54 protein-coding genes and 1 riboswitch (1 of these 55 running past the window's edge) are annotated in these 57,671 nt (G+C 41.3%); of the genes, 32 read left to right on the top strand and 22 right to left on the bottom strand.

The window, feature by feature from the left end:
* A protein-coding gene (locus ACSFVZ_RS15010; protein WP_435559157.1) for an endonuclease crosses the window boundary here: on the bottom strand, nucleotides 1-345 show its beginning. The gene continues 1,296 nt to the left of window position 1, outside the view; only the first 345 of its 1,641 coding nucleotides appear in the window; it begins with the start codon at nucleotides 343-345; its stop codon lies beyond the left edge, outside the window.
* A 347-nt stretch (nucleotides 346-692) separates the two neighbouring features.
* Between ACSFVZ_RS15010 and ACSFVZ_RS15005 the strand changes: the two genes are divergently transcribed.
* The 5 genes from ACSFVZ_RS15005 (at nucleotide 693) to ACSFVZ_RS14985 (ending at nucleotide 6,416) form a co-directional block, all read left to right on the top strand.
* Nucleotides 693-2,507, top strand: a complete 1,815-nt coding sequence (locus ACSFVZ_RS15005; protein ID WP_435559156.1) for an assimilatory sulfite reductase (NADPH) flavoprotein subunit — start codon at nucleotides 693-695, stop codon at nucleotides 2,505-2,507.
* 48 nt (nucleotides 2,508-2,555) lie between these two features.
* Nucleotides 2,556-4,253: an assimilatory sulfite reductase (NADPH) hemoprotein subunit gene (gene cysI / locus ACSFVZ_RS15000; RefSeq protein ID WP_135923217.1), complete on the top strand. Its 1,698-nt coding sequence runs from the start codon at nucleotides 2,556-2,558 to the stop codon at nucleotides 4,251-4,253.
* A gap of 38 nt (nucleotides 4,254-4,291) precedes the next feature.
* Nucleotides 4,292-5,032, top strand: coding sequence for a phosphoadenylyl-sulfate reductase (locus tag ACSFVZ_RS14995; protein ID WP_135923218.1), 741 nt, complete (start codon nucleotides 4,292-4,294; stop codon nucleotides 5,030-5,032).
* 100 nt (nucleotides 5,033-5,132) lie between these two features.
* Entirely contained in the window at nucleotides 5,133-5,861 is a 729-nt protein-coding gene (locus ACSFVZ_RS14990) for a substrate-binding periplasmic protein (protein WP_435559155.1), read from the top strand.
* Between the two features lie 15 nt (nucleotides 5,862-5,876).
* A complete protein-coding gene (locus tag ACSFVZ_RS14985) occupies nucleotides 5,877-6,416 on the top strand; it encodes a DUF4124 domain-containing protein (protein WP_199527624.1) in 540 nt (179 codons plus the stop codon).
* Here ACSFVZ_RS14985 and ACSFVZ_RS14980 read toward each other — a convergent pair.
* The 5 genes from ACSFVZ_RS14980 to ACSFVZ_RS14960 all read right to left on the bottom strand — a co-directional run bounded on the left by ACSFVZ_RS14980 (nucleotide 6,413) and on the right by ACSFVZ_RS14960 (nucleotide 11,644).
* Nucleotides 6,413-6,658, bottom strand: a complete 246-nt coding sequence (locus tag ACSFVZ_RS14980; protein ID WP_054552382.1) for a hypothetical protein — start codon at nucleotides 6,656-6,658, stop codon at nucleotides 6,413-6,415. The two genes, ACSFVZ_RS14985 and ACSFVZ_RS14980, sit on opposite strands and share 4 nt — an antisense overlap.
* Before the next feature lie 81 nt (nucleotides 6,659-6,739).
* Entirely contained in the window at nucleotides 6,740-7,627 is an 888-nt protein-coding gene (locus tag ACSFVZ_RS14975) for a hypothetical protein (protein ID WP_435559154.1), read from the bottom strand.
* Nucleotides 7,628-7,814: 187 nt separating this feature from the next.
* Nucleotides 7,815-10,565, bottom strand: coding sequence for an aconitate hydratase AcnA (gene acnA / locus ACSFVZ_RS14970; protein ID WP_138556659.1), 2,751 nt, complete (start codon nucleotides 10,563-10,565; stop codon nucleotides 7,815-7,817).
* Between the two features lie 214 nt (nucleotides 10,566-10,779).
* On the bottom strand, nucleotides 10,780-11,199 hold the full coding sequence (locus ACSFVZ_RS14965) for a hypothetical protein (protein ID WP_135923223.1): 420 nt from the start codon (nucleotides 11,197-11,199) through the stop codon (nucleotides 10,780-10,782).
* 70 nt (nucleotides 11,200-11,269) lie between these two features.
* A complete protein-coding gene (locus ACSFVZ_RS14960) occupies nucleotides 11,270-11,644 on the bottom strand; it encodes an RNA-binding S4 domain-containing protein (protein WP_138556717.1) in 375 nt (124 codons plus the stop codon).
* Between the two features lie 238 nt (nucleotides 11,645-11,882).
* Here ACSFVZ_RS14960 and ACSFVZ_RS14955 point away from each other — a divergent pair, with 238 nt between their 5' ends.
* Complete coding sequence (locus ACSFVZ_RS14955; protein ID WP_199527626.1) at nucleotides 11,883-12,170, top strand: hypothetical protein; 288 nt, start codon at nucleotides 11,883-11,885, stop codon at nucleotides 12,168-12,170.
* A 57-nt stretch (nucleotides 12,171-12,227) separates the two neighbouring features.
* The gene (locus ACSFVZ_RS14950; RefSeq protein WP_199527627.1) at nucleotides 12,228-12,890 is read left to right on the top strand and encodes a hypothetical protein; all 663 of its coding nucleotides are present in this window, start codon (nucleotides 12,228-12,230) and stop codon (nucleotides 12,888-12,890) included.
* On the opposite strand, the gene ACSFVZ_RS14945 is transcribed toward ACSFVZ_RS14950, so the two are convergent.
* From ACSFVZ_RS14945 to glnA, 5 genes are all read right to left on the bottom strand, one after another.
* The gene (locus tag ACSFVZ_RS14945) at nucleotides 12,887-13,345 is read right to left on the bottom strand and encodes a Crp/Fnr family transcriptional regulator (RefSeq protein ID WP_135923226.1); all 459 of its coding nucleotides are present in this window, start codon (nucleotides 13,343-13,345) and stop codon (nucleotides 12,887-12,889) included. The two genes, ACSFVZ_RS14950 and ACSFVZ_RS14945, sit on opposite strands and share 4 nt — an antisense overlap.
* A 25-nt stretch (nucleotides 13,346-13,370) precedes the next feature.
* The gene (ntrC, locus tag ACSFVZ_RS14940; RefSeq protein ID WP_135923227.1) at nucleotides 13,371-14,756 is read right to left on the bottom strand and encodes a nitrogen regulation protein NR(I); all 1,386 of its coding nucleotides are present in this window, start codon (nucleotides 14,754-14,756) and stop codon (nucleotides 13,371-13,373) included.
* Nucleotides 14,757-14,774: 18 nt separating this feature from the next.
* Nucleotides 14,775-15,845: a nitrogen regulation protein NR(II) gene (glnL, locus tag ACSFVZ_RS14935; protein WP_135923228.1), complete on the bottom strand. Its 1,071-nt coding sequence runs from the start codon at nucleotides 15,843-15,845 to the stop codon at nucleotides 14,775-14,777.
* A gap of 86 nt (nucleotides 15,846-15,931) precedes the next feature.
* Nucleotides 15,932-16,447 carry a DUF4124 domain-containing protein gene (locus ACSFVZ_RS14930; protein WP_135923229.1) on the bottom strand — a complete coding sequence of 172 codons (516 nt, stop codon included), beginning with the start codon at nucleotides 16,445-16,447 and terminating at the stop codon, nucleotides 15,932-15,934.
* A gap of 134 nt (nucleotides 16,448-16,581) precedes the next feature.
* Complete coding sequence (glnA, locus tag ACSFVZ_RS14925) at nucleotides 16,582-17,988, bottom strand: glutamate--ammonia ligase (protein WP_135923230.1); 1,407 nt, start codon at nucleotides 17,986-17,988, stop codon at nucleotides 16,582-16,584.
* 507 nt (nucleotides 17,989-18,495) lie between these two features.
* On the opposite strand from glnA, the gene typA reads away from it, so the two are divergent.
* Nucleotides 18,496-20,319 carry a translational GTPase TypA gene (gene typA / locus ACSFVZ_RS14920; RefSeq protein WP_135923231.1) on the top strand — a complete coding sequence of 608 codons (1,824 nt, stop codon included), beginning with the start codon at nucleotides 18,496-18,498 and terminating at the stop codon, nucleotides 20,317-20,319.
* A gap of 194 nt (nucleotides 20,320-20,513) precedes the next feature.
* On the top strand, nucleotides 20,514-20,933 hold the full coding sequence (locus ACSFVZ_RS14915) for a BLUF domain-containing protein (protein ID WP_135923232.1): 420 nt from the start codon (nucleotides 20,514-20,516) through the stop codon (nucleotides 20,931-20,933).
* A gap of 52 nt (nucleotides 20,934-20,985) precedes the next feature.
* Here the strand turns inward: ACSFVZ_RS14915 and ACSFVZ_RS14910 are convergent, their stop codons facing one another.
* Nucleotides 20,986-22,077, bottom strand: coding sequence for an MBL fold metallo-hydrolase (locus ACSFVZ_RS14910; protein ID WP_435559153.1), 1,092 nt, complete (start codon nucleotides 22,075-22,077; stop codon nucleotides 20,986-20,988).
* Between the two features lie 132 nt (nucleotides 22,078-22,209).
* Nucleotides 22,210-22,866, bottom strand: a complete 657-nt coding sequence (locus tag ACSFVZ_RS14905; RefSeq protein WP_135923234.1) for a DUF2959 domain-containing protein — start codon at nucleotides 22,864-22,866, stop codon at nucleotides 22,210-22,212.
* A gap of 86 nt (nucleotides 22,867-22,952) precedes the next feature.
* Between ACSFVZ_RS14905 and ACSFVZ_RS14900 the strand changes: the two genes are divergently transcribed.
* From ACSFVZ_RS14900 to dtd, 3 genes are read left to right on the top strand one after another with little or no spacing between them, the layout of a single operon-like run.
* Nucleotides 22,953-23,825: a virulence factor BrkB family protein gene (locus ACSFVZ_RS14900; protein WP_135923235.1), complete on the top strand. Its 873-nt coding sequence runs from the start codon at nucleotides 22,953-22,955 to the stop codon at nucleotides 23,823-23,825.
* 26 nt (nucleotides 23,826-23,851) lie between these two features.
* Nucleotides 23,852-24,805 carry an alpha/beta fold hydrolase gene (locus ACSFVZ_RS14895; RefSeq protein ID WP_295511488.1) on the top strand — a complete coding sequence of 318 codons (954 nt, stop codon included), beginning with the start codon at nucleotides 23,852-23,854 and terminating at the stop codon, nucleotides 24,803-24,805.
* On the top strand, nucleotides 24,793-25,230 hold the full coding sequence (gene dtd, locus ACSFVZ_RS14890; protein ID WP_135923237.1) for a D-aminoacyl-tRNA deacylase: 438 nt from the start codon (nucleotides 24,793-24,795) through the stop codon (nucleotides 25,228-25,230). Before ACSFVZ_RS14895 ends, dtd begins: the two co-directional genes overlap by 13 nt.
* A 169-nt stretch (nucleotides 25,231-25,399) precedes the next feature.
* On the opposite strand, the gene ACSFVZ_RS14885 is transcribed toward dtd, so the two are convergent.
* Nucleotides 25,400-26,089, bottom strand: coding sequence for a spermidine synthase (locus ACSFVZ_RS14885; protein ID WP_138556667.1), 690 nt, complete (start codon nucleotides 26,087-26,089; stop codon nucleotides 25,400-25,402).
* Nucleotides 26,090-26,317: 228 nt separating this feature from the next.
* Between ACSFVZ_RS14885 and ACSFVZ_RS14880 the strand changes: the two genes are divergently transcribed.
* Nucleotides 26,318-27,211 carry a bifunctional GNAT family N-acetyltransferase/hotdog fold thioesterase gene (locus tag ACSFVZ_RS14880; RefSeq protein ID WP_135923239.1) on the top strand — a complete coding sequence of 298 codons (894 nt, stop codon included), beginning with the start codon at nucleotides 26,318-26,320 and terminating at the stop codon, nucleotides 27,209-27,211.
* 42 nt (nucleotides 27,212-27,253) lie between these two features.
* On the opposite strand, the gene ACSFVZ_RS14875 is transcribed toward ACSFVZ_RS14880, so the two are convergent.
* The 5 genes from ACSFVZ_RS14875 to dapA all read right to left on the bottom strand — a co-directional run bounded on the left by ACSFVZ_RS14875 (nucleotide 27,254) and on the right by dapA (nucleotide 32,447).
* Nucleotides 27,254-28,291, bottom strand: a complete 1,038-nt coding sequence (locus tag ACSFVZ_RS14875) for a phospholipase A (protein WP_054563462.1) — start codon at nucleotides 28,289-28,291, stop codon at nucleotides 27,254-27,256.
* 187 nt (nucleotides 28,292-28,478) lie between these two features.
* Nucleotides 28,479-29,597 (bottom strand): succinylglutamate desuccinylase/aspartoacylase family protein, encoded by a 1,119-nt coding sequence (locus ACSFVZ_RS14870; RefSeq protein WP_435559152.1) that lies wholly within the window; start codon nucleotides 29,595-29,597, stop codon nucleotides 28,479-28,481.
* A gap of 5 nt (nucleotides 29,598-29,602) precedes the next feature.
* Nucleotides 29,603-30,808 carry a PLP-dependent decarboxylase gene (locus ACSFVZ_RS14865; protein ID WP_135923241.1) on the bottom strand — a complete coding sequence of 402 codons (1,206 nt, stop codon included), beginning with the start codon at nucleotides 30,806-30,808 and terminating at the stop codon, nucleotides 29,603-29,605.
* Nucleotides 30,808-31,548: a 2,3,4,5-tetrahydropyridine-2,6-dicarboxylate N-succinyltransferase gene (locus tag ACSFVZ_RS14860; protein ID WP_135923242.1), complete on the bottom strand. Its 741-nt coding sequence runs from the start codon at nucleotides 31,546-31,548 to the stop codon at nucleotides 30,808-30,810. The genes ACSFVZ_RS14865 and ACSFVZ_RS14860 overlap by 1 nt, the downstream gene beginning before the upstream one ends.
* A gap of 14 nt (nucleotides 31,549-31,562) precedes the next feature.
* Nucleotides 31,563-32,447 carry a 4-hydroxy-tetrahydrodipicolinate synthase gene (dapA, locus tag ACSFVZ_RS14855; protein WP_435559151.1) on the bottom strand — a complete coding sequence of 295 codons (885 nt, stop codon included), beginning with the start codon at nucleotides 32,445-32,447 and terminating at the stop codon, nucleotides 31,563-31,565.
* A 137-nt stretch (nucleotides 32,448-32,584) separates the two neighbouring features.
* Nucleotides 32,585-32,781, bottom strand: a riboswitch (Lysine riboswitch).
* A 182-nt stretch (nucleotides 32,782-32,963) separates the two neighbouring features.
* Between dapA and ACSFVZ_RS14850 the strand changes: the two genes are divergently transcribed.
* From ACSFVZ_RS14850 to ACSFVZ_RS14820, 7 genes are all read left to right on the top strand, one after another.
* The gene (locus ACSFVZ_RS14850; RefSeq protein ID WP_435559150.1) at nucleotides 32,964-33,659 is read left to right on the top strand and encodes a DNA-3-methyladenine glycosylase I; all 696 of its coding nucleotides are present in this window, start codon (nucleotides 32,964-32,966) and stop codon (nucleotides 33,657-33,659) included.
* Nucleotides 33,660-33,667: 8 nt separating this feature from the next.
* Nucleotides 33,668-35,080 (top strand): protein adenylyltransferase SelO, encoded by a 1,413-nt coding sequence (locus ACSFVZ_RS14845; RefSeq protein WP_135923245.1) that lies wholly within the window; start codon nucleotides 33,668-33,670, stop codon nucleotides 35,078-35,080.
* 354 nt (nucleotides 35,081-35,434) lie between these two features.
* Entirely contained in the window at nucleotides 35,435-36,493 is a 1,059-nt protein-coding gene (locus ACSFVZ_RS14840) for an OmpA family protein (protein WP_135923246.1), read from the top strand.
* 471 nt (nucleotides 36,494-36,964) lie between these two features.
* Nucleotides 36,965-38,032, top strand: a complete 1,068-nt coding sequence (locus ACSFVZ_RS14835) for an OmpA family protein (RefSeq protein WP_135923247.1) — start codon at nucleotides 36,965-36,967, stop codon at nucleotides 38,030-38,032.
* Between the two features lie 282 nt (nucleotides 38,033-38,314).
* On the top strand, nucleotides 38,315-40,912 hold the full coding sequence (gene acnB / locus ACSFVZ_RS14830; RefSeq protein ID WP_135923248.1) for a bifunctional aconitate hydratase 2/2-methylisocitrate dehydratase: 2,598 nt from the start codon (nucleotides 38,315-38,317) through the stop codon (nucleotides 40,910-40,912).
* Nucleotides 40,913-41,108: 196 nt separating this feature from the next.
* The gene (locus ACSFVZ_RS14825; RefSeq protein ID WP_199527633.1) at nucleotides 41,109-41,741 is read left to right on the top strand and encodes a 2OG-Fe dioxygenase family protein; all 633 of its coding nucleotides are present in this window, start codon (nucleotides 41,109-41,111) and stop codon (nucleotides 41,739-41,741) included.
* Between the two features lie 9 nt (nucleotides 41,742-41,750).
* On the top strand, nucleotides 41,751-42,989 hold the full coding sequence (locus tag ACSFVZ_RS14820) for a cysteine desulfurase-like protein (protein ID WP_435559149.1): 1,239 nt from the start codon (nucleotides 41,751-41,753) through the stop codon (nucleotides 42,987-42,989).
* Between the two features lie 82 nt (nucleotides 42,990-43,071).
* On the opposite strand, the gene ACSFVZ_RS14815 is transcribed toward ACSFVZ_RS14820, so the two are convergent.
* On the bottom strand, nucleotides 43,072-43,776 hold the full coding sequence (locus ACSFVZ_RS14815; RefSeq protein ID WP_235384238.1) for a 2OG-Fe(II) oxygenase: 705 nt from the start codon (nucleotides 43,774-43,776) through the stop codon (nucleotides 43,072-43,074).
* A 36-nt stretch (nucleotides 43,777-43,812) separates the two neighbouring features.
* On the opposite strand from ACSFVZ_RS14815, the gene ACSFVZ_RS14810 reads away from it, so the two are divergent.
* From ACSFVZ_RS14810 to speD, 9 genes are all read left to right on the top strand, one after another.
* Entirely contained in the window at nucleotides 43,813-44,211 is a 399-nt protein-coding gene (locus tag ACSFVZ_RS14810) for an acyl-CoA thioesterase (RefSeq protein ID WP_054552415.1), read from the top strand.
* 82 nt (nucleotides 44,212-44,293) lie between these two features.
* Nucleotides 44,294-44,872, top strand: coding sequence for an anthranilate synthase component II (locus tag ACSFVZ_RS14805; RefSeq protein ID WP_138556676.1), 579 nt, complete (start codon nucleotides 44,294-44,296; stop codon nucleotides 44,870-44,872).
* Nucleotides 44,873-44,920: 48 nt separating this feature from the next.
* The gene (locus tag ACSFVZ_RS14800) at nucleotides 44,921-46,081 is read left to right on the top strand and encodes an HDOD domain-containing protein (protein ID WP_138556718.1); all 1,161 of its coding nucleotides are present in this window, start codon (nucleotides 44,921-44,923) and stop codon (nucleotides 46,079-46,081) included.
* 369 nt (nucleotides 46,082-46,450) lie between these two features.
* Nucleotides 46,451-47,656, top strand: coding sequence for an aspartate aminotransferase family protein (locus tag ACSFVZ_RS14795; protein ID WP_135923253.1), 1,206 nt, complete (start codon nucleotides 46,451-46,453; stop codon nucleotides 47,654-47,656).
* 82 nt (nucleotides 47,657-47,738) lie between these two features.
* Complete coding sequence (gene astA / locus ACSFVZ_RS14790) at nucleotides 47,739-48,755, top strand: arginine N-succinyltransferase (RefSeq protein ID WP_138556677.1); 1,017 nt, start codon at nucleotides 47,739-47,741, stop codon at nucleotides 48,753-48,755.
* A gap of 18 nt (nucleotides 48,756-48,773) precedes the next feature.
* Complete coding sequence (gene astD, locus ACSFVZ_RS14785) at nucleotides 48,774-50,243, top strand: succinylglutamate-semialdehyde dehydrogenase (protein WP_199527636.1); 1,470 nt, start codon at nucleotides 48,774-48,776, stop codon at nucleotides 50,241-50,243.
* A 128-nt stretch (nucleotides 50,244-50,371) separates the two neighbouring features.
* Nucleotides 50,372-50,719 (top strand): DUF3802 family protein, encoded by a 348-nt coding sequence (locus tag ACSFVZ_RS14780; protein WP_135923256.1) that lies wholly within the window; start codon nucleotides 50,372-50,374, stop codon nucleotides 50,717-50,719.
* 161 nt (nucleotides 50,720-50,880) lie between these two features.
* The gene (locus ACSFVZ_RS14775) at nucleotides 50,881-51,294 is read left to right on the top strand and encodes an OsmC family protein (RefSeq protein ID WP_138556679.1); all 414 of its coding nucleotides are present in this window, start codon (nucleotides 50,881-50,883) and stop codon (nucleotides 51,292-51,294) included.
* An 88-nt stretch (nucleotides 51,295-51,382) separates the two neighbouring features.
* Nucleotides 51,383-52,195, top strand: a complete 813-nt coding sequence (speD, locus tag ACSFVZ_RS14770) for an adenosylmethionine decarboxylase (RefSeq protein WP_063701590.1) — start codon at nucleotides 51,383-51,385, stop codon at nucleotides 52,193-52,195.
* A 98-nt stretch (nucleotides 52,196-52,293) separates the two neighbouring features.
* On the opposite strand, the gene ACSFVZ_RS14765 is transcribed toward speD, so the two are convergent.
* A complete protein-coding gene (locus tag ACSFVZ_RS14765; RefSeq protein WP_435559164.1) occupies nucleotides 52,294-53,592 on the bottom strand; it encodes a M24 family metallopeptidase in 1,299 nt (432 codons plus the stop codon).
* A 183-nt stretch (nucleotides 53,593-53,775) separates the two neighbouring features.
* On the opposite strand from ACSFVZ_RS14765, the gene ACSFVZ_RS14760 reads away from it, so the two are divergent.
* The 3 genes from ACSFVZ_RS14760 to ACSFVZ_RS14750 all read left to right on the top strand — a co-directional run bounded on the left by ACSFVZ_RS14760 (nucleotide 53,776) and on the right by ACSFVZ_RS14750 (nucleotide 56,879).
* Entirely contained in the window at nucleotides 53,776-55,245 is a 1,470-nt protein-coding gene (locus ACSFVZ_RS14760; protein WP_435559163.1) for an NAD(P)H-hydrate dehydratase, read from the top strand.
* Between the two features lie 409 nt (nucleotides 55,246-55,654).
* Nucleotides 55,655-56,359, top strand: a complete 705-nt coding sequence (locus tag ACSFVZ_RS14755) for an HNH endonuclease (protein ID WP_435559148.1) — start codon at nucleotides 55,655-55,657, stop codon at nucleotides 56,357-56,359.
* A 73-nt stretch (nucleotides 56,360-56,432) separates the two neighbouring features.
* Nucleotides 56,433-56,879 carry a hypothetical protein gene (locus ACSFVZ_RS14750; RefSeq protein ID WP_435559147.1) on the top strand — a complete coding sequence of 149 codons (447 nt, stop codon included), beginning with the start codon at nucleotides 56,433-56,435 and terminating at the stop codon, nucleotides 56,877-56,879.
* Between the two features lie 122 nt (nucleotides 56,880-57,001).
* On the opposite strand, the gene ACSFVZ_RS14745 is transcribed toward ACSFVZ_RS14750, so the two are convergent.
* Nucleotides 57,002-57,190, bottom strand: a complete 189-nt coding sequence (locus ACSFVZ_RS14745; RefSeq protein WP_435559146.1) for a helix-turn-helix transcriptional regulator — start codon at nucleotides 57,188-57,190, stop codon at nucleotides 57,002-57,004.
* Nucleotides 57,191-57,671 lie beyond the last annotated feature (481 nt).

The raw sequence follows: 57,671 nt of genomic DNA, 5'->3' as shown, positions 1-57,671 counted from the left end.
ACCTTGATAGCCATCAACCACTAAGCGAGCTTTTACGCCGCCTTCAGTATGGTAAACCCAAGCAGAAAACTCATAGCTTTCACCGGCCACTACATCAACTAATTGCTGTAAATCGGTATTACTTTGCGTGCCAGTATTAACCACAACTTGCGCTGAGTAATTACCTGAGTAAACCACATTACTATTAGCGCTAAGACTAATACCGCTATCTATGGTGCTCCAGCTTGCAGGGGTGTTTGCTGACCAGTTTTCGAAGTCGGCATTATTAACATTTGCCAATGCTGAACTCGCTAAACACAGTAAACTACTGGCTAGCATGTATTTTTTACATGTCCCGTGTGACATCGTTGTTTCCTTTTTATATTTTAATAGTTTTAGCTGTTCTCAAAATGAACACAGCGAGTATAGGCTAATCGGCTTATGTTGCAATAATGTTAATTAATAAAAGTTTCTTATTGGGTAATTTTTGCTTTTAACATGTTTTTTTTGGATAAATACTAAATTAATAACTAAATGGAATATCAAAGCAGATTCTATTCTTTTTTAATCGCCTCAGACCCCGTTATTCTTCACGCTCAGATAAACCTTTAAAGCATTTTTGTTTAGTCTTTAAAGTCGAAAAAATTGTTCGCGAAATGACGGTAGTAAGCTCGTTTCGCAGTTAACTTTTCAGGGTTACGAGGAATAAATTCATGTTGTTAAGTCAACTAAATGCAGCGGCGAGCCCGCTATCGCAAGAGCAAGTACAAAAGCTGCAAGGCTTAGTGGCTGAACTTAATCCAATTCAGCAAGCGTGGGTAAGTGGTTACTTAGCTGCTAACGCAAATGCAGGTGCATTAACTGGTGGTGTTGCTGCCGCTCCAGCTGCGGGTGATGCTGCACCATTGACTATTTTATACGGCTCGCAAACGGGTAACGCCAAAGGCGTGGCGAGCAAGTTAAAAGAGCAAGCAGAGTCGCGCGGTCTAACGGCTAAGCTAGTAAACATGGCTGACTACAAACCAACAGCCCTGAAAAAAGAAAAGTTTATCACGGTTGTTGTTTCAACCTACGGTGAGGGTGAGCCACCAGAAGATGCTGAAAGCCTCCATGAATTCTTAACGACTAAAAAAGCACCAAAGCTAGATGGTGTTAAAGTGGCTGTGATTGGCTTAGGTGACTCAAGCTACGAATTCTTCTGCCAAACAGCAAAAGATTTCGAAGAGCGCTTTAACAAGCTTGGCGCAGAAACTATTTTCCAGCGTGCTGACCTAGATGTTGATTACGATGATGAAGCTGCTAAGTGGATTGATGGTGCACTTGATGCGTTTGAACCAGATCTTAAAGCGCAGCAGCAAGCAAGTGGTGGTCAAGTTGTGGCGATGCCATTTGGAGCAGCAGCGCCAGCAGCAAGCCAATACACCAAGCAAAACCCATTTGCTGCAGAGCTAAGTGTTGTGCAAAAAATTACCGGTCGTGACTCAACTAAAGATGTGCGTCATGTTGAAATCTCATTAGAAGGTTCAGACATCACCTATACACCGGGTGATTCGCTGGGCGTTTACTTCTTAAATGACGAAGCGCTTGTTGATGAAGTACTTACGCTTACCCAAATCGATGCATCTAGCACGGTTAAACTTGGCGACGAAGAACTAAGTGTTCGTGATGCATTAATCGAAAAATTAGAATTAACTCAGTCATACCCAGGCTTTGTTGAAAAATACGCAACAGCAACTGGCAACCCTGAATTATTAAAGTTAGTTGAAGATAAAGCGGCAATGCGTGAGTACATCGAACCTCGCCAAATCTTCGATATTATTCGTCAAAATCCAGCTCAACTAGAAGCGCAAACCTTAGTCGATTGCTTACGTAAACTACAAGCGCGTTTATATTCGATTGCATCTAGCCAAGCTGAAGTTGAAGATGAAGTTCACTTAACTGTCGGTCTGGTTGAGTTTGATGCATTTGGCAGCGAGCACTTAGGTGGTTGTTCTGGTTATTTAGCACGTCGTGCTGAAGAAGGTTGCAAAGTAAAAGTATTCAGTGAGCATAACGATAATTTCCGTTTACCGGCTAATGATGAAACGCCAATTATTATGGTAGGTCCGGGTACGGGTATTGCACCATTCCGTGCGTTTTTACAAGAACGTGATGCTCGTGAAGCAAGTGGTAAAAACTGGTTATTCTTTGGTAACCCACACTTTACTCAAGACTTCTTATATCAAGTTGAAATTCAAGGTTACTTGAAGTCAGGTTTACTGACTAAAGTGGATGTGGCGTTTAGCCGTGACCAAGCGGAAAAAGTATATGTTCAAGACAAACTTCGCAAAAACAGCCAAGAAGTATTTGCTTGGTTAGAAGCGGGTGCTCATTTCTATATCTGTGGTGATGCAAACCGTATGGCGAAAGATGTTCATCAGGCGCTTGTAGACATTATCAAAGAAAATAGCGGCAAAGATGATGAACAAGCTGAGCAATATTTAAAAGATTTACGTAGCGCAAACCGCTATCAGAAAGACGTGTACTAATCACGTTTAAAGCTAACAGCCGTCACTGTAACAAATTTAGGAAATACCATGAGCGAACAAGACAAAAACGTAAAGCTTTCTGATAACGAGCGTTTGAAAAGAGAAAGTAATTTTTTACGTGGCACAATTGAGCAAGATTTAAAAGACGAGATCACCGGTGGTTTCACTGCTGATAACTTCCAACTGATCCGTTTCCACGGCATGTACCAGCAAGATGACCGTGATATTCGTCCTGAGCGCGCTAAACAAAAATTAGAGCCGTTACATAACGTAATGTTACGTGCTCGTATGCCTGGCGGTATCATCAAGCCAGAGCAATGGTTAGCAATTGATAAGTTTGCTGAAGAAAAAACCAGCTATGGCAGTATTCGTTTAACCACGCGTCAAACTTTCCAGTTCCATGGTGTGCTTAAGCCAAATATTAAAGGCATGCACCAAATGCTTAATAGCGTGGGCATTGATTCAATTGCAACGGCGGGCGACGTAAACCGAAACGTATTATGTACAACGAACCCTGTTGAATCTGAGCTTCACCAAGAAGCTTACGAGTGGGCTGCGAAGATCTCAGAGCACCTATTACCAAAAACCAAAGCATACGCTGAAATTTGGTTAGATGGTGAAAAGAGTGAAACCACTGAAGAGCCAATTTTAGGTTCAACTTATTTACCGCGTAAGTTTAAAACCACAGTAACAATTCCACCGAATAATGAAGTGGATGTGCATGCGAACGACCTAAACTTCGTGGCAATTGCAGAAAACGGCAAGTTAGTTGGTTTTAACGTGTTAGTGGGTGGTGGTCTTGCTATGACTCACGGTGATACAGCAACGTATCCTCGTAAAGCGGATGACTTTGGTTTTATTCCACTTGAGCACACCTTGAAAATTGCTGAGCACGTGGTGTCTGTACAGCGTGATTGGGGTAACCGCTCAAATCGTAAAAATGCGAAAACTAAGTACACACTAGACCGTGTAGGTACGGATGTATTTAAAGCTGAAGTTGAAAAACGTGCTGGTGTTAAATTTGAACAGAGCCGCCCGTATGAGTTCACTCACCGTGGTGACCGTATCGGTTGGGTTGAAGGTATTGATGGTAAGCACCACTTAACGCTGTTTATTCAAAGTGGCCGTATTTTAGATTACCCAGATAAACCGCTAAAAACAGGCTGTCGTAAAATTGCTGAAATTCACCAAGGTGATTTCCGCATGACGGCAAACCAAAACTTGATCATCGCAGGTGTTCCGGCTGATCAAAAAGCGGTAATCGAAGAGATCGCTCGTAACCATGGCCTAATTGATGACAGCCATACAGAGCAGCGTAAAAATTCAATGGCGTGTGTGGCATTACCAACGTGTCCGTTAGCGATGGCAGAAGCTGAGCGTTATTTACCAAGCTTAATTGAGAAAACAGAAGCGCTATTAGCGAAACATGGTATTGGCGATGACAACATCATTATGCGTGTTGTGGGTTGTCCGAATGGCTGTGGCCGCGCAATGTTGGCAGAAGCGGGTCTGGTTGGTAAAGGTCCAGGAAAATACAACGTGTACTTAGGTGGTAACCGTGAAGGCACGCGTATTCCAAAACTGTATTTAGAAAATGTTGGCGAAGACGTATACCTAGACGCATTCGATAAGCTAATTGGCCAATGGGCAAGTGAGCGTAATGAAGGCGAGTGTTTTGGTGATTTTGTAATTCGCAAAGGCATTGTTGCTGAAGTTAAAGTTTCAGTAACTGATTTTCACGCATAATTTTATAAGCGACACCGCTTTAAGGTTTGGAATTAACCATGAGTGAATTTAAAAACATCTTAACGATGAGCAAAGAAGACCAAACAGCCATGCTGGCTGATATAAATGGTCTTCTGGCTGATAAAAGCGCTGAAGAGCGTGTTGCTTGGGCACTTGAAAACTTACCAAGCACGCACTTTTTGTCGTCGAGTTTTGGTATTCAAGCAGCAGTGATGTTGCACTTAGTGACATCACAGCAGCCAGATATTCCGGTGGTACTGACAGATACCGGTTATTTGTTCCCTGAAACCTATCAGTTCATCGAGCAAATGACCGAACGACTTTCGCTTAATCTTAAAGTTTATAAAGCTGAGCTTAGCCCTGCGTGGCAAGAAGCGAAGTTTGGTAAGCTTTGGGAGCAAGGTGAAGAAGGCATTAAGCAGTACAATCAACTGAATAAAGTTGAGCCAATGACTCGTGCCTTAAACGAGCTGGATGCAGGTACTTGGTTTAGTGGCTTGCGTCGCGATCAGTCATCTAGCCGAGCTGATAAGCAAATTGTTGAAATCAGCCGAGGGACTGTGAAAGTGTATCCACTTATTGAGTGGAACAACCGTGACATCTATCAGTATCTAACTAAACATGATTTACCTTATCACCCACTTTGGGAGCAAGGTTATGTGTCGATGGGCGATGTTCACACAACACGTAAACTTGAACCGGGCATGACAGAAGAAGAGACGCGTTTCTTCGGTTTAAACCGTGAATGTGGCTTACATATTGACGGTGATGGTATCTAATCCTAAATTCCTATCAGAATTTTCGTAAAGCGTAACCAAGGTTGCGCTTTTTTTGTGCTATTTATATACAATCTCAGGCTTAATTCTGTGAGAGAAAATTATGAGTCGTGTTGTTGTATTTTTATTTTTATTATTTATTGCTCCTTTAGTACGAGCTGAAACGCTGCGTGTTGCACTCTATGACACAGATTACCCTCCTTATCATTTTGCGAGCGAGAAACAAAAAGGCTTAGTTGATGAGCTACTTGAACGTTTCGCTGAAAAGTACAAAGTGCAAATTAGTTATATTCTCGTACCTGAAGTGCGCTCTCAGCATTTACTGGATGAGGGAAAGGTTGATGTGAGGTTGGAGTCTGAGCAGTGGTACAGAGGCGAAAATCACTATTATTGGAGTGATATGATTGCTGTTGTCGAAGACGTGCTGGTGATGCCAAATGGTTGTCATATCCCTCCACTTGATAAACTGAATGGTTTTGCTGTACTGACGCGATTTGGCTATACCTATCCGCAATTTGAAGCTTTGTTTGCTTTAGGAAAAGTACACCGAGAAGACTTCTATTCTGAATTAGACATGTTGAATGCTTTACTTGATCAAAAACAAAATCAACGTGTTGCCGTCATCGCAAAAAATACCTTGCAATGGTATGCCGCACAAAATGATGCCTTTAAAAAGTTTACTGTTAGCGACTACAACGTGGGCAAAGCGCCGATGCAACTACAGTTCATTTATAATGAAAAAGGTAAGCGCATGAGCGAAAAATTTAATGACTTTATGAAAAGTATTAAATCATCGGGGGAATTTGCTAAGATTGTGACTAACTACCAATAATGTGTAAATGGAATTATGAAACGCTTTTGTTATTTTGCTGTGATGCTGCTCTTAACCAGTGTTGCGCTGCTGTTTTACATTAAAAAGCCAGACGGTAAACCTTACCTAGAGCTTGGTATGTTTGAGCGTTATTCAGAAAAAGTCAGTGATGATGTGAGTGATTTTGCTTCGCAAGGAGCCGATACGCTTACTAGCCAAGCTAAAAAGCTCACTGAGAAGTTGAGCTTGAGCAAAGACGTTAATACACCTGTTGTTGTGTATAAATGGCAAGATGAACAAGGGCAGTGGCACTATGCTGATACACCCCATCCTAATTATTTTAGTATCGCGGTAAGTTTAGATCCGAACGATATAACTGTGTTACCTGCAGAGACATTTCAAGCAGATGAGAAGCAAGCAGCAACAGTTAAAGCTGACGAAACACCTTCAACGCTTGGGGTATACGACCCTAAAAACGTACAAAAAATGATGCAAGACGCTGAGCAAGCAAAACAGCTTATGGAGCAACGTAACAAGCAACTTGAACAGCAGCTCAAAAAGCAAGGTGGAAATTAACTTTGTTTGTTTTGCGCTGTGAGGTCGCTTTCCATTTTCATCAGTAAAATAGTGAGATAAATTTTGGTGGGTAGTGAGAATAGCACACCAACAGCAATACACGCTGCGCTGATCATAATGCCATGTATACCCATGCTATCACTTAAGTAATTACCGGCTAATAAAGAGTGCCCCAATATAATTAGGCAAATACCTAAAATGATAAAGGTTTTTAAGATTCGAATGATGGTTTGTTCAGTCATACAAGCACCTCACTTTAGCCATAATTAAAGTGTAGGTGCTGTTGTAATTAATAGGGTTGTTCTAAATCAAGCAATTGTCGGTTATTTGTCCAATTTTACTGGGCCGTTGATGTTATCGATACTTAAATCACCTGAACCCGCTTCGATAATTGTCAGGCCAAGTGTGTCATCCACATAAATGCTGCCAGAGCCATCGGTAATCGTAACCAGCCCTTTGATTTGTCTTACATCTATATCACCAGAGCCATCTTCGATAGTGAGCGCACCAGCCAATGTTTTAATGCTGATACTACCTGATTCATCAATAATACGTGCAGGGCCTTGGCTATTGTCGATCTGGATATCACCAGAGTCATCTTCAATATCAATACGCCCTTGGCCTTGGTCAATCATAATTGAGCCAGAGTCGTCTTCAATACTGATATTGCCGCTGACATTGCTAATGCGAATATCGCCGGAGTCATCATCTATGTTGATATTTCTGCCTTGTTCAATAATGATTGAGCCAGAATCATCATCAATGCTGATATCGTTTTGCATCGCACGTATCACGATATCACCTGAGTCATCATCGATATCTAGTTTAAGGTTGCTAGGCACAGAGACAATTAAATCAATATGAGGGGATGAGCCACTGTAAAACGACAAGCTACCATTATTGAGCTTGCTGATAAGCTCAGCCGTGTCGCCATGCTTTTCGAGTGTTAGTGTATAGGTTTCATCGCCTTTAGCCGCATAGATATTAGCATTCACTGTGATAGCCGTGGCGTTGCTGTCGCCTTTGATGATCAGTGAGCCTGCTTCGGCATCAATTTTTAATGCGCTGATATTTGCAGCCGACACGCTTATGTCTTGTTGTTTTTGTTCTGCGATTTGACCCGGAGAGACATGAATAACACAGCCCGTTAATAATAAACTTGATGAAATGGCCGTTGCGCAAATTGCGCGTTTGAATGATGCAATAGTCATATGGATTCCAAAATTATTGTGATTGTTATCTGGTTAGCATTTGCAAACTATGGTCCAATTTTAACATTCTGATTTTTATGTGCTTTTCATTTTTTGTAAATAAGTGTGTTGGTCTAAACTGCAATTAATTAGTGATTTAAACAAAAAAGGGGCTGAAAATTCAGCCCCTTCGTCAACTTAAAAGCAGTTATTGCTCAGCCAGCATATTACGAAGTACATACTGTAAAATACCGCCGTGTTTGTAGTAATCCCATTCTTTAGGAGTATCTATGCGCACATCAACACTAAAGCTAATTTGTTTGCCTTCGCTGTTAGTGGCAATCACACTGACTTCATTGGTTTTGTCGTATAAGCCCTCAAAGTCGAATGACTCTTGGCCTGTAAGGCCCAGTGACTCATAGCTTTCACCTTCTTTAAATTGCAGTGGTAATACACCCATACCTATCAGGTTAGAGCGGTGAATACGCTCATAACTTTGTGCAATAACAGCTTTAACACCCAGTAATAATGAGCCTTTTGCTGCCCAGTCTCGTGATGAACCTGTGCCATATTCTGCGCCCGCTAAAATAATCAGAGGTGTGCCGTCTTGCTGGTACTGCATTGCTGCATCATAAATACTGGCAAGTTCATCACTTGGTTGTATACGGGTAACACCGCCTTCAGTGCCCGGCGCTAGTAGGTTGCGTAAACGCACATTAGCAAAGGTACCGCGCATCATCACTTCGTGATTACCACGGCGTGATCCATAAGAGTTAAATTGTGCTTTTTGTACACCGTGATCTTGTAAGTAAAGACCTGCAGGAGCATCAGCTTTAATCGCACCTGCTGGCGAAATGTGGTCGGTTGTAACTGAGTCACCTAATTTTGCTAAACAGCGTGCACCACTAATGCTTGGAATTCCTGGAGGCTCAATTTCCATACCATCAAAGAATGGCGCTTTTTTGATGTAGGTTGACGCATCATCCCAATCATATAGTTTGCCATCAGGAATTTGAATTTTCTGCCAACGATCATCGCCTTGATACACATTGCCATAGCTTGATGCGAACATTTCTTTAGTCACTGTTTCACGGACAAGGTCGTTAACTTCGCTAACACTTGGCCAGATATTTTTCAGGTAAATGTCATTACCATTCGGATCTTGCGCTAATGGCTCGTTATATACATCAATATCTGTGCGACCTGCAATAGCGTAAGCAACAACGAGTGGCGGTGAGGCTAAGAAGTTCATTTTCACATCTTGGTGTATACGACCTTCAAAGTTACGGTTACCCGATAAAATAGAGCTTACGACCAGTTTATGCTTTTGAATTGCTTCACTGATCTCATCGGCCAGCGGGCCTGAGTTACCGATACAGGTTGTACAACCATAACCGACAAGGTTAAAGCCTAACGCATCTAAATCGTCCATTAAGTCGGCTTTTTTCAAGTAATCAGTCACCACTTGAGAGCCTGGAGCGAGTGAAGTTTTAACCCAAGGTTTAACCTTTAAGCCTAATTGTTTTGCTTTCTTCGCAACTAATCCTGCAGCTAGAATTACACTTGGGTTTGAGGTGTTTGTACAACTTGTGATTGCAGCAATCACACAAGCGCCGTCTTTAAGCTCAAACTCCTCGCCTTTAAAGTTAACCTTGGCAGCACCCATGTATTGGGCTTCGTTTACCTGATCATCTGGGTTAGTTGTTGGACCTTCATCTTCAATGCGGGCTTCTTGAACATCGCTTTTATCACGTTGTTGCATGCGCTCTTCTTGAAAGCCACGAAGGTGTTCACCGATAATGCTACCAGCTTTATCAAGGGCGATTCTATCTTGCGGGCGTTTAGGACCTGCAAGGCTTGGCACGACATCATCAAGTGATAATTCAAGCGTATCTGTGTAGTGAGCTTCATCGCCAGGGTTACGCCATAAGCCTTGGTGCTTAGCATAGTCCTCAATAAGCTTAAGCTGCTCCTCATCACGGTTAGTTAAACGTAGATAGTTAATAGTTTCGTCGTCAATCGGGAAAATACCGCAAGTTGCACCATACTCAGGCGCCATATTGGCGATTGTCGCGCGGTCAGCAAGTGGTAAATCAGCAAGACCATCACCATAAAACTCAACAAACTTTCCAACCACACCATGTTTACGCAGCATTTCTGTCACGGTTAGCACAAGGTCGGTTGCAGTTGTACCTTCAGGCAGGCGACCATTGAGCTTAAAGCCAATAACTTGAGGAATAAGTAAGCTGATTGGTTGGCCAAGCATTGCGGCTTCGGCTTCGATACCACCTACGCCCCAACCAAGTACCCCAAGACCATTGATCATAGTCGTATGTGAGTCAGTACCAACGAGGGTATCTGGGTAAGCGAGTGATTTACCGTTTTTACTATCGTTAAATACCACGCGGGCTAAATATTCTAAATTAACTTGGTGAACGATACCGGTTGCTGGTGGCACAACTTTTAGGTTATCAAAAGCGGTTTGGCCCCAACGTAAAAATTCGTAACGTTCTTTGTTGCGCTCATATTCAAGCTTCGCATTTAGATCAAATGAGCCATCTTCACCGTAGCCATCGACTTGCACTGAGTGGTCAATAACCAGCTCAGCAGGTGACAGTGGATTTATCTTTGCAGGATCACCACCGAGTTTTTCCATGGCATCGCGCATCGCCGCTAAGTCAACAATTGCAGGAACCCCTGTGAAGTCTTGCATTACTACGCGTGCAGGTGTAAAGGCAACTTCAGCAGATGGTTTAGCTTGTGGGTCCCAGTTGAGTAAGGCTTCAATGTCTTGCTTTTTAATGTTGACGCCATCTTCATTGCGCAACAGGTTTTCGAGTAATATTTTTAACGAAAATGGTAGACGTTTGGCTTTGTCGCCTAAACCTTGTAAAGAGTGAATATGGTATTGTTCACCATTAATTGTAAGCTGTTTTTGGGTATCAAAACTATTATTCATTATTTGCCCCTGTGGTTTGAGCAAGCAAAGCTCGCTTTTGTGTTTCCTTTTGAAATAGACACATTGCTATTGCAAACTTAATACCAGCTGGTAAATTTTTCTGCTGATGAAAAAATATGCTACTTAAATATAGTTGATGCCTATGTGATTTATTTCAAGTGTAAAGGGCAGATTAAAGTGTAGATATTTAAAATAGTTTTCATGAATAAGTGTGTCAATTAAGCCAGCTTTCTTGCTTACCTTTATTACTAATCAAAAGTAAGACTAAGCCAATCACAATAACGCAAAATGGCATTGCCAGTGCACTACTGCCAAACATAGCAAGGCTATCGATCACTACAAAGTTATAATATTGCTGTACTAACACAGCGATAAATGACACTAAAAAAAACTCTCTGGCTAGGGCTTTTCGAACAATTAGCATAATACTGCCAAGGCATGCTGAAAACACCGCTACAGCAAAGGCTGCAGTAGACCAAAGGGGGATGTTGCGGTATGCGTCTTGTTGATTCTCGGGTAGTAAAGCAATCATTTCAGGAGTCATTAACTGTTGCATGATAAACGCAAAAACACCTAACAGATTCCAAACAAGTGCAGCCCAAGCAAGTGGTTTAAGCCAAGCAGGAGGGGTCATAAATCACCTTTTATTGTTGTTATTATCACATTCAATTAAAGGTGATTTATGCTAACTAAGCAAGATTTAGTTAACCAAAAGAGATAGGGCGGCGGCCGGTTTTTTCGTCTACTTTTGGTTTTTTAGTGCGTTTACGTTTTGATTTTTTTGGTGCTTCTTCAGAGCTTTGTGGTTGTGCTTTTTGTACTGATTCTGGTGGACGAGGATTTGGTGTTGCATCTTCGCTTAATGTAAGCTGGAACAACTCACCATCAAAAGCAAGCACGTCACCACTGTATAATTTTTTCCGCTTTATTGTACAAATTTCATAGTTAACCCCAACATAACCTTCACCAATTAAGGCTTTTGCTTGGCCACCTGTTTCGACTAGGTCGAGCACTTTTAGCAAGTTACATAGCTCTATTGGCTCTTCTTCTAGCTCAATTTCGATGAAATCTTCGTTCATGTTGGTCTCTCTTAATTCAATCGCAGCCATTATAAAGCCTAGCACTCAATTGAACCAAGATTAAATTTTCAAGCTCTTCAAGCGGTTAAAATTTACAGCAATAAATAATCTGAGATTTTTATAAACAGTAAAAAAACTGCAGTATTTGCTGGCTACACTGCGCGCGTATGAAATTGGTGTACAAATTGCTAATTGCTTATCCGTTTAATATTTTTAGATTCGTTCTGGAGTAGTAGTAATGGGCGTAAGATCAGCGCTAAGAAAAGAGTTAATGGGATTACAAGATTCATCATTGCTAGCGGCAGATGATGTGCGAGCTTTGCTAACTCAAGCTATAAAGTCGCAGCCTGAAAAGTCAGAACAGGGATTTGCATTAATTTCTCGCTTTAATGATAACCATAGCCAATTGACCTCAGGTGAAGCAAATAAAGAAAAAATGCTTCAGCATCAAACTCACCGCTTATTTAAAGATATTCTCTACACTCGGCAAAGTGTTAATAATTGGCTGAAAAAGCACCTGAATTAATTGATTTATTGTTTTTCTCGCTTTAGACTACATTTGTAATCTAAAGTGAGAAAGAAAATGAAAAGGATAATTTCAGCAGCCATATTTTTAATTTTGGCAGGTTGTCAGCAACCAACAGTCTACGTATACACAGAAAATCTTGATCAACAACAGTTGCACACATTAGAGCAAGCTTTAAATAAGCAAAGCTTACCCTACGAATACACTAAGCTCCCTATTCCAAGAGACTTTGCTGATGCAACCTTAATGTTATCGAGCGATAAAATTCTCACTCATGAAACCGAGCAACTTGCAGAAATTATGCAGGGGCTGGGTTATCAAGCTGAAATTAAGTACACCACAGAGGCTAATCATTTTTACAATCAAGGCAATATAGGGTTTTACTTACGAGCAAAAAATGGCTCAACTAGTTTCACTATGCCGGCTCGAGTAATAACAACGGGTTGCGTTGAGGATGAGTTTAACGGCCTTGCGGTCAAATTTAGTGATAAACAGGCCGAGTTTAACCTAGCGAGTGGTAGACGAGTCTCATTAGACTGGGATTACTTATACGGCTATTTAGTCATTTATTATAAAAACTATTCGCAAAGTTACAGCCATTTAACGCCAGAAGTGAGTACCCCATTTGGTATGAAACCATCAGATACCTACCGTTACACAGCACGTGTAAATAAACCAGGGTGGCTTAATTGTTCATTGCAAGTTGTGTATATGGATTAGCTACGTGATTCGAGATAATTACTCAATTTCACAATTCGCTCACTCATGCCTTCGATTATGCGATCTTTAATTTTCTCGCGGATCACATTGGGCAAGCGGGTGAGTGCTTCGGGGGCGATAGCTAATAAAATAGTATCCACTCTAGCACGGGCGCTTGTGCTATGTTCCCGATTGTTAATAAAAGCACCTTCACCGATAAACTCACCTGGGTCAATAATGCCAAGCTCATGTAAATGACTTTGCTTGAACACCATCAGTGAACCACTTAGAACAATATACAAACGCTTGTCATTGTCGTACTGCTTGAAAACAGCGCGGCCTTGTTTAACCAAATATAAATGACTGAATGACTCTAATAACACTTGTCGTTCACTAAGAGTAAACTCTCTAAAGAACGACAATCTGTTAATTATTTCCATTTGTTTAATGAGTGGTATGTGTTCGATTAACTTCATTGATTCACATTGTTATGGCGATAAATTAGCTAATATTGCGCTCTTTTAACTTACGGGTCAATGTATTGCGGCCCCAACCAATTTTCACCGCGGCGTCTTGCTTGTGCCCCGCACAATTGGCTAATGCTGTTTTAATCAAGCGAGTTTCTAGCTGTGCTTGTATAGCCGGCCAGATATTTTCTTTACCTTGTTTAAGCTCAAGGTTGAGCCATTGCTGAAATGCATCCAGCCAATCACCTTCCTGTTCCACTGGAGCTGCGGCAACTATTTCGGGCGGTAAATCTTGTTCGCTGATAAGCTCACCCGGAGCCATTACAGTTAACCAGCGACAGGTGTTTTCTAGTTGGCGCACGTTACCAGGCCAATTGAATAAGCGTAGTTGCTCTGTGGCTTTAGGGCTTAGTATTTTGCTTTCAACTTGAAGCTCTTTGGCACTTTTATGTAAAAAGTGCTGTGCAAGACGTTCAATGTCTTCGGTACGTTCGCGTAGCGCAGGTAAGCGTAAACGCACAACGTTAAGACGATGGAACAAGTCATCACGAAACTTGCCTTGTTTAACTAAATCTTCGAGATTTTGGTGTGTTGCTGCGATAATACGCACATCCACTTTTATGCTTTGATGGCCACCAACTCGGTAAAATTCACCATCGGCTAATACACGTAACAAACGCGTTTGTACATCAAGTGGCATGTCACCAATTTCATCTAAAAATAAGGTACCACCATTGGCTTGTTCAAAACGACCTTTACGAATACTGTCGGCCCCTGTAAACGCGCCTTTTTCATGGCCAAACAATTCTGATTCTACTAACTCTTTTGGAATGGCAGCCATATTTAAAGCGATAAATTGGTTTTCTTTACGCGGACTATGATTGTGTAGGGCACTGGCAACAAGCTCTTTACCTGTTCCTGATTCACCATTAATTAGCACGCTCATACTTGATGCTGATAATTTACCGATCGCGCGAAACACCTCTTGCATCGCAGGCGCTTCGCCTATGATATGGGCATTCGTTTGTGGTGCTTGCTTACGCTTGGTTTTTTTTGTTGAATTAGCACGACAGGCGCTCTCTACCAGCGCAACTGCTTCATCTAGATCAAATGGTTTTGCAAGGTATTCAAATGCGCCTTTTTGGAATGCATTTACCGCTGAGTCTAAGTCTGAGTGTGCAGTCATAATGATGACTGGCAACCCAGGGTTTTGTTCGGCAATTGTTTCAAGTAATGCCATACCATCCATACCAGGCATTCTTACATCTGACACTAGAACGGTAGGCTGACTAAACTTGAGTGCGTTAAGCACATCTTGTGCATTTGCATAACTTTCTGTTTCAAATCCTGCTCGCGCCAGCGCTTTTTCTAATACAAAGCGTATTGAGGCATCATCATCAACTAACCAAACTGTTTTCATGACTACTCCAAAAAACCATTAATCCGTAAAAGGCAAATAGATATTAAATTCTGTATGGCCTGGCCAACTATCGCAGTCAATGTGTCCACCGTGTTGATCAACCAAAGTCTGTGCAATGGATAACCCTAGTCCTGAACCATTTTCTTTGTTAGTGATCATTGGATAAAACAAGGTTTCTCTTAAACTCTTATCTATTCCTGGACCATTATCTGAAATCTGGATCAGCAAGGTTTTCTTCGGTGCTTTACCAGGACGTCTATGTTGATGGTTAATACGGGTTTTTATTCTAATTTCGCCACCATCAACCAGAGCCTGCTGTGCATTGCGAATAATGTTAAGTACCACTTGTTGAATTTTACTTTGGTCAATGTACACACTCGGTATACTTGGATCATAGTCTTTCACTAAAGTGATATTAGCGCTGTTATCTAACATGCTAAGCTTAATCACTGACTCAAGAGCTTGGTGAATATTGCCATATGATTTATGTGGCAATTGGTTTGGACCAAGTAAACGGTCTACGAGCTCTCGTAATCGGTCAGCTTGCTCAATGATAAGCTCTGCACATTGATCACGCTCTTGCTGATCAACCTCGTACTGCAATAATTGCGCCGCTCCGCGTATTCCACCCAAAGGATTTTTAATTTCGTGTGCTAAACCACGAATTAAATTGCGTGCGGCTTGATATTGGTGCATTTGATTTGATGCTTGATCGTGGCGAATTTCATCATCCATTTGTCGGCACTCAAACAAAATATAATTTTCATTATTACTGTTTATTCGGCGGGTGCTAATGGTTAGCTTAGCATGGCGAGAATCGACGAACACCACGTCAGCTCTATGCTGGTGGCAGTCAACGCCATCAAACAACGAGTACTGAGCAATACGTTTTAGGTCAATGGAGTGGTAGTTAAATAAGTTATCGAATGGCTGATTAATTATACGCTTTGGACCTAAGCCTAATAGCTCACTGGCACTATCATTTGCATAAACCAGTTTAAAATCATTATCGAGCAAAATAACGGCTGTACTTAAATTTTTCCAAATACTTTCGAGTAGTTCAGAATTAAAATGTGTATCACTGAGCATGTTTGCACCATTTTAGTGCGTTGCAATTAACAGCAGCTTAGCACAATCCATTTACTTTGCATGATACCGGCTCGAAAAAAATAGTTTCAATTAAGTATCGATGCTCTGTGCATGTAGAAAGTGCTAACAGGGCTAACCGAAACGACTTTATTATTCGCATCTATAAGTTTTGCTTGTAATGTGTGTTCGCCTCGGTCGACATTTCGCAATGCAAAGGTCGTGCTATTACTCGATTTTCCGTGAGGTGTGCCATCAACTATCAGCTGTACTTTGAAGCCTGTTGCAAAACGCGGACTCACTCGTGCTGTGACGTATACTGAGCCTGTATTCTCTCGAACGGTTGCCTCATTTTCTGGTGAGGAAATCGTTATTTTAAAATTGACAGGTGTCGCACTAGCCGGGTTATCAAGTATGCTGGTGTCGGTTTTAGGCATGGTGAGGTTTTGAGTATTGAGCTTTACTTCTTTAGCCCCAGGGCGAGGTGAGTCTGAGAACACTAAAACACCATTCTCATCTTTCCACGAGTAAATTTTTTTTACTTCACTTTGTGCGTAATTGCATACTGTAAAAAGGAGTAATACTAATAAAATCGTGTTTTTCACTCTGTGACCCTAGGTTATCTAATCTAACTAAAACTTTAGAGTAGAATTGGCCAAATTACCATCAAAAAAGCCCGCAAAGCGGGCTTGAGAACACACATTTATTATCAATCTGATAATTCTGATACGGCGTTAAATTAAACGCTGTAGTACATTTCGAACTCAACTGGGTGAGTTGTCATGTTAAGCTTTTCAACTTCTTTGCCCTTAAGTGCAATGTAAGCATCGATAAGGTCATCAGTGAATACGCCGCCAGCTTTTAAGAACTCACGGTCAGCATCTAATGAATCTAATGCTTCTTGCAGTGAAGATGCAACTTGTGGGATCTCTGCAGCTTCTTCAGCTGGAAGATCGTATAAGTCTTTATCCATTGCATCACCAGGGTGGATCTTGTTTTTGATACCGTCAAGGCCAGCCATAAGCATTGCAGAGAACGCTAAGTATGGGTTAGCTGTTGGATCAGGGAAACGTACTTCGATACGGCGTGCTTTAGCAGACGGTACCACTGGGATACGGATTGAAGCAGAACGGTTACGTGCAGAGTATGCAAGCATTACTGGTGCTTCGAAGCCCGGAACTAGACGCTTGTATGAGTTAGTTGACGCGTTAGCGAATGCGTTGATTGCTTTAGCGTGCTTGATGATACCACCGATGTAGTAAAGTGCTTCTTCAGATAGACCAGCGTATTTGTCACCAGCGAAGATGTTTACGCCATCTTTACCTAGAGATTGGTGACAGTGCATACCAGAACCGTTATCACCTACGATTGGCTTAGGCATGAATGTCGCTGTTTTTCCGTATAAGTGAGCCATGTTATGGATAACATATTTCATCTCTTGGATTTCGTCAGCTTTTAATACCATTGTATTGAAGCGAGTTGCGATCTCATTTTGACCTGCAGTTGCTACTTCGTGGTGGTGAGCTTCTACTACTTGACCTAGTTCTTCAAGAACTAAACAAGTTGCTGAACGCCAGTCATGTGATGAATCAACAGGTGAGCACGGGAAGTAACCGCCTTTAACACCTGGACGGTGACCCATGTTGCCACCTTCGTAATCTTTATCTGAGTTCCAAGCAGCTTCTACAGAATCGATTTTGTACATAGAACCAGACATGTCTGATTTGTATTTAACGTCATCAAAAAGGAAGAATTCTGGCTCTGGACCAAATAATACAGTATCAGCGATACCTGTAGAACGCATGTACTCTTCAGCGCGTTTTGCAACTGAACGTGGGTCACGCTCGTAACCTTGAAGTGTTGAAGGCTCAACTACGTCACAACGGATGATTAGTGTAGCTTCTTCAGAAAACGGGTCCATTTTAGCAGACTCAGGAACAGGCATAAGCACCATATCTGATTCGTTGATGCCTTTCCAACCTGCAATTGAAGAACCGTCAAACATTTTGCCGTCTTCGAAGAAATCTTCATCAATTTGGTGATGAGGAATAGAAACATGCTGTTCTTTACCTTTGGTATCAGTAAAGCGTAAATCAATGAACTTAACGTCATTTTCTTTGATAAAATCTAAAACCGATTGTGACATGTGTCCTCCAATTGTTGGGTTTTATTTTTGCTGCATTATTGCTTTTGCTCTATGTAAGCTGGTTTCATGCCATTTTTTTAAGGTGTTGTTAAGGCTGATAAAAAAGAAACCGCTTGTTGTTATGTTAACTTTTTATGCACTGTTTTGGTGCGAAAAAAGATCATTTTGGTGCGTAAAAAGAATGACGACGATTTGCACAATTACTGAGCGTGCCAATTTATCGGTTCTAAATACGATTAAGTGCCAAAATATGGTTTAAAAAATGCAATTTTGCCAGTTTTATGCTTATAAAAATTATTATTTTCATAAATTTGTCATTTATAAAACAGATACTTATAAAATGCCTGAAGAAAGTTTTGAAAATTGTATTGGATAAACTTTCATCCATGCCATTATTAAGGGATAATATGCGCCCTTTTAAATCCTATGCTGGGACATCTGGTGAAAATGCCGGTGAGTGCGTAGATCTTGCAGGATCAATGAGATTCAATTTCTCTGAGAAAAAATATGAGCATCGAAAAGTTAAGAAATATAGCGATTATCGCCCACGTTGACCACGGTAAAACAACTTTGGTTGATAAACTGCTTGAGCAATCAGGCACATTAGAAACGCGCGGCGGTAATGAAGAGCGCGTAATGGACTCAAACGACATTGAGAAAGAGCGTGGTATTACCATTTTAGCTAAAAACACAGCTATCTCTTGGAATGACTACCATATCAATATCGTAGACACCCCAGGACACGCCGACTTCGGTGGTGAAGTAGAGCGCGTACTTTCGATGGCTGACTCAGTATTACTACTTGTTGATGCTCAAGAAGGTCCAATGCCACAAACGCGTTTCGTAACGCAAAAAGCATTCGCACAAGGTTTAACACCGATCGTTGTTATCAACAAAATCGACAAGCCAGGTGCACGTCCTGACTGGGTTATGGACCAAGTATTCGACTTATTCGATAACTTAGGTGCAACTGACGAACAGTTAGACTTTAAAGTAATCTATGCATCAGCTATCAATGGCTGGGCTACATTAGATTTAGACGAGCCATCAGATAACATGGAACCAATGTTCCAGATGATCGTTGATGAAGTATCTCCACCGGATGCAGATCCTGAAGGTGCTTTCCAAATGCAAATTTCTCAGCTTGACTACAACTCATACATCGGTGTTATCGGTGTTGGTCGTATCAAGCGTGGTACTGTTCGTCCTAACCAACAGGTTACTGTTGTAAGTGCAGACGGTACTAAGCGTAACGGTAAAGTTGGCCAAGTAATGAGCTACTTAGGTCTTGAGCGTCATGAAGCAGAATCTGCAGGCGCTGGTGACATCATTGCTATCACGGGTCTTGGTGAGCTGAAAATCTCAGACACTATCTGTGATGTAAATACCGTTGAAGCATTACCACCGCTTAGCGTTGATGAGCCTACAGTAACAATGACGTTCTCTGTAAACACTTCACCATTCGCTGGTAAAGAAGGTAAATTCGTAACGTCACGTAACATCCTAGAGCGTTTACAAGCAGAGCTTGTACACAACGTAGCACTACGTGTTGAAGAAACTGACAACCCAGATAGCTTCCGTGTTTCTGGTCGTGGTGAGTTACACTTAGGTATCTTAATCGAGAACATGCGTCGTGAAGGCTATGAGCTTGCGGTGTCTCGTCCACAAGTAATCCTTCGTGAAGTTGATGGTCAAAAAGAAGAGCCATACGAAACACTTACAATTGACTGTCAAGAAGAGCACCAAGGTTCTATCATGGAACAAATTGGTCTTCGTAAGGGTGAACTAACAGACATGTCTCCAGATGGTAAAGGCCGTGTACGTATGGACTTTATGATCCCAAGCCGTGGCTTAATTGGTTTCCAAACTGAATTCATGACATTAACGTCTGGTTCTGGTCTTCTTTACCACACATTCGATCACTACGGCCCACATAAAGGCGGTACTATCGGCGCGCGTAAGAACGGTGTAATGATTGCTAACGCAACAGGTAAAGCACTTACTAACGCATTATTCAACCTACAAGACCGTGGTAAGTTATTCATCGGTCACGGTGTTGAAGTTTACGAAGGTATGGTTATCGGTATCCACAGCCGCGATAACGACCTAACAGTAAACGCACTTAAAGGTAAGCAACTTACTAACGTTCGTGCATCTGGTACAGATGAAGCACAAACGTTAACACCACCACTTAACTATACGCTTGAACAAGCGATTGAATTCATCGATGATGATGAGTTAGTGGAAGTGACACCTCAGAGCATCCGTATTCGTAAACGTCACTTAACTGAAAGTGAGCGTAAACGTGCGAGCCGTCAAGCTAAAGACTAATAAGGTCATGTAGTTTCACAAAATCAGAACCGCCGTATTGAAAGATACGGCGGTTTTTTTTTAGTGGTCAGCCAAGTAGGTTGAGCGCAGCGATACCCAACTTTATTCATGTAAAATTTTAAACTTAACTGCACTTTTTTGCTAAACCCCCCATCTGTACTATCTTTTCTAAATCGACCTTGCAGGAGAGTGAGATGTACTTAGTTAGACTTATTTATACAAGTGAAATTAGCGATGGGTTTGGGCCTGGGGATATTGAAAATATTCTTGAGAAAGCCAAACAAAACAATAGCAAAATGAATGTTACAGGTTTGCTTTGTTTTAATACTACTCACTTTTTACAGTGCTTGGAAGGCTCTAGAAGTGCGGTAAATGCAACTTATCACCGTATTTTGAATGATACGCGGCATAAAAATATTATTATGCTAAGTTATTGTGAGATTTATGAAAGAGAATTTGAGAACTGGTCTATGGGCTACATTCCTTACTCTAGACTCGTTACTCCGATTACCCTCAAATATTCTGGTACGAGTGAGTTTAACCCCCTCGCTATGTCTGCAGGTAGTGCACACAAACTAATGTTGGCACTCAGGGATTTACTGCTTAAAAGTTAGCTTAATACCAATTCGCTCAATTAAGCGAATTGGTATACTAGAGCAAGTAGCATTATAGTGAAACTTGCTCACCTTCATTAAGAATGTACAAAGGGAGCTTGCTAGCCATTCTTGCTTTCATTGTTAGTAATCTTAGTAGTGCCGAATGGCTTGAATGGTCGCCCATTTGCCAGCTTGAGTTACCATAACCCCAAGGGATCATCACTTTACAGCCTAGCTCCTCAGCTGCGTTAATAGCATCTTCAGGTGTAGTATGAACATAGCGATACCACTTACCATCTTCTTCATGGTAATAAGAAGCTATCGGCATAAGGCATACATCAATCTCGCCGTATTTCTGCTTAATATCCTGAAAATGTTGTGAGTAACCGGTATCGCCAGCAAAAAATAAGGTTTTACCATTTTGTTCTAGTAACCAGCCATTCCAGAGATCTTTGTTGTGATCTTCATAAATGAATGGGACTAGAGTTCGGCTACTAAAATGGTGTGCTGGCACCGCATTAATAGTTAAGTCATTAATTTGTGTACTCGCGTACCACGCCATTTCTGAAATATTAAAGCCACCAGTCGGAAAGTTATCTGCAAATCCTAATGGCACTAAATAACGCGGCGAATTGCCAATTTCTTCTATGTCGGCTTTGTTAAAATGATCATAGTGAATATGTGAATATATCACAGCATCTAAGCCATCAAGCTCTGCTTGTGTTGGCCAAAAACCTGGTTTGCGATAAATGCCCCCAGCTAGCTTAAAGGCCAAGTCTACAGGCGAATCAAATTGCTCTTTGACTGGGTCAAATAATAGCTGCTCACCATTGGGTGATTGAATATAAAAGCCTGCATGACCTAACCAGCGAACTGTAAACCCTGAGTTTATTTCAGGTACGCTTTGTTCTGCTTGATATTGGCATTGTGAGTTGCTGTCGTCACATATAAGTAGCTCTGATGGTTCATAGCAATTGTCAGTGCAGGTTGTTGGGTATTCTTTATCACCAGGATATAGGTTATGAAAACGACCTTCGTAGTCACCTTCAGTTTTTAACGGAGTAATAGTGCCTTCACCGGCAATAACATTGACAGTATTAGGGCTGCTACAAGCCGTTAAGAGTGCAGCTGCAATGAGTGCTGAGAGTGTTTTTAAGTGCATACTATGTTTATTTTTTATTCTTTGCCGTGAGTTTAGCAAAATAAAATTTAAGATAAATCATTAAAAAGTAACAAGAGATTACACAAAAAAGCCTACGTTTAAGTAGGCTTTGTAAAAACTCGTTTGCGCTAATTAACCCGCTTTATTCATTTGCTCAATGAACTTATTAGAGTCTTCAATAGATTTGTTCATGTCGTCCATTAACACTTTTATATCGCGTTTTAGGTTTGTGAACTCACCCTTGATAGCAGTTACAGCTTGTGCGTTTAGATTATGTTTTAAGTACAAAACATTATCATGAAGTGATGATAATACCGGCTCCATTTTGCTTTCTGCGCTGCGCATTGAGCGAAGTAGTTGATCAAATTGGCGCTTAGTTGCATTGAGCTTTTTGCTGCTTTCACGTTTTAGTGAGGCGCTTTTGTATTGCTCTAGCTCATCAGCCCATTCTTCAAATAGTGCCTCAGCGACATCTTCAACTTTATTGATATTATTTGTTACGTCATTTGCAGCCGCTAGGCTTGATTCATAATCATCATTTAGTTGCTTATATGCATCCTCAAGTTCACCGCCATTAAAATTGATTAATGTGGTTAATCTATCTAGGGCTGATTGAAATTCTTCTTGGGATTCTTGTTGTGATTCTTTTGTTTCTTCTACGCGGTCGACTAAAATGTCGCGTTTGTGCACTCCTACAGATTCCATAGCAGAGTAATAAGCTGACTGACAGCCTGATAATGCCATGGTTACTGCAAATAGTGGTGCACTTAAAAGTGTCAGTTTTTTCATTGAGAATCCTTTTTAGGTACCTGTCATTTCAAATTATGTGGTGGATTGCTATGATTATCAAAACATTTTAGCAGAAATTAGATTCTATGGATGAGAAGCTCACTCGTTATAAGCTGCAAATAAGCATTTTCTTAAAGCAACAACCTACTTGGTGGATGCAGTATCTCAATCGTTGTATTGACGATCAAATTACTGTTAATGCAGGTTATTTGGCTTATGTAACTTTGTTATCAATCGTGCCATTAGTGGCGGTTGGTGTCGCTATTTTTTCTGCTTTTCCTGGATTTGAAAGCACCTTGGTAACCATAGAAAATTTCTTATTTACTAATCTTGTGCCGACTTCTTCTGATGTTATTAAAGAGCATATCAGCGCCTTTGCCGGTAATGCTAATAAAATGACTGCGGTCGGTGTGGGATTTTTAGCAGCAGTGTCCTTGTTACTCATTCGCAATGTCGATGCCACATTGAACCGAATTTGGCGTATTAAGAAAAAACGCCCCATGATGATTTCGTTTGCCGTTTATTGGATGGTGCTTAGCTTAGGTCCAGTATTACTCGGCGCGAGTATTGGTGTTACCTCATACATTGTGTCTTTAGTATCATTCGCTGATCAAGGTATTCCTGGATTCAGCGGCTTTTTATTGAAACTATTACCTTACATAATTTCCATGATTGGCTTCATTATGCTCTATACTTTAGTGCCTAACACACGAGTTCCATTTAGAGCGGCAATTCCAGGAGCATTGTTTGCAGCTATGTTGTTTGAGCTGACAAAAAAAGGCTTTGCTCTGTATATCAGTCACTTCCCATCTTATGAAGTTATTTATGGGGCGTTGGCGACGATACCTATACTATTTGTTTGGGTCTATCTGTCTTGGATTGTCGTATTACTCGGTGCAGAGTTTACGGTATGTATCAGTCCTGAAGATATTGAGGATACACCTGATATAGACGTTTAATAGCGACTGCACCTAAGGAGAGCGAGGTGCAGTTACATCCACATTATGTTGCCAACCGTGATTACCATTTGAGTGTTGGCGATGGCCATCAAATCCATGTGCAAGAATATGGTGCGTCTACAGGGATTGCTGTGGTGTTATGTCATGGCGGGCCCGGAGCGGGGCTGTGCCCTGAAAATTGCCGCTTTTTTGATTTAGAACGTTATCGAGTGATCATGTTCAGCCAGCGCGGTTGTGGTCATTCAACCCCCCATGATATCAACACAAACACCACATTAGATTTAGTCGCTGATCTCGAGTTTTTACGCCAGCAACTCGGCATTGAAAAATGGCTGGTGTGCGGCGAATCGTGGGGAGCAACTCTTGCACTTGTGTATGCAATAAAACATCGGGAGCACATCGCAGGACTTATTTTACGGGCTAGTTTTTTAGCCTGTAACAGTGACTTTGAATGGCTTTACACAACTAAAGGCGCGGGCGCGCATTTTTACCCAGAATGCTTTAAAGAGTTTGCTCATGATTTTACCGATTGGCATGCCTTACTCGACTTTTATCAGCAACAACTAAATAGTAGCGATCAAATTAAAGCCAGCAAATTCGCCAAACTATGGTGCCATTGGGAGCAGGTGTTATGTCATGGTGAGCCATTAAATAATTGGAGTTTGCAAGAGCCCCATGTAGGCTTAAATCAAGCAAGGTTAATGGTGCATTATTTTCGTAATCTTTGTTTTATTGAAGAGGGTTACATCGCAGAAAATGCGCATGTATTGACTCATTTACCCATTTGGTTTGTTCATGGCCGGGCCGATTTGATCTGTCGATATAGTGCCGTACAGCAGCTTGCTGAACAGTTAAATGCACAATTATTGATATTAGATGGTATTGGGCACAGTAGCGATAATCAGGTATATTTGGCAGCAATGCGACGTGCTGCAGATTTAATGTATATCAAGTTATCGAGGGATCAATGCAAGGTTTAATTCAAAGAGTAAAACAGGCAAAAGTAGAAGTGGCGGGCGAAGTCGTCGGTGAAATTTCACAAGGTATTTTGCTGCTATTAGGCGTTGAAAAACAGGATACCGAACAAAGCGCTCAGAAGCTTTTACATAAAGTAAGTAATTACCGAATTTTTACCGATGAACAAGGAAAGATGAATTTAAGTTTGAATGATATCAAGGGTGAACTGTTGGTGGTTTCGCAGTTTACACTAGCCGCAGACACTAAAAAGGGCATGCGTCCGAGCTTTTCAAGTGCTGGTACGCCTGATCAAGCTAATACGCTCTATGAGTATTTTATCGCTGAAGCTAAAAAAGCCGGGTTAACAGTAGCCACAGGGCAATTTGGTGCTGATATGCAAGTAAGCCTATGTAACGATGGTCCCGTTACTTTTAATTTATCTGTGTAATACCAATCCGCAATAATACTTAATCATTTTGAGGGATTAAACCTGTCGCTACCTGCGTTAAAAATTTCTCATTTAGAACAACTAAATAACGAAATTTTTGCCTTGTTATCAACGAGGTTTTATTGCCTCAAAATAGACTACTTAATTAAGCGGATTGGTATAAGTATTTTTATTTTTTGATCATCACGATATGATTCACATAATTAGGGATCTTTTCGATACTTGGTCGCTTGCCGAATTCGGTGATAAGTAAATGCTCAAGTTGCTTTAACTGCGATGGGTGACTGGATAAAAAGTTAATAAATAATACACCACCTTTAGCCATCGCTGTGCGAAGCTTGGCATAAAAAGTATGTTTGTATAAAAACAGTGGGCCATCTACTTCACTGAATAAATCCAATATAATCCAATTGTATTCGTGTCCTTGCTCAAGTATTTGTTGAGCATCGAAACAGCGTAAATTACTTGTGTGATCTCCACCAAAGTAGCGTTTATAACAGTGAATAATATCGGGGTTTTTTTCCACTGAAATAAGCTGGCTATCAGGGTAGGTATGCTGAAGATAGTTACGAATTGCCCCGCCACCTAAGCCTAACTCTAAAATTTTTTTAGGTTCATCAAGTTTCTGCCAGAGCTTCGCAAGATATTGTAAATGAGGGAAAAGAAGCCTGTTAGGCTGACGTTTTTCGATAACAGATTGAAGAGTTTCGTTAATCAATAACCAACGTAGTTGATTGAGTTGCCTAACTTGAATGCTGTAATTGCCTTGCTTGTGCCAGTAAATCAGCTGCCCTAACTGGTGACATTCTTCAATAAAACTATGCTTTATTGCGCCACTGGGTTCAAAAAAATGTTCCATATCTCGGGCCTTTAGCTTTTATGTTTAAAAAGTATGACAATTGTTTCAGCATAGACTAGTCACCATAAAGTGCAATTGTGCATTAGTTTTTACAGCTCTGAATAATAATTTAAGCTGGGTCACCAAAGTATTATTCCAACTTGCAAGAAGATCGCGTATCGTAATTTGCATTCGTCGAGCCACGTTAGAAAAATAACAGACAGTGGCTGTATTTTCACAGGAGTATTTATGTTTAAAGTGACCACACCGCAAAGTAGCGAAGATTGGCAAGCGTATTATTCATTACGTTGGCAGGTTTTAAGAGCACCTTGGGGTGAGCCGCGCGGCTCTGAGCAAGATGACTTAGAGCAAGATGCCGAGCATCGCTTTATTAAAAACAATGATGGCGAAGTATTAGGTGTAGCACGTTTGCATTTTAATAATCATCAACAAGCACAAGTACGCTATATGGCGGTTGCTGAAGGGAATCGTAATCAGCACATTGGTAGTCGTTTACTGCATGAGCTAGAAAAAATAGCGTGGACTCAAGATGCCGATGAGCTCGTGCTTTTTGCCCGTGAACGTGCCTTAGAGTTTTATAAACGTCACGGCTACGAGTTAAAAGAAAAAGCGCACCTTGCCTATGACGATGTACAACACTGGAAAATGGTAAAACAAAAACCGTCTGAGCCGGGCTGGTTCCGTCATCCAAACTGGACACAAGTACTGCAAAATACGTGGCGTGAGTCGATTCCAATCAGTGATGCGATGGGAATTAAAGTTGAAAGCTATACCGATTGGCAATTTACTACTCGTGCTGATTTAGATGCGAATTTAAACCTTCATAACACTATGTTTGCAGGTTCAATTTACAGTCTGGCGACTTTAACTGGCTGGGGTGCTACTTACCTTGCACTGAAAGAAGCGGGCCTTGAAGGGAATATCGTATTAGCTGATGCTAACATTAAATACCTTAAGCCACTGAATAACGACCCTCGTGGTAGTGTTGAGCTGGCTGGCTGTAAAGGCAAGTTAGCGGATTTAGAAGACAGTGGCAAAGCAAGCTACCATGTACCAGTGAATGTATACGATGGTGATGTGTTAGTTGCTGAATTTGAAGGTCACTTCATTGTTAAAAAATAACGCATATTCAGAGCGAGCTAACTAAAGCTCGCTCTTTATCAGCTAAAGCAAGTCAGTTAACAGAATACCCACACCAAAACGTTCAATATCGGCGTTGTAATCAATTAAGCTCTCGCCATAACCATTAAAGTATTGTGCGTAACCACGTAATCTGCCCCATAGAGGGAAAGACCAATCTAATTGGATTGCACCACGGTTATCTGAATTTAAGTTATTACGGGTCATAAAGCTAAATTCATGCTCGTTATAACGGTATGCACCTGAGAATTCAAAGTAACCCATGTATTTGTAAATATCAGGGTTGTCATCGCCACGCGCTTCTAATTCATCGTCTTTTTTATCTTCCGGAATTCGGTACCAAGGCTTAAAGCTAAATACAAAGCCGTCTTTTTCCCATAAGAAATCGGCATAGATACGGTTCCATGAACGTGAATTTGGTTGGCTGCGACCATTAGATTGATGTGATGCACCAATTGCAATTGCCATTTCATCGCCCCAAAGCACATGCTCAGGATCAAGGTAGTTCACCCAGAAGATCTCTGGTTCGTAGTTTGTTTCACGAAACGGTGATGAAATATCTTTGTTATAAAACTGCCAAAACGATTGCATGGTAAACGCAAAGAATACGCCCTGATCTTTATCTGAGAAGCCTTCGAAAATAGGCACTTTAATTGATAGTTGATATTTCACTTCAAGGTTATCAAGTGGTTCACCATCAGTTTGCTCAGCAAGATCTTTTAAACCATCAAATGGACGCTCATTCGGATTAGATACATATGAAAGTGGTAAAATGTAGTTACGCTTATGAGGAGTGATCACATTACGGTTTTTCTTGCTCACTTCTTCACGGGCTTTACGTTTGTCTAAAGCGGTAAGTTTTTTACTCTCGTCTAAGTCAGAGCATTTTTTACGAAGTTCTTCGAGTGTTTGTTTGCCGTCACCGCCAATGGCTTCGTTCAAAATACACTGCTTTACGAGTTCTAGCGCGTCATCTTGTTCATTGGTTTGTGGTTGTTCAGTTTGAGCAAATACAGGTACAGAAAATAAGCCAGCAGCTGCCAGCCAAATGCGCCATCCCATTGCAGTTCCCTTTTGAATAGACTTATAAGTAAGAATAATTATAACGATTTTTACATAAGTAACCGTGAACTTATACTGAATTGTTGATATTTTAGGTAAATAGAGAGCCCCAAGCTAAGCTTGGAGCCCTGCTGTGACGGCCTAAGGGCATAAGCCGTCGACTCTCACGCAATGAGAAGGGGTGAGCTTATAGCTCAAATACGTTGGTAAAAAACTTATAAAGTTCGGTGCCTTGATTCACGCTTGCTGAGGCAAAATGCAAAATAGCGATGGCGTCTTTATCAAAACTCAATGTTTGTAGTGGCTGCTCAGAAAGGTAGCGCTCCATTCGTAAAATATGAGCAATTGGTTCGCCTGCTTTTATATGGCCACCGAGTGGTGCAAGGTATTCTACCATGCCACCCATAGGTGCGTAGTAAGCTACATAATCTTCAAGCATACATGCATAGCGTGTCATCGCTTTTGGTTGATATGCGGCATCAACCAATACCTCTTTATGATTGAGGTAACTTAAAATGCTATTGGCGTCTTCAAGGGCTGCACTTAAATCGATTTTTTCTTGGCTACCAAGTTCAACGGTAAATGCTTCGACTTGAACTGCAAATTCACGGCCTTGTTTGGCAAGCTCTTCAGATAACGACCACCACGGGCAGAAACTCGCTTCATCCATTGCGCCATCAAAATCACTTGGGATCAATAACACATGTTCGATGTTGAAATAGCTCGCGCTGGCTTTGGCGTATTGGGGGCAGTATAAATGCTTACTTGAGATAGGCCCGGTGTGAAGGTCTAAAACAATATCAGCCTGATGGGCAAGCTTTTGCAAGTTAAGTGCAATGCGCTTACCCGTTGTTAAGCTGTAATCTGGGCCCGTTAATTGGCTGTCGATGTCAGCAACGAGTGCCTGTTTAAACGCAGCTTTAAGGGTCGCATCATCACTGTCTTTATGCTGTTCAGCAATCTGTGACGGTAACGCTTTATTAAAGCGGTACATGCGGTTCCAGTTGGTGCCAGTAATTGGATCGAAGCGACCTAAAGTAAACTCACCTGACTTTTGATTACAACCAATTGGGTTGGCATAAGGCACTAGGGTAATATCGCCACGCAGCTTGAGTGATTTTAGCTGCTCAAGCAATTGATAAATTACAGCGTTACCTTGTACTTCAGCACCGTGCATATTAGCTTGTATATACATGTTTGGCCCTGTGCCATCGCCTTTTAAACGATACACAGGAATTGTCAGTGGTAGGCCGTTGGCAATTTCGCCAACCACAATATTCTCTTGGCTGATTAATTCTTTACTCATGGTGATTACCTTAAATAATAGCTGGCATCTTCAGCGCTACGAATGCACTCAATATTGCCTTGTTCAAGGATGTATTCAGCCGCTAATTCGTGGCATAAAAAGTACGGCATACTTTCGGTAAAGCCATACGCGCCACATTGGCTGAATACCAACCAGTCTTGCTCACTTAAATCACTAGCTAGTTGGTGCTCACCTAAGCAATCAAGTGCAGTGCAAAGCGGGCCATATAAAGTCATTGCTGCAGGCTCAGCCGTTGACTCACGCAGTAACGCCGCAGGAAAATCTTGGCTTGTCACAGCAGGGCGAAGTAAATGGTTAATACCGCCTGATAAAATCACCTGCTGTTGATTGTAATTTTCTTTGCGTTCAACAACCGGTGTGGCGTAATGGCCGCATTCGCCCACCGCATAGCGGCCAAGTTCCATCCAAAGCTCTTTGACACCGGCATCTGCTTTAATACTCGCCAGAGTCTCGATAAGTGCAGACCAATCGAGTCGGTTAGCATCTTGAGTATAAGGAATGCCTAAGCCACCCCCTAAATCGAGAATATTAAGGTTAATATTTAATGCACTTGCTAGTTGTTGTAATGGCGCAATCATCGCACGCCATAGCTCGGCGAGTTTGTCAGTGCTCAGCATATTGCCCCATTGGAAAATATGCAGGCCATCAAAGTTAAGAGCAGTGTAATCACTTACTGTGAGCGCTTGCCACTCATCACAGCCCAAACCAAAAGGAGTAAGGCTATCGCCGCCAAGTGGGTTCTTTTCGCTGTCTGGCCAACGAAGTTGTACACGCAACAGAACTTGCAGCTGACAATTTGCTTTTGTTGCTTGCTCATTTAACCAGCGAACTTGGTTTATGCTCTCGGCCACGAAGGTACGTACGCCGCGAGCAATAAAATGTGAAATTTGTGCAGGGCTTTTTGCAGGCCCTGTGTTGAGCACGCGCTCGCTATCGATGCCTTGGGCAAGTACTTGCTCAAGTTCACCTTTACTTGCAACATCAAAATTAAACCCTGCGCTGTCTAAACATTGAATAATGCGAGACAGCGGGTTGGCCTTAACGGCATACCAAAGTTTCACATCGGTTTGCGCAGTTAGTTGATTTAAATGTGCAGTTAATTTATCTAAATCATAGATAAAAAATGGCGTATCAAGATGTGTTGAAACTTGTTCAACCGCTTGCTTGATGGGCGTGCTCAAAAAGCTCATTAACGTAAAACCTCTTCTAACAGTAATGATGCATCGCTTTGTTCGTCACGGTATTTCACGATCAATGCACAAGACATGCTTAAACCTTGCTCGCGAGCCCATGCATTTGAAGCAGGGCGAGAACCTGGGATTACAATCGCGTTTTCTGGAATTGCTTCACCTTTGTTTAGCTGGCGCTCATTAACACAATCGTAGACAGGGATGGTTGCAGATAAGCGCACACCCGGCGCAAGTACAGCACCTTTTTTCACAACCACGCCTTCAACAATAACGCAGCCTGCACCGATGAAAGCGTCATCTTCAATAACCACAGGGCTGGCACCAATTGGCTCAAGCACGCCACCTAACTGTACTGCTGCACTTAGGTGAACATTTTTACCTACTTGTGCGCATGAACCCACTAATGCGTGACTGTCGACCATCGTGCCTTCGTCGATGAATGCGCCAATATTTACATACGCTGGTGGCATGATAATCGTGCCTTTAGCAACGTGTGCGCCACGACGAACACTGCTACCACCTGGTACCATACGCACGCCGGCATTTGCAGCAAAGCCCTGTGGTGCTAGGTTGTGCTTATCCACAAAACCACCCGGGAACTCGGTATTTGTGCCATTTTTAAAGGCTTCTAAAATGCCTTGTTTAACTTCAACATTGGCATGCCAGTTGCCGTTTTCGTCTTGTGTAGCTGCGCGAACTGCGCCTGATTCTAAGTTGTTTAATAATTCTAACCAGCTCATGATAAAACCTGTTTTTAGTTCCAAGATAAAATTGTGTTGTTTGCGTGGGTGATGCTGTCTGTTTGCTCAAGCTCTAAATGCGTAAGCGGCGGACGTAAATGCGGGGTATTTATTTTACCTTGCAGGTGCATCAGTACTTTTACGGGGATTGGATTTGCGACAGCAAATAAGCTTTGAATCGCTTGCGACCAATCGGTGAATAGATTTGGATATTGACCACTTAAACTGCGTTTAACAAACTCATGGGTTTGACTCGGCCAAGCATTTGCGGCAACCGAAACTAAACCTTTTGCACCAGCTTGAGCAAAATACGGCATAAGTGCATCATCACCACTGAAGATAGCCAGTGTTGGTGACGCCGTTCTAAAGCCTTCAAATTTGCTAATGTCACCACTGGCTTCTTTCAAAGCCCAAAGGTTTTTGTGCTCAGCAAGGTTTTTGATCACCTGCGGTGAAATCTCAACTGCACTACGTCCTGGTACGTTATACAACATACAAGGGTGATGACTTGCGTTAAGTAGGCTTTCAAACCAATGTGTTTGGCCAACAACCCCAGGTTTTGCATACAGAGGAGAGCCCAATAGATAGCCATGAATAGGTAGTTGGTTGCAGTATTCAACCCAAGCAATTTGCTGCTTAAGGTTCATGCCGCCCACAGCGACCATAAGTGGTACAGTCGGTGATAATTGGCAAACATGCTCAACAATGGCTTGTTGCTCTTTAAGTGAAAGCGCCAGTCCTTCGCCGGTGCTGCCAAGCAATAAAATGCCGTTATTAGCATCTTGCTGCTCGGCGACCAGTTGCCCAAGGGCCGTATAATCGACCTCGCCAGATTCAGAAAATGGCGTGACAAGCGCTGTCCATAGTGGATAGTCGTTTAAATCAAAATTGTTGATCATCTCTCACGAACTTATAAGGTATTCGAAGAGTTTATGCGGGAGCATTTGAATGGAGCCGCATGTCGTCGTTCGAACAAGGTATAATTCGAAGAGCGAATGGGCTTAAGATAATAAAGACGCAACGGCCTTATTATACTAAGACCAGAAGCTCTCCACCAAACTAATCAATAGCGTTTTGCTATTGTTGGTGACAGTCGCTGGGATTCAGCCCAGTCGCCCGAAATAAGCACCTCACAAACGGTGTTACTTCTCGGCGTTAATTCCCCTCACGTATGATCAACAGAGTCTGTGCTCCTCCTATACGCTACCTGAATAACGCACCTCTTCCAGCCCTTTATGCTCGCTTTATAGCTTAAAGCCAACATAGTTAAATAGGGTATCAGCGGCGATTAAAGCATTTTAGCCATCTAGGTGTCAAGGCGGAGTATTCGTTTTTTTAGTGACCGATTTTGCAACATGGTTACGTATAAGCGTGTTTTTAGTACACTAGTATTACCCAGACGAATTGGAAGAAGAATGGAAAAGTTTAACGATATCTATCAGCGAGCTGTCACCCGTAAGGGCAGTGAAGAAATGCTGCTTGCACTGCTTTCTGACCCGCTTGATAGCGCTGAAATTGCCAAAATGCATGACGACTTATGGTTGGAAGAGTTAACGCGTAAAGTGTTCCAAAGTGGTTTTTACTGGTCTGTTATCAATAGTAAGTGGTCAGGATTTCGAGAGGTATTTTGGGACTTCAGTGTTGAGAAACTATTAATGATGCCACCTGATATGCTCGAGCAAAAAGCCAGTGATGAACGTATTATTCGTAACTTTAAAAAAGTACAAACGATCCCTGAAAATGCCTACATGATCCATGAAGTAGCTGAAAAACATGGCAGTTTCAGCCAATTTGTAGCTGATTGGCCAGTAAATAATATTATCGGTTTGTGGGCTTACTTAAAAAAGCATGGTGCGCGACTAGGTGGGAACACAGGGCCTTATGCATTGCGTGCCATGGGTAAGGATACTTTTTTACTGTCTCGAGACGTAGAAAATTATTTACGTGCTCATGAATTAATTGACGGTGGCTTACAAACTAAAAAGTCATTGCAAGCTGCACAAGACTTTTTCAACGAGCTACAACAACAAAGCGGCTTTAGCCTGCAAGCGCTAAGTCAATTAGTTGCCTATGGGGTAGGCGATAACCGCGTTGGCATAGCTGCGCGATAGGAACTGTTATGAAACTGCAAACTAGGTATACCGATATCAGCGAACTATTGGCTATTGAAGATATGCCTACTCGCGCCGCTGATCCCGCATTATTGTTATTCAATGATAAATTAGCTCAGTCGCTTGGTATTAATCATGATCCAGAATACCTAGCAGGACAGTTAAGTGGCTCAATAACTGATGACAGCGTAAAGCCTATTGCTTTAGGTTACTCAGGGCATCAATTTGGTCATTTCTCACCACGTCTGGGGGATGGCAGAGCGCATTTGCTTGGAGCAGTTAAAGACGTTGAAGGCGTACTGTGGGACATACAGCTTAAAGGGGCGGGTGCTACAGTGTTTTCACGTGGTGGTGATGGACGTTGTGCGATTGGGCCGGCGGTTCGTGAGTTTATAATGAGCGAAGCGATGGCTGCATTAGGTGTCGCGACAACTCGCTGCTTAGCTGTTGTTACTACCGGCGAAACGGTGTATCGACAACCACCTCGGCCAGGCGCTGTCGTAACTCGCGTAGCAAAAAGTCATATTCGCGTTGGTTCATTTCAGTATTTAGCAACCCAGGGCGATATTGAAGGCTTAGAAAAGTTAGTTGATTACGCACTCAGTTGTCATTTCCCAGAGATAGATACGCGTGCAGAGCAACGTTATGTAGACTTTTTAACCGCAGTCATAGATAAGCAAATTGAGCTTATCATCAGTTGGATGCGAGTGGGATTCATCCATGGTGTAATGAATACAGACAATACATTAGTGAGTGGTGAAACCATTGATTACGGCCCATGCGCTATGATGAACCAGTTTGACTTTGATACTGTGTTTAGTTCCATAGACCATCAAGGGCGCTATGCATTCGGTAACCAACCAAACATTGCGAATTGGAATTGCGCGCGATTAGCTGAGAGCTTGCTGCCATTATTTAAAAATGAACAGCAAGCTTTGTCGTTATTATCCAGTGCAGTAAATAGTTTTGCTGAAAAGTTTAATCATGCATTTACTACAATGTGGCGACGGAAGTTAGGACTTCTAGATGAACACGACGATAACCAAGCTTTAGTGACTGAGTTACTCACTCTGATGCAGCAAAATAACCTTGATTATACTAATACTTTCAATGCTCTTACGGAGTCATTACTTGCGGATTTTGCATTACCGGATAGTATTAAGGGGTGGGCTGCAAAGTGGCGAGTCAGAACATCAGCTGAAAGTTATGACATCATGCGTGCTGTTAATCCTGCAGTCATTCCACGCAACCATAATATTGAAATGATCTTGGCGGAATATGAAAAAACAGGATGTAGTTCAATGCTGAATGGCTTTTTATCAGTTTTATCAAAGCCCTACGTTTACGATCAGCAATTCGAATCTTGGTATGAGCCACCTGAAAATGGCGATGCTAATTATCAAACATTTTGTGGTACCTAATGCATTTGTACTTGCTTGAAATAAAAAGTGTTTATTTAGTTTTTTTAAATGCTTGCTGATTGAGCAGAATAAACGCAAGTGCTATCATAGAATGGAGTTAACTTATTGCTTTAGATGATGATCTAATACGACTTTAGAATCATGTTAGACGTAATTTAAATAATTCTTTTGTTATATTGGATTCAGCTTTATTAAGTATTAAGCATCAAGTGTTAAGCATTGATAATTAATAAATAAGTAAAATTGTGGCTTATGAACTATCGTAAGATTGATTTTTTGAGCTACTCAACAGTTTTTAAATACTCAACAAACATTAGCTGAAAACAGCTTTATTGTGAAAATGGGAAGGAAATAATGAAACTAAAATCACTTACTATTGCGTTAGCACTGGCTGCAACGAGTTCTACAGCCCTCGCTGCTGAAAAAGAAGGTTTTTATATTGGCGCATTTGGCGACTATTACGACAATTCTTGGGAAAATGTTCGTGATTATCCGCCAGGTGGATTGAATGTTGATGACTCAACTGGTTGGGGCTTAGAGTTAGGCTATCGTTTCAGTGATTACTGGAGCGCGCGTCTAGAATATGCAGACATGGACTTTGATTGGACTGCAGATTTAGCTAATGGTACTTCAACAAGTGGCTCTGAAAGCGGCGAGCGTTACGGTATTGATGCTTTATATCACTTAGGTGGCGGCCCATTCTATGGTATTTTTGGTCTTAAGAACCTAAGTGCTCTAGATGAAAACTTAACGTTTGCTAACGTTGGTGCCGGTTATCAGCACTACTTTACAGACAATTTCGCATTTAACGCTGAAACGTCTTTATATCAAGGTCTTGATCGTGGTTACACTGATGTTGGCGCTAAATTAGGTTTCAGCTATATTTTCGGTAACCAAAGCTCATCTGAGCCAGTAGAGCCTGCGCCGGTTGTTAGCGCTCCAACTGATAGCGATAATGATGGTGTTATGGATGCTGATGATCAGTGTGCTAACACACCAATGACTGATGCAGTAGATAGCACAGGCTGTACATTATACGAAGAAAAAGAAGCAACTATCACCTTGTTAGTTACTTTCCCGCATGATGTAGCAGAAGTACCAAACAAATACTTCAGCGATATTGCAGATGTGGCTGCGTTTATGAAAGAAAACCAAGACACATCAGTTGTATTAGAAGGCCACGCCTCTGCAGTGGGTGATGCTGACTATAATATGAAGCTTTCAGAAAAGCGCGCACAAGATGTTGCTGATGAACTTATCAAAGACGGTATCGCTGCAGATAGAATTTCGACAGTTGGATACGGTGAAGAGCGTTTGAAAAATAAAGCCTACACACTGGAAGCACATGCTGAAAACCGTCGTGTAGAAGCGCAAATTACAAGCGTTGAACGTGTAAAAGTTCTTCGTAAATAAGACTAAATTATTATAAATATGTAAATACTCCTATATTTATAAATAGTTACAAATAGTAAAGCCGAGCCAAGTAGTTGGTTCGGCTTTATTTTTTTTAATTTAAGAACATAATTATTTTTCGATTAAATAAAATAATCTTCAGAATGTACCTTTTTTTAAATGATAATTTAAGTGAATATTGATTTGAATCATCAAAGTAACTATCAACCATTTGTGCTATAGCTTTTTTAGTTACCTTGTAGAATAATTATTAGGTAATATAATTATTTTTACTGTAATGTTTTTTTAGTATCAATATTGTTGGATTTATATTGATTCTTTTTACGTCGCTGTATTTAGTTGGTGTTGTTAAATTAAGAAAATTTATTATGTTGTTTGGGTTTATTAAGTTTGGATTAATTACTCATCAACTATCTTGACGGAATGTAGGCTACACGGCCTTAAGTTATCTTAAATGGAAGGGAATGAAACATGAAACTGAAACCACTTACAATTGCTTTAGCGCTTGCTGCAACAAGTGCCTCAACAATCGCAGCCGAGAAACAAGGTTTTTATATTGGTGCGTTTGGTGATTACTACGATAATTCATGGGAGAATATCCGTGATTATCCGCCAGGTGGCCTAGACGTAGACGACTCAACAGGGTGGGGTTTAGAGCTTGGTTATCGCTTTAGCGATTACTGGAGTGCCCGCTTAGAATACGCAGATATGGATTTCGATTGGAACGTGACCGACAACGATGGAACTACCATGAGTGGTTCTGAAAGCGGTAAGCGTTACGGTATCGATGGTTTGTATCACTTTGGCGGTGGCCCATTCTACGGTATTTTCGGTTTGAAAAACCTTGACGCTGTTGATGAAGATTTAATGTTTGCTAACGTGGGTGCCGGTTACCAGCACTACTTTACAGATAACTTTGCATTTAACGCAGAAACTTCTTTATACCAAGGTCTTGACCGTGGCTACACTGATGTTGGTGCTAAATTAGGTTTCAGCTATATCTTTGGTGATCAAAGCGAACCAGAGCCAGTTGAGCCAGCACCTGCAGTTGTACCTGTTCCGGTTGAGCCAGTTGATAGCGATGGCGACAGCATTCCTGATGCAGATGACCAATGCGCTAATACTCCTATGACAGATGCTGTAGATGCTTCTGGTTGTACATTATACGAAGACCGTGAAGTAACGAAGAGCTTACTAATCACATTCCCTAACAATACATCTAAAGTTTCACAACAATATTTAGATGATATTGACAGTGCAGCTGCATTCTTAAAAGAGCATCCAGGCACTGATGTTGTATTAGAAGGTCACACTTCATCTGTTGGTAAAGCAGACTACAATAAGTGGTTATCGAAAAAACGTGCTGATGCAGTCGCTAAGAAGCTTATTGAAGATGGTATTGATGCGATGCGCCTAACTACAGTTGGTTATGGTGAAGAGCGTCTTAAAAATCCAGCTAACACGCCGGAAGCACATGCAGAAAACCGTCGTGTAGAAGCAAAAGTTAAAGTTATTGAACGTGTTAAAGTAGAGCGTTAATAGTTAGACTTTGCATAGAGTTTAAAACCCAGCCTAGTGCTGGGTTTTTTGCTTTTAAAACACAGATAGGAATGATTCTTAATAAATATTCATCAGAATAGCTTTTTTTTTTAGTACTATTCATGTTATTTATACTGAATATAAAGTGCCTAAGCGCAGCATGGATTTTCATCTATACTTAAAAGCTTTATAATTAACCGTCAGAATACTATAAGTACTGGGTAAAATTGCTATTTAGATTAATAGAACCGAGTACTTTCACGTCACCAAGAGGGCAATATTGTGCTACAAGAATATCGTAAACACGTAGAAGAACGTGCCGCGTTAGGTATCGTACCAGCGCCACTAGATGCTCAGCAAACGGCTGATCTTATTGAACTAATCAAAAATCCACCGGCAGGTGAAGAAGAATTTATCGTAGACCTTCTTGTTAACCGCGTACCACCAGGTGTTGATGATGCTGCTTACATCAAAGCAGGTTTCTTAGCTGCAGTTGCAAAAGGCGAAGCGAGCTCACCACTTGTATCAAAAGAAAAAGCAGCTGAGCTACTTGGTACTATGTTAGGTGGTTACAACATCGCACCTATGATCGAACTTCTAGACGACGAAGCGTTAGCACCAATCGTTGTTAAAGGTTTATCAAACACATTATTAATGTTCGATGCTTTCTACGATGTAGAAGAAAAAGCGAAAGCAGGTAACGAATTTGCTAAGCAAGTAATCGAATCTTGGGCAAATGCAGAATGGTTTGTAAACAAGCCTGCAGTTGCTGAAAAAATCTCAGTTACCGTATTCAAAGTAACGGGCGAAACAAACACAGATGACCTTTCACCTGCTCCAGATGCATGGTCACGTCCTGATATCCCACTACACGCTTTAGCAATGCTGAAGAACGAACGTGATGGTATCAACCCTGACAAACCAGGTGAAGTTGGTCCAATTTCACAACTAGAAGAGCTTAAAACTAAAGGTTTACCTCTTGCATACGTTGGTGATGTAGTTGGTACGGGTTCTTCTCGTAAATCTGCAACTAACTCTGTACTTTGGTTCATGGGTGATGATATTCCTCACGTACCAAACAAACGCGTTGGTGGTGTATGTTTAGGTGGTAAAATCGCACCTATCTTCTTCAACACAATGGAAGACTCTGGTGCATTACCAATCGAACTACCTGTTGATGAGCTAAACATGGGTGACCAAATCGATATCTTCCCATACGAAGGTGTTGTTAAGCGTCACGGCACAGATGAAGTAATCTCTACTTTCTCTCTTAAATCAGACGTAATTCTTGATGAAGTGCGTGCTGGCGGTCGTATTCCACTGATCATCGGTCGTGGTTTAACTGATAAAGCACGTGCATCACTAGGTATGGAAGCTGAAGATATCTTCCGCAAACCTGCCCTTGTAACTGATTCTGGTAAAGGCTTCACATTAGCTCAGAAGATGGTTGGTAAAGCATGTAACATGCCTGGCGTACGTCCTGGTCAATACTGTGAGCCGAAAATGACAACGGTTGGCTCGCAAGATACAACAGGTCCTATGACGCGTGACGAACTTAAAGATCTAGCGTGTTTAGGTTTCTCTGCAGATTTAACAATGCAGTCTTTCTGTCATACATCAGCTTATCCTAAGCCAATCGACGTAAACACTCACCACACACTTCCTGATTTCATCATGAACCGTGGCGGTGTATCACTACGTCCAGGTGACGGTGTAATCCACTCATGGTTAAACCGTATGTTATTACCAGATACAGTAGGTACTGGTGGTGACTCGCATACTCGTTTCCCTCTAGGTATTTCATTCCCTGCGGGTTCTGGTGCAGTAGCATTCGCAGCAGCAACAGGTGTAATGCCACTTGATATGCCTGAGTCAATCTTAGTACGTTTTAAAGGCGAAATGCAGCCAGGTATCACATTACGTGACCTAGTACATGCTATCCCTTATTACGGTATCAAAGAAGGTCTTCTAACAGTTGAGAAGAAAGGTAAGATCAACGAATTCTCTGGTCGTGTACTAGAAATCGAAGGTGTTGAGCACCTAACTGTTGAGCAAGCTTTCGAACTTTCTGATGCATCAGCTGAGCGTTCAGCTGCAGGTTGTACAGTTAAACTTTCTAAAGAGTCTATCGCTGAATACCTAGAGTCAAACATTGTAATGCTTAAGTGGATGATCTCTGAAGGTTACGGTGATGTTCGTACTATTGAGCGTCGTATCACAGCAATGCAAGAGTGGTTAGCTAACCCTGAGCTGATGGAAGCTGATGCTGATGCAGAGTACAAACACGTACTTGAAATCGACCTAGCTGATATCAAAGAGCCAATCCTTTGTGCTCCAAATGACCCTGATGATGCACGTCTTCTTTCAGACGTAACAGGCGAGAAAATCGATGAAGTATTCATTGGTTCTTGTATGACTAACATCGGTCACTTCCGTGCTGCAGGTAAACTACTAGATGGTTTCAGTGGCCGTATCCCAACTCAACTTTGGGTTGCACCACCAACTAAAATGGATAAAGACCAACTTACTGACGAAGGTTACTACGGTATCTTTGGTCGTGTAGGTGCGCGTATCGAAACTCCAGGGTGTTCACTATGTATGGGTAACCAAGCACGAGTTGCTGATAAAGCAACAGTTGTGTCTACCTCTACGCGTAACTTCCCTAACCGTCTAGGTACTGGCGCAAACGTATTCTTAGCATCAGCAGAGCTTGCAGCAGTAGCGGCAATCTTAGGTAAACTACCTACACCTGCTGAGTACCAAGAGTATGCAGATAAGATCAATGCAACTGCAGCTGATACATATCGTTACCTGAACTTCCACCGTATGCCTCAATACACTAAAAAGGCAGACCAAGTAATCGTTCAGCAAGCCGTTTAATTCTAATTAAAATTAAATAGCTAAAAAGCCCGCATCCAGCGGGCTTTTTATTTTAGATAAAAATTCTAATTTACTTCTAAATTCGATCTTAAAGCTACATAAATCATCATTGCTGTTTACATAATAACGCAAAAATTTCCTACCAATTGCATTAAAATCCTCGCCAATATTCTCAACATATTAAGGCGAGATCGTTATGACAAAATTAAACAACCAGAATCTATTGCAACTTCGTTTTGTAAGCCAAGCTCATATTGACGCAGTAAAGCCTTCTTTTGCTAACCTACCTGCGAATCCGTACGCCGATGGTCAATTTCGTAAGCGTCGCTATTCAGTAATCAAAGTCGTTGATGGTGAATTAAAGCTACAACCAACTAAAGCATTTGTGCAGGATGACTCAATCAATACCTTCCAAGGTAATGTTGAGCGTACTTATGAAAATTTAGAAGATAGCTTATTAGCCACTGATGGCATGAAGCAAATCGTTAATCAGTTCCGCGATATGACGGGGATCAGCGATGATCGCGATATTGAAATTCATCAATTCAGAATGCTTGCGATTGACAGCGATACACCCGCTGCGCCTGAAGGTGTTCACCAAGATGGTTTTGATCACGTATGTGTATGTGGTGTATCACACGAAAACCTTGAAGGGGGTGAGCTACTTGTTTATGAACATCAGCAAGCAGAGCCTTGTTTCAAAATGGAAATTAAAGACGGCATGTTCGCGCTTATTAATGACCGTGAAGTATGGCACAACGCAACACCAATGAATAAATTAGACGCAAGCAAAGAAGGTTACCTTGATTGCTTCGTACTAACTGCGTAAGGGTATATCATGAACTTAACGCAATTACGTCGTCAATTTCCTGCACTTATGCAACAAGTTGCTGGTCAGTCACCGATTTTCCTTGATGGCCCGGGTGGCTCGCAAGTGCCACAGTCAGTTTTAAGTGCCATGACTGCTTATTTGGGTTACTACAACTCGAACTTAGGTGGTGCATTTTTCTCAAGTGATAAAACGGTTGAGTTAATGGCTAGCGCTCGCCAAGCAGCAGCCGATTTATTAAATGCCCCATCTAAAGAGCAAATCGTGTTTGGTGCAAACATGACAAGCTTAACGTTCAGCTTTAGTCGTGCCATCTCGCGTGATTGGACTGCTGGTGATGAGATTATTGTCACAAATGCTGATCACTACTCAAATGTTTCATCTTGGCAGCAAGCTGCTGAAGATAAGGGTGCAACAGTAAAAACGGCTGTTATCAATGAAGCTGATTGCAGCTTAGATATGGCACACTTTGAAAGCCTTTTATCAAGCAAAACAAAGCTTGTTGCAGTGACGTATGCATCAAACACTACTGGTTCAATTAATGACATTAAACGCATTGTTGAGCTTGCTCATGCAGTTGGTGCGCTAGTTTATGTTGATGCCGTTCATTACGCACCTCATGAGCTGGTAGACGTACAGGCACTTGATTGCGACTTTTTAGCGTGCTCTGCATACAAGTTCTTTGGCCCTCATCTTGGTATTGTATATGGCAAACGTGAGCACCTTGAAGGTTTCACACCATACAAAGTTGAGCCTGCAAAAGATGTTGCCCCAGGTCGCTGGGAAACAGGTACGCAAAGCTTTGAAGCGCTAGCTGGTCTCATTGCTGCTGTTGATTACATTGCTGCTATTAGTGAGCTTGATGACAGTCATTCACGCCGAGAAAAACTGGCGGCTGCCTTTGCTATCACTAAACAGCACGAAATGGCATTAAGTAAGCATTTCTTAACTCGTTTAGCAGATTACCCGAGCATTAAGCTGTTTGGTATTAATGATCTAGAGCGTGTTGCTAATCGCACACCGACTTTTGCTTTAACTTTTGAAGGCGTCGAGCCGCGTGTTGTTTCTGAATTTTTAGGGAAGCAACATATTTGTGTGTGGGATGGTAACTTCTACGCGCAAGGCTTATGTAAGCAACTCGGTGTATTAGAGACAGGCGGCGTAGTTCGCATTGGCTGTATGCATTACAACACAATCGAAGAGCTTGATAAGGTTTTTGATTTATTTGATCAATTACTAAAAAATTAAAGCTAAGTTTTTAGCTATAAGTTTGAAGCAGCCCGAAGGGGCTGCTATTTGATAGAGCTAACAGTCAGTTGGATTTTTACCGCTAGGATTGTGGTTGCCCATAGATTTGCTCTGCACGGTTAAATAGAACCCACGACGTTAAAATATACTTATCATTTGAAATGGGCTTATTACCTCGGTGCGTATGGGTAAAGTAACCCGGTGCTACGACCATCGAACCCTGCTTCGGTGATATTTTACGCTGTTGATAGTAAAACTCAGTTTCACCACCTTCTTCTACATCATTTAGATAGAACATAAATAACAGTACGCGATGCAAGGCTTCGTTATGACCGTTTTGTGGGTATACCTCGCTATGCCAATACGGGTAGCCTCCTTTATTGATATCGTATTTTTGTGCTTGAATAGGCCCGAGGCGGAAAATTTGCTGCACGAGTAATGGCAATTGTGGTTTGCCAACTTCTTCAAAATTATCTTGTGTAAGATCAACTGGCTGACCTGTTTTCGGATGATATACCTTTAAACCAAATGCACCTATCATCATGAAAATATGCTCTTCAAGGTATTTAAAGATGTGGCTGGCGGTTGTTTGCTGAATATGCTTAAGTTGCTCAACGTACTCTGGATGATTATTAAGATATAAATCGCGGCTGTCTTTTTTTGCTAAATCCACGCCGCCAGAGGTAATGCCTTGTTTTAAATGCGGGCTTTGTTCAAATACCGTGATAAAGTTGTCGCAAAATTCTTTGCTGAGGGCATTTTCGTATACGCGAATAAAGTCCGTCATGAGCTACCTTTAGTTTATATTTTTTATAGGGTTACTATGTTTACTGAGACTATCACACCTCGTTTTAGCGAAACTGATGTGCTAGGGCATATCAACAATACCGTACTCCCTGTATGGTTTGAAGCCGCCCGAGCGCCTATTTTCAGGTTTTTTACCCCCGATCTAAACCCCTATGAGTGGAAATTGATCATTGCTAAGGTTGAGGTAAGCTTTGTAGGAGAGTTGTTTTATGGCCACGATGTAACCGTTAAAACCAGTGTAGAGCACATCGGCTCTAGCTCATTTGTGCTTCGCCAAGAAGCATGGCAACAAGATAACTGCTGCGCCGTTGGTAAAACTGTACTCGTGCGTTACGACTTTGCAAACAAATGCTCGCAAAAACTTAATGAGCAGGAAAGGGCTGACCTTACAGCGCATTTAATCGCTGAGGAATAAACCATTTTTTGCCGACATTTCGCAGCACTTGGGTTAAAATGCGCCTTCATTATTTTGACTGAGTAATTTTGGGTTACACGCAATGCTGTTAATGATCGACAATTATGATTCGTTTACCTACAACTTAGTGCAGTATTTTCAGCGCTTAGATCAAGATGTATTGGTAAAACGTAATGACGAGATCAGCATTGCAGAGATCAAACAGCTCAATCCTGAACATATTGTTCTTTCACCCGGCCCATGTTCACCCAACGAAGCGGGTATTTCGTTACAGGTGGTCGAACAGCTAAAAGGTGAAGTGCCTATTCTTGGGATCTGCTTAGGGCATCAAACTATTGCTCAGGCGCTTGGGGCTGAAGTAGTCAGAGCAAAACGAGTTATGCATGGCAAAACTTCATTGGTTAAACATAACAACCAAGGGGTGTTTAAGGGGTTAGCAAACCCACTTACCGTTTGCCGATATCATTCATTAGTGGTTGATAAGCAGCATTTACCTAATGACCTTACAATCACTGCTTGGACTGAGCAAAATTCTGATTTCGAAGAAATAATGGGTTTAATGCATGCTAATTTAGCGCTTGAAGGGGTGCAGTTTCATCCTGAAGCAATTTTGACTCAGCAGGGACTTGAATTACTTGCTAACTTTTTAACTCGCTTCTAATCTTAGGCTAATGAATTAACAAATATGACTGACAATACCCCTGTGCAAATTACTGAAGAAAAACGACAACAAAGGACTTCGATGGTGCTCAATGAACGCGCCCACGATCTATTGCTTGGTCATAGTTTTGCACAGCGCCAAATTGGTTATATTCACACCTTAGAGATTGACTACGGTGAGTCGATGGAGCAACGCACTTTATTAGAGGTGGAAGTTGCAGCCGAAAAGAAGCGACAAAAAAGCAGTACAGCACATCATAAGTACCGTGCTCAGGCGAGTAAGCAGTTACATCAAGTCATAGAAGCAGCTATGAACAAGCAGCTAGAAGACGTTGACTCGGTTGTGCATGAAACAATTGGTATTCAAGATAGTGTTCCAGCGATTTTAGAAATATTAGCAGTACGCTCCGCATCGGTTGGTCGCCTTGAACCTTTAGTTAAAGATTTAAGTTGGTTAGGCCGTGAGTTGGTTGCCTTTGTTAATTTGCCTTTCTATCGTAAGCAGCGTAACAAGCATACCTCGGTTCAAGTTGATAACCCATTATTAGCGCTGCGTTATATTGGTTTAGATAATTTAAAGTTTGTTGTGCCTACATTTGCGGTTCGCCATTGGATGCCTCACAGTACAGAACCATTTCCATTATTAAAGCGTCGTTTGCGCGATAATTCGATGGCGTGTGCCATTGCGGCTCAAGAGCTTGCTAAATTAAATGGTGTAAACGAGGTGCACGCGTTTACCTTAGGTATGTTATTGGATGTTGGCAAAATTGCTTTAGTGCGTTTGTATTTACGCACCTTTGAGCGAGTTTGGCAGCGACAAGTTGCAAAAGCGCGTGAAGAACAAAAGAAAGACTTACACACGGCACTTTTAGAGCTTAAGCCAGATCCCTTGTTTTTAAGCTCATTATTGAGAACTCTGTCAATGAAAGTGACCGCTACTGTTATTGAGCAAATGTCATTTAAGTATTTACCCTTTAATGCGGTGATGCAGCAATTAACAACGCCACTAGCTAAAAACGATGAGTACCTACCACTTACAGAAGTGATATTGAAAGCGCGTTGTTATGCTCAATACTTAAGTTTAAATGAGCACCAATTAGTTGAACAAGACGAAACTGAGCATTGGTTTGCACACTTTAACTTCACTCAAGAAGAGCTCGATCAGCTTGCAAAATGCAATTTTGATCGCTTCCATATCCAAATTAATTAAAAAAAATGTTAATTTTTTTGCGACTATTCATTCATTGTTTATCAATCCACACTGACAATTTTTCTGTAAGCATGTTCTGCGGTGCTTACTAGCAGCACGCCTTTTTATCGTATTTAGTCTAAAAAACAACCTTCAAATAGTTATTCACTATCCATGAAAAAATATCTCGAGCCCTTTATTTTCAAGGGCTACATGAAAGTTTTCTAAGAGACAGAACGAAAATTTTCTGAAATAATGAACGAATGAAAATTGAACCAAAGAGTAATTTTGGTGAATTTACGCTAAGCTCAATCGGCTAATTAAAATGGCTTAGTTTAGCTTTAAGATGCCACCTTACTCTTCGTGTGCTTACAATTAAGAGGATATAAAATGACAGTCAATCGTGAATTATTTGATCAAGTAATGGTTCCTAACTATGCACCATCAAGTGTTATTCCTGTTCGAGGCGAAGGCTCTCGTGTATGGGACCAAGAAGGTCGCGAATTTATCGATTTTGCTGGTGGTATCGCAGTTAACTGTCTAGGTCACTGCCATCCAGCTCTTGTAAGTGCATTAAAAGAGCAAGGCGAGAAAATTTGGCACTTATCAAATGTGATGACTAATGAGCCTGCACTTCGTCTAGCTAAAAAGCTAACTGATGCAACATTTGCAGAGAAAGTATATTTTGCTAACTCAGGCGCAGAAGCAAATGAAGCGGCACTAAAATTAGCGCGTCGTTTTGCTCTTGATAACTATGGCGAGCAAAAGTCGCAAATTATCTCATTCAATAAAGGTTTCCACGGTCGTACATTCTTCACTGTAACGGTAGGTGGCCAAGCTGCATACTCTGATGGTTTTGGTCCTAAACCTGGCGATATCGTGCACTGTGACTATAACGACTTAGCAGCATTCGAAGCGCTTATCTCTGATAATACGTGTGCGGTAATGATGGAGCCTCTGCAAGGTGAAGGCGGTATCATTTCACCAACCAAAGAATTTGTAGAAGGTGTACGTGAGCTGTGTACTAAACACAATGCACTTTTAATTTTTGATGAAGTACAAACAGGTGTTGGTCGTACTGGTGAGCTTTATGCTTATCAAGGTCTAAACGTAACTCCAGATATCTTAACTACAGCCAAAGCGTTAGGTGGTGGTTTCCCAATCGGTGCGATGATCACCACAACTGATATTGCTAAGCACTTAAAAGTAGGTACTCATGGTTCTACTTATGGTGGTAACCCACTTGCATGTGCAGTAGCAGAAGCGGCATTCGATACAGTAAATACACCAGAAGTATTAAATGGTGTTAAAGAAAAGTCGGCATTATTCCGTGAGTTACTAACGGCGATTAACGAAAAGCACAATGTATTCACTGAAATCCGTGGTGAAGGCCTATTAATTGGTGCTGTAGTAACAGAGCAATTTAAAGGTCGTGCAAAAGAGTTCTTAGTTGCAGCAACAGAAGAAGGCGTGATGTCTTTAGTTGCAGGTGTTGATGTTGTTCGTTTCACTCCGTCACTTGTAATTCCAGAAGCTGATATCCGCGAAGGTATGGCTCGTTTTGAAAAAGCGGTTGCTAAAGTCGCTAATAGTTAATTTCTTAACTGCCAACTCAGGGCAAGCATAGCTTGCCCACATTTCTTAATTTACCGTTATTTATAAGGGAGCAAGCGGACTTATGATGATCCTTCGCCCAATTCAGCAAAGTGATTACGCTTCATTAGTAAAGATTGCCGTAGAGTCAGGACATGGCTTCACATCTTTGCCAAATAATGAACAATTGCTACAAAAGAAAATAGATCATTCTGTCAGCTCATTTGCAAAAGCTGCCCAACAACCAGGTGATGAAGGTTACTTGTTTGTTCTTGAGGATAGCGAGACTGGTGAAGTTGTTGGTACTTCTGGTATCGAAGCAGCTGTTGGTTTAGATGATGCTTTTTATCACTACCACTTAAGTAAAGTGATTCACTCTTCACGGACCCTTGATGTATACAAAGCTGTTGATATTCTTACCTTGTGTAATGATTACACAGGGGCAACAGAGCTATGCACGTTATTCCTAAAAGATGGCTACCGTAAAAATAATAATGGTAAATTACTCTCAAAAGCGCGTTTTATGTTTATAAACCAGCATAGAGAACGCTTTGCAGAAACTGTGATTGCTGAGATGCGTGGTGTATCAGACGAAAACGGTGAAAGCCCATTCTGGCAATGGTTAGAAGAGCACTTTTTTTCAATGGACTTTCCTACTGCCGACTACCTCACCGGAATTGGTCAAAAGGTGTTCATTGCTGAGTTAATGCCTAAGTACCCAATTTACGTCAACTTATTGAGCAAAGATGCGCAAGCTGTAATCGGTCAAGTGCACGCTAACACGCGTCCTGCTATTGAACTTTTAAAAAACGAAGGTTTCACCTTTAACGGTTACGTAGATATCTTTGACGCAGGCCCAACGGTTGAAGCAAAGATCGAAAATATAGCTACAATTCGTAATGCCAAAACATTCAAAGTTGAAATTGGTGAAAGCCAAGGCGACACCACGGTATTGTTAGCAAACGATAAAATTGCTGATTTTAGAGCAACCGTGACTCAAGTTAGCCTATCATGCGATGCCGATAGCATCACAATCTCAAGTGAATTAGCAAAAGCACTTCACCTAGAAGCGGGTGATTCAGTATCACTAGCAGAACTATAGAATTCAGGAGACATATTAATGACTCATGCAGCGCAATTTATTAATGGTCAATGGCAAGCAGGCCTTGGTCATACTTTTCAGTCTGTTAACCCTGCAAACAACGACGTAATTTGGCAAGCAAACAGTGCAACAGCTGAGCAAGTAGACAGTGCCGTGTCTGCTGCACGTGAAGCATTTTACAGCTGGGCTGACAAATCATTTGCTGAGCGTTTAGCGATTGTAAAAACATTTGCTGAAACGCTAAAAGAGCACAGTGAAGAACTCGCTGTTGCGATTGCACAAGAAACCGGTAAACCACTTTGGGAAACGCGCACTGAAGCAGGTGCTATGGTGGGTAAAATTGCTATCTCTGAAAAAGCATTTTTAGAGCGTACTGGTGATGTTGAAAACCCAATGCCGCAAGGCCGTGCGATGATCCGTCATAAACCTCATGGTGTTGTCGCAGTATTTGGGCCATACAACTTCCCTGGCCACTTACCAAATGGTCATATTGTGCCTGCATTATTAGCAGGTAATACCGTGGTATTTAAACCGTCAGAATTAACGCCTGCTGTTGCTGAGTTAACGTTAAAGTTATGGGAAAAAGCCGGTCTTCCTGCAGGTGTTATCAATCTTGTACAAGGTGAAGTTGAAACTGGTAAAGCGCTTGCGTCTCATAAAGGTATTGATGGCTTATTCTTTACGGGCTCTTCTCGTACTGGTCATATTTTACATGAGCAGTTTGCCGGTCAGCCGGGTAAAATCCTAGCGTTAGAGATGGGGGGGAATAACCCGCTTATCGTCACTGATGTTGCTGATACTAAAGCGGCTATCCACGATATTATCCAATCAGCGTTTATCTCAACCGGTCAACGCTGTACCTGTGCGCGTAAACTGTTTTTACCAAAAGGCGAGCAGGGTGATGCTATCTTAGCCGGTCTTATTAAAGCGACTAAAGCGATTAAAGTAGGTGACTACGACGCAGAAGATCAGCCTTTCATGGGTTCAATGATTTCTGCGGCAGCAGCAGCTGGAATGGTTGCAGCGCAAAAGCAACTTGTTGAGCTTGGTGCTGAAGTGTTAGTTGAACTTACTCACAAAGAAAATACCGGCTTTGTAACACCGGGTATTTTAGAGTGTACCGATGTGGCTAACTTCCCAGATGAAGAGCACTTTGGACCACTGCTTAAAGTGTTCCGCTTTACTGACTTTGATGCCGCTATTGATAAAGCGAATGACACAAGCTTTGGCTTATCAGCCGGTTTATTAAGTGACAGCGCAGCAGATTACGATCACTTCTTACGTCGTATTCGTGCAGGTATCGTAAACTGGAACCGTCCAATCACAGGTGCATCAAGTGCAGCACCATTTGGTGGTATTGGTGCATCGGGTAACCACCGAGCAAGTGCTTACTATGCAGCTGATTATTGTGCATACCCAGTTGCTTCGGTTGAGCTTGAAAAAGTAGCGATGCCAGCGACATTGAGCCCAGGCTTAAAAATCGATTAATAACCGTAAATTATTATAAAAAGCAGCTTAGGCTGCTTTTTTTGTATGAGATGTCTAGCAAAGGTAGCAATTAAAAGCGCTTTCTGCTTAAATCTAAAGAGATAGTTTTTTATTAGGTGTGCAGTCGTATGGTTTTAGATAGGCAAGGGTACGATGATCTTGTCATGTATCTCACTCAAAATTTAGCGCTTTTTGAGAAGCCAGGTCAAATTAAACCAGGAGCTCCAACAGTGTTAGAGCTGATTGAAGACGTGATAGCAGAAAACGTCATGTTACTTTGCGAACAACACACTGAGCTTAATACTGAGCAACGCAGCCAAATTGTCCGCGAAGTAGATGGCATTGTGTATGACTTACAAGAAGTGTTAAGTAGCGTTACAAATCACACTGTAACCGTTGAGCAGCATGCTTTTATTGATGAGTTTGCTGGACTGGTAAAAAACTTATTTGATAACGCCGTGGCTGAAAGTGCTTAACGGCCAGTGTTAGCGCTCTTTTTAAGTTCGCAATCAGCGTGCTTGCGCTTGCAGCTGCAAATCCTCAATTAACTGCTTTACTCCTTGGCCTACCGCTTATCTCTTGCATCTGAGTGTGACTTGCTTACAATCAAGCAAAACAACTTGAAGAGACAAAATAAATGCAAGCGAATGTAAAATGGGTAGAGGGTGATACCTTCATTGGCCTTTCAAACTCAGGCCACAATGTCGTTTTTGATGCTGGTAGCGATAGCGCAGCACCAAGCCCAATGGAAATGGTATTAATGTCGGCAGGTTGCTGCTCATCGGTTGATGTAGTAAGCATTCTAAAAAAAGCAAAGCAATCATTCTCTGATGTGCAAGTGAAGCTAACAGCTGAACGTGCTGAGTCTGCACCTCGCGTGTTTACCAAGATTAACCTACACTTTGTGGTTACCGGTGATAATGTCTCTGAAAAACACCTTGCGAGAGCTGTGCAATTGTCTGCAGAAAAGTATTGCTCTGTAGCCTTAATGCTTGATAAATCAGTAGAAATTACGCATAGCCACGAAGTTGTTCTAGAACAGGTAAAATAACGCTTTTTCCGAGCGGGAAATTCGTATAAAATCCGCGAACTTTTATTTCTGCTGGTGCAGGTTTCACTCGTTTAAAGGTTGGTTTAGCATGAATAAACCCTTCGATAAAATTAAGCTTCATGGCTTTAATAACTTAACTAAGAGCTTAAGCTTTAGTATTTACGATATTTGTTACGCAAAGACTGAACAACAGCGTAAAGAATATATTGAATATATCGACGAACAGTATAGTGCTGATCGCCTTACCGATATTTTAGGTGAAGTTGTGGATATTATTGGTGCAAACATCTTGAATGTTTCTCGCCAAGATTACGATCCGCAAGGTGCCAGTGTGACAATTCTGATCTCAGAAGAGCCAATTGAGCAGCAAACTACCTATGACGTTGATGAAGCGCCGGGTCCTTTGCCTGAAACTGTTGTTGCGCACTTAGACAAGAGCCACATCTGTGTTCACACATACCCAGAAGCACATCCTGATGATGGTATTTGTACGTTCCGTGCTGATATTGAAGTATCAACGTGTGGCATCATCTCGCCATTAAAAGCGTTAAACTTCTTAATTCACAGCCTTGAGTCTGATGTTGTAACAATTGACTACCGCGTACGTGGTTTTACGCGTGATGTGGATGGTGTTAAGCACTATATCGACCACGCAATTAACTCAATTCAGAACTACATGACTGAAGATACAAAAGAAGCGTACCAAATGATGGACGTGAACGTGTATCAAGAGAACTTGTTCCACACCAAGATGATGCTAAAAGAAACTGACTTGAATACTTATTTATTCGGTGTTTCTACAGCAGATCTTTCAGAAGACGAAGAAGAAGAAATTCGTTCTAAGTTAACTCGTGAGATGCAAGAAATCTTCTACGGTCGTAACTTACCAGACACAGAGTAAGTAGCCACAAGCTTAAAAAAAACGGCGTGTAATGTATGTTACACGCCGTTTTTTATTTCAGGCTTTGTGTTGTGGCAGTTGTAACTGCGAACCCTCAGTTACTTAATAAGTAGCAACTCTGTTTGTCTGCCATCAAGATACCAAACTCCAGAGCTATCAAAAAAAGCATCTTCTTCGAGCATAATACGGATCTCTTTGTTCCAAGGCTCTATAAATACAGCATTATTTAACTCAATCGAATACGCCGTATTTAAGTGAAGCGGGTAGTCACCGTCGCCAGCAACACCTTGTTGTGAATCCCACATGCCCAATGTTGTACCTGCTGCGTGGCCATGATAACCAATTGGGTGCGTGTAGATTGTTGGCTTTAATCCTTTAGCAATTGCCTCGGCGCGTGATTCTTTCAGTACTTCGTTACCGGTTTTCCCGATTGCAAAATGTGAAGTAAAAATATCTTGCAATTGATTACCGCGTTTTAATGCGTTTGTTAAATACTCGGGTGCTTGTGTTTCATTTTCATTTAACACATAAGCATGTTGTTGAGTGTCAGTATTTAAACGCAAATAGGTAATACCAAAATCAACATGCAGCAGATCGCCTGCTTGAATGATTTGCTCATCACCTTTACTAAAACTGGTCTCATGGTCAAAAGTTGTTTTATCGGCACGTTGTATACTGACGCTTGGGTGAAACCATGTTTGCAGTTTTAATTCCCTTACCCGCTCTCTAAACCACCAAGTTAAATCTGTGGTTGTAGTTTTACCGACAGTGATGACTTTACTTGAAAACCCCTCAGCAATAATTTGATGTGCAATGGCGACCGCTTTTTTATACATTGCTATTTCTTCAGGTATGCGTTGTTCTAGCCAAGCTACCGCGAGGGGCTCTGCAGAAATCAGTTTATTAAGGTATTTATTTGGGAGAGCACTTTTAAGTGCATTAAAATCGCTAACAACGAGTCCATCTGCGTGAGCCCAGATTTTTGATGTGTTAAGTGCGATATTTTTGGGTTGATATTGCTCAATCAGTTCAACTAAGGCTAACCATTGATCTGGCTGCTGTTGTTTGTCCCATGCTTTTTTAAATACAGTGCCTATGCTGTAGGGCGCAATTGCGAGTGCGTCAACTTCGCCTTGTTTATTGAGTGCAAAAACAAGTATGGTTGTTCGCCTTGCAGAAAGCCAAGTTGCCGGTAGAAAGGTTTTTAAAATAGGATCTTCATTGTATTCGCGGCTAATCATAAGCCACATATCAATATTATGTTGCTTCATAAGCGAGGGCAAAAGCGTTTTAACCCTAAGCTCTGTGACTTTATCTATAAAAGCAGCGCGCTCCTTCATTGGTAGAACCGATAATTCACTCGCCTTAATGGGCAATGCCCACAAGCTACATAGTATTAGCGCTAGCAGGATGTTTGTTTTATTTAGCACGTTGTTGTTTCCTTTATTATTTTTATAAACTGCTTAAAAACATAGCAACACTCTATACAATAAACGAGTAATTTAAGGTGAATTACAGGTTTCTATGCGTAAACTCGCTTGCTAAAGTAAAGGTGTAGATTGGGAATAAAGTTAAGGATAATAATGAATCAGCAGGTATTTTTAGCAAAACAGGTTCGTGAAAATGAAGGCCCAGCAGCTAAACGGTGTGGTGTAACACTTTATGAGCTAATGGAACGGGCCGGACAAGCGACTTATCAGCATCTACTTAACTACTTTCCTGATACTAAAAAGTTTGTTGTATTAACTGGCGTTGGTAATAACGCTGGTGATGGCTATGTTGTGGCACGCTTAGCTAAACATGCTGGGATGCAGGTGACGGTTATAGCAGCAAAACCTGAGCAACCCCTTAAAGGGGATGCGCTCACCGCTCAGCAAGCTTGGTTAGAATTAGGTGGGACAATTACTGCAGATCTAAGCTCCATTAAAACAGCTGACATCATCATTGATGGCTTGCTCGGCACGGGTATTCAAAGCGAGGTGCGAGAGCCATTCGCACAATTAATTAAAGCAGCCAACGAAAGCCAAGTGCCAGTTGTTGCTATTGACCTCCCCTCAGGCATTAATGCAGACACAGGTGTAGTACAGGGAGTTGCAATAAAAGCAGCGCTCACCGTCACCTTTGTGGGTATTAAACAAGGTTTAGTAACTGGGCAAGGACGAGCACATACAGGAGAGCTTGAGTTTGCAGACTTAGCTATTCAAGATGCCTTTTTACAATTGACGACACCTACTGCAGAGCTAATCAATTATAAGGCCCTGTCGAGGCTTCCCAAGCGCGATAACAACAGCCATAAAACCAGTCATGGTAAATTGCTGTGCATTGGTGGTAATGCTGGCACCGCAGGCGCAATTCGTTTAACTGCAGAAGCCGCTCTTCGCACAGGTGCGGGCATGGTTAAAGTGTATACCCATAGCAGTTCTATTCTGCCAGTGAGCATTGGGCGGCCTGAGATTATGGTTACCGATACACATTTAATTAGTGCGCTAGAATGGGCGAGTTGTATTGCTATTGGTCCTGGGCTTGGACAGGACGCGTGGTCCGAAACAACCTTTGAAACGGTCATGCAGTATTGCTTTACTAATAATAAGCCATTGGTTATTGATGCTGATGCACTTAATTTAATAGCTCAGCATGCTTCTTCATTTCCATTAGCCAATACGGTTATAACACCGCACCCCGGTGAGGCTGCAAGACTGCTTAATTGTCACGCTAACGATATTGAAGAAAATCGCTTTCATGCGGTAAAGCAGCTTGCACGCAGCTATACCACTACTTGTGTACTCAAAGGTGCTGGCAGTTTAATTGCAGACAAGAATCAAACATGGGTGTGTACAGATGGAAATCCTGCACTTGCCGTTGGCGGCAGTGGTGATGTTTTAACAGGTATCATCGCGGCACTTATCGCACAGGGGCTAACTACCCAGCAAGCAGCCTGCCTAGGGGTCTGCTTACATGCGAAAGCGGGTGATATCGCCGCTGAGCGCGATGGTGAGCGTGGTATGTTGCCAAGTGACTTGTTTGCGATAGTGAGGGAGTTGGTTAACTGAGTGGTCAGTTTCTGATAGCTTAAATTGATAGCTAAAAGAAAACCCAGCCGAAGCTGGGTTTTTTAAGCAAGATTTTTGGGGGGTGATTACATCATGCCGCCCACCTGCAGGCTTTCAAAGGCTTTGAAAAGGGTTCTTCTAATTTATACCCCAAAAAATCCCCCTAACTCAATGAAGAGAGGGATACTAATACGTTTCTAATCAAATCAGTTTTTCAATGGAAAGTAAATAGAGAAGATAAATGATGAAATAGTTTTTGTAAGTCATAAATCATTAGTCGTTTATTTAAAAGCTGTATTGAAGTGCCAGATAATTAGCTTCAGTATTGGAAGGTAACAAAAAGGAGTCATTCAATTTTAAATCAAAATCAACAAGTTGAATACTAATTCATAAAAGGAAATCATACAAGATGAGTTATAAGAAGCTTAATAGTGCTGAGGCTATTTTAGAGGCAATTCAAGAGTACAAGGCTCTCGGGCGTGAAAAATATTTTATAAAGTACCATTGTAAGCCTTCGACAAATAAAAATTTTACTTATTTTTTATGTCACGAAGGATTGCTGTACGAGTGTAAACCTATTTTTCTGGGGGCATATTATAATCAGTTCGGTTATCATCTAGCGAGTACGGGCACAAAAGGAATAAAAAAGACTTTAAAGCCTATTTTAGAAGGGCTGGGGTTTTCTATTTGCTCAGAAGGTGATTGTGAGTTACCAATTGACATTGATGAGGAGGCTGCGAAGCAGCCAAAAAGATCTTCAACACACGTTAACAGAATAATTCGAAATTCACAGATCGCTGAAGGGCTAAAGCAGTTATATAACTATAAATGTCAGATATGTAATGAAGTATTAGAAGTACCAAGTGGTTTATATGCTGAAGGAGCACATATTAAACCTTTGGGGTCACCTCACAACGGTCCAGATACGACAGAGAACCTACTCTGCCTTTGTCCAAATCATCATTTACTTTTTGATAAGAAAGCTATTGTCATTCAAGATGACTTTATACTAGACTTCAAAGTAAAGCGTGATGGGCACAATACAAAATTAACAGTTCATCCCTTGCATAAAATAGATAAAGCTTTAATCAAGTATCATAGAGAAGTAGTTTAATAAAAATTCAAATCCTATTGGTTTATGAGATTACGCTTTCCGATTTTATCAGTCTTCACTCTATGGTTTTTAAATGATAGATAATAATACTATTAAAACGAATTATCATGACTTTTTGTTTATTGTCACGAGTGGAGCTTTATCTTTTAAATCTAATCATTTAGATGAAATTAAGCTAATTAGAGAGGGCATTAAAGCTGAAGGTGTACTTGAACTTGCAAAGTCATTGAACTGGAGTATTGACTACACAGCAAAAGCTTTAGGTACAACAAGTAGAACTTTGATATTTTTTAAAAATAAGCCGTTAAATCAAAAGTTAAGCGAGAATGCAATCGAAATTGCGAGGTTGAGTAGTTTTGGTATTGAATATTTTAATAGCATGGAGGCATGGGGTGAATGGTTAAACAGGCCAAGCTTTCACTTTAATGCCTTGCCTCCTTATTGTTTTTTACAAAGTATCCGAGGGCGTTATTTAATAAAATGTATCATCCAAAAGCTACGCTTTGGGTTTACTGCATAATCTGTAAAGTGGATTTTTAATTTTTTATATGTATTGTATTTAATAAGTGAATAACTCACTCATTTTGCACTGATTACAGTGCAAAATATGGAGTATTTCTAGCAGGCATTAATTTATACTTCTTAAGTACGTTCTTTTCTAGATATGAGCCAATTGTCTATATCTTTTGCAAAAAAGCCAATTGACCGTGTTCCAAGCGAAATAGCTTTTGGGAACTCAGGATTTGCTCGTAATCGAAATAATGTGCTTTTACTTATGTTTAGTTGTTTTACGAGTTGTTGGGGGCGGATAATTTCATTTTCTAATTTCATTGTATAATTCCTAAAGCATTTTAATAGTCTAATGGAGCTTACAATATTTTAAATGAGCTTATAGTAGAATGTTTGAGGAATGAGGTGTAGTTCACATTAATAAAAATCTACCTTTCTCATTTATAGTGATTCGATGAACCTACCTTTATTATCGGAGCACATTGCTCCGATGGTTCCAGTTTTAGTATTGCTTCAACATTATCTGAGATCTGTTTAATCTGAATATTTGGCTTAATTGATGTTTTAACTAATTCATCAAAAGTATCGGAGCACATTGCTCCGGTCATCAGTGATAATGCGGTTCAGCATTATCTGAGATCGGTTTAATCTGAATATCTGGTTTGCTTGATGTTTCAGTAAATCCATCAAAAGTATCGGAGCACATTGCTCCGGTCGGTCAGTGATAATGTGGTTCAGCATTATCTGAGATCGGTTTAACCTGAATATCTGGCTTGCTTGATGTTTTACTAATTCATCAAAA

The organism is Pseudoalteromonas nanhaiensis (assembly GCF_051235485.1).
In the GTDB taxonomy this organism is placed as follows: domain Bacteria; phylum Pseudomonadota; class Gammaproteobacteria; order Enterobacterales; family Alteromonadaceae; genus Pseudoalteromonas; species Pseudoalteromonas lipolytica_C.
The sequence above is the reverse complement of the archived record's forward strand: the minus strand, read 5'-3'. Positions and strand labels throughout refer to the sequence as shown.

Excerpts from the sequence above, each read along its gene's own strand:
- ACSFVZ_RS14910 (WP_435559153.1), bottom strand. The coding sequence starts at position 22,077 with ATGCACTTAAAAACACTCTCAGCACTCATTGCAGCTGCACTCTTAACG.
- ACSFVZ_RS14835 (WP_135923247.1), top strand. The coding sequence starts at position 36,965 with ATGAAACTGAAACCACTTACAATTGCTTTAGCGCTTGCTGCAACAAGT.
- ACSFVZ_RS14755 (WP_435559148.1), top strand. The coding sequence starts at position 55,655 with ATGAGTTATAAGAAGCTTAATAGTGCTGAGGCTATTTTAGAGGCAATT.
- ACSFVZ_RS14905 (WP_135923234.1), bottom strand. The coding sequence starts at position 22,866 with ATGAAAAAACTGACACTTTTAAGTGCACCACTATTTGCAGTAACCATG.
- ACSFVZ_RS14975 (WP_435559154.1), bottom strand. The coding sequence starts at position 7,627 with ATGACTATTGCATCATTCAAACGCGCAATTTGCGCAACGGCCATTTCA.
- ACSFVZ_RS14810 (WP_054552415.1), top strand. The coding sequence starts at position 43,813 with ATGTTTACTGAGACTATCACACCTCGTTTTAGCGAAACTGATGTGCTA.
- ACSFVZ_RS14985 (WP_199527624.1), top strand. The coding sequence starts at position 5,877 with ATGAAACGCTTTTGTTATTTTGCTGTGATGCTGCTCTTAACCAGTGTT.
- ACSFVZ_RS14865 (WP_135923241.1), bottom strand. The coding sequence starts at position 30,808 with ATGAGCTTTTTGAGCACGCCCATCAAGCAAGCGGTTGAACAAGTTTCA.
- ACSFVZ_RS14775 (WP_138556679.1), top strand. The coding sequence starts at position 50,881 with ATGCAAGCGAATGTAAAATGGGTAGAGGGTGATACCTTCATTGGCCTT.
- ACSFVZ_RS14840 (WP_135923246.1), top strand. The coding sequence starts at position 35,435 with ATGAAACTAAAATCACTTACTATTGCGTTAGCACTGGCTGCAACGAGT.
- ACSFVZ_RS14870 (WP_435559152.1), bottom strand. The coding sequence starts at position 29,597 with ATGAGTAAAGAATTAATCAGCCAAGAGAATATTGTGGTTGGCGAAATT.
- ACSFVZ_RS14960 (WP_138556717.1), bottom strand. The coding sequence starts at position 11,644 with ATGAACGAAGATTTCATCGAAATTGAGCTAGAAGAAGAGCCAATAGAG.
- ACSFVZ_RS14880 (WP_135923239.1), top strand. The coding sequence starts at position 26,318 with ATGTTTAAAGTGACCACACCGCAAAGTAGCGAAGATTGGCAAGCGTAT.
- ACSFVZ_RS14885 (WP_138556667.1), bottom strand. The coding sequence starts at position 26,089 with ATGGAACATTTTTTTGAACCCAGTGGCGCAATAAAGCATAGTTTTATT.
- ACSFVZ_RS14795 (WP_135923253.1), top strand. The coding sequence starts at position 46,451 with ATGACAGTCAATCGTGAATTATTTGATCAAGTAATGGTTCCTAACTAT.
- ACSFVZ_RS14990 (WP_435559155.1), top strand. The coding sequence starts at position 5,133 with ATGAGTCGTGTTGTTGTATTTTTATTTTTATTATTTATTGCTCCTTTA.
- astD (WP_199527636.1), top strand. The coding sequence starts at position 48,774 with ATGACTCATGCAGCGCAATTTATTAATGGTCAATGGCAAGCAGGCCTT.
- dtd (WP_135923237.1), top strand. The coding sequence starts at position 24,793 with ATGCAAGGTTTAATTCAAAGAGTAAAACAGGCAAAAGTAGAAGTGGCG.
- glnA (WP_135923230.1), bottom strand. The coding sequence starts at position 17,988 with ATGTCACAATCGGTTTTAGATTTTATCAAAGAAAATGACGTTAAGTTC.
- ACSFVZ_RS14950 (WP_199527627.1), top strand. The coding sequence starts at position 12,228 with ATGAAAAGGATAATTTCAGCAGCCATATTTTTAATTTTGGCAGGTTGT.
- ACSFVZ_RS15005 (WP_435559156.1), top strand. The coding sequence starts at position 693 with ATGTTGTTAAGTCAACTAAATGCAGCGGCGAGCCCGCTATCGCAAGAG.
- speD (WP_063701590.1), top strand. The coding sequence starts at position 51,383 with ATGAATAAACCCTTCGATAAAATTAAGCTTCATGGCTTTAATAACTTA.
- ACSFVZ_RS14900 (WP_135923235.1), top strand. The coding sequence starts at position 22,953 with ATGGATGAGAAGCTCACTCGTTATAAGCTGCAAATAAGCATTTTCTTA.
- ACSFVZ_RS14805 (WP_138556676.1), top strand. The coding sequence starts at position 44,294 with ATGCTGTTAATGATCGACAATTATGATTCGTTTACCTACAACTTAGTG.
- ACSFVZ_RS14945 (WP_135923226.1), bottom strand. The coding sequence starts at position 13,345 with ATGAAGTTAATCGAACACATACCACTCATTAAACAAATGGAAATAATT.
- ACSFVZ_RS14825 (WP_199527633.1), top strand. The coding sequence starts at position 41,109 with ATGACAAAATTAAACAACCAGAATCTATTGCAACTTCGTTTTGTAAGC.
- dapA (WP_435559151.1), bottom strand. The coding sequence starts at position 32,447 with ATGATCAACAATTTTGATTTAAACGACTATCCACTATGGACAGCGCTT.
- ACSFVZ_RS14815 (WP_235384238.1), bottom strand. The coding sequence starts at position 43,776 with ATGACGGACTTTATTCGCGTATACGAAAATGCCCTCAGCAAAGAATTT.
- glnL (WP_135923228.1), bottom strand. The coding sequence starts at position 15,845 with ATGCTCAGTGATACACATTTTAATTCTGAACTACTCGAAAGTATTTGG.
- ACSFVZ_RS14860 (WP_135923242.1), bottom strand. The coding sequence starts at position 31,548 with ATGAGCTGGTTAGAATTATTAAACAACTTAGAATCAGGCGCAGTTCGC.
- ACSFVZ_RS14980 (WP_054552382.1), bottom strand. The coding sequence starts at position 6,658 with ATGACTGAACAAACCATCATTCGAATCTTAAAAACCTTTATCATTTTA.
- ACSFVZ_RS14750 (WP_435559147.1), top strand. The coding sequence starts at position 56,433 with ATGATAGATAATAATACTATTAAAACGAATTATCATGACTTTTTGTTT.
- ACSFVZ_RS14845 (WP_135923245.1), top strand. The coding sequence starts at position 33,668 with ATGAAACTGCAAACTAGGTATACCGATATCAGCGAACTATTGGCTATT.
- ACSFVZ_RS14850 (WP_435559150.1), top strand. The coding sequence starts at position 32,964 with ATGGAAAAGTTTAACGATATCTATCAGCGAGCTGTCACCCGTAAGGGC.
- typA (WP_135923231.1), top strand. The coding sequence starts at position 18,496 with ATGAGCATCGAAAAGTTAAGAAATATAGCGATTATCGCCCACGTTGAC.
- cysI (WP_135923217.1), top strand. The coding sequence starts at position 2,556 with ATGAGCGAACAAGACAAAAACGTAAAGCTTTCTGATAACGAGCGTTTG.
- acnA (WP_138556659.1), bottom strand. The coding sequence starts at position 10,565 with ATGAATAATAGTTTTGATACCCAAAAACAGCTTACAATTAATGGTGAA.
- ACSFVZ_RS14780 (WP_135923256.1), top strand. The coding sequence starts at position 50,372 with ATGGTTTTAGATAGGCAAGGGTACGATGATCTTGTCATGTATCTCACT.
- ntrC (WP_135923227.1), bottom strand. The coding sequence starts at position 14,756 with ATGAAAACAGTTTGGTTAGTTGATGATGATGCCTCAATACGCTTTGTA.
- ACSFVZ_RS14965 (WP_135923223.1), bottom strand. The coding sequence starts at position 11,199 with ATGACCCCTCCTGCTTGGCTTAAACCACTTGCTTGGGCTGCACTTGTT.
- ACSFVZ_RS14915 (WP_135923232.1), top strand. The coding sequence starts at position 20,514 with ATGTACTTAGTTAGACTTATTTATACAAGTGAAATTAGCGATGGGTTT.
- astA (WP_138556677.1), top strand. The coding sequence starts at position 47,739 with ATGATGATCCTTCGCCCAATTCAGCAAAGTGATTACGCTTCATTAGTA.
- ACSFVZ_RS14995 (WP_135923218.1), top strand. The coding sequence starts at position 4,292 with ATGAGTGAATTTAAAAACATCTTAACGATGAGCAAAGAAGACCAAACA.
- ACSFVZ_RS14955 (WP_199527626.1), top strand. The coding sequence starts at position 11,883 with ATGGGCGTAAGATCAGCGCTAAGAAAAGAGTTAATGGGATTACAAGAT.
- ACSFVZ_RS14875 (WP_054563462.1), bottom strand. The coding sequence starts at position 28,291 with ATGGGATGGCGCATTTGGCTGGCAGCTGCTGGCTTATTTTCTGTACCT.
- ACSFVZ_RS14820 (WP_435559149.1), top strand. The coding sequence starts at position 41,751 with ATGAACTTAACGCAATTACGTCGTCAATTTCCTGCACTTATGCAACAA.
- ACSFVZ_RS14745 (WP_435559146.1), bottom strand. The coding sequence starts at position 57,190 with ATGAAATTAGAAAATGAAATTATCCGCCCCCAACAACTCGTAAAACAA.